This is a genomic window from Streptomyces venezuelae ATCC 10712 (assembly GCF_008639165.1).
GTDB lineage: Bacteria > Actinomycetota > Actinomycetes > Streptomycetales > Streptomycetaceae > Streptomyces > Streptomyces venezuelae.
This window is the reverse complement of record NZ_CP029197.1, coordinates 6,589,814-6,647,484: the sequence shown is the minus strand read 5'-3', so window position 1 is coordinate 6,647,484 and position 57,671 is coordinate 6,589,814. Positions and strand designations below refer to the sequence as shown.

Below are 57,671 nucleotides of genomic sequence, written 5' to 3'. Positions count from 1 at the left end.
GCGCCTGCGGCACTCCGTGCCGTCCCGCGACGCCCGGCGGCCGTGTGGCACCGCCCGTGAAGTCCGCTGAAGGAAGTGACAGTTCATGTCCGCACCAGCGCCGTCCCCCCTGGCCGTCGTCGATGCCGAGCCCCTGCCGCGCCAGGAAGAGGTGCTCACCGAGGCCGCCCTGGCCTTCGTCGCCGAACTGCACCGGCGGTTCACCCCGCGCCGGGACGAGCTCCTCGCCCGCCGCCAGGAGCGTCGCGCCGAGATCGCCCGTACCTCCACCCTGGACTTCCTGCCGGAGACGGCGGCGATCCGCGCCGACGACTCCTGGGAGGTCGCGCCCGCCCCGGCGGCCCTGAACGACCGCCGCGTCGAGATCACCGGCCCGACCGACCGCAAGATGACGATCAACGCGCTCAACTCCGGCGCGAAGGTCTGGCTCGCGGACTTCGAGGACGCCTCCGCGCCGACCTGGGAGAACGTGGTCCTGGGGCAGCTCAATCTGATCGACGCGTACGCCCGGAAGATCGACTTCACGGACCCGCGCTCGGGCAAGTCGTACGCCCTCAAGCCGGCCGAGGAGCTGGCCACGGTCGTCATGCGGCCGCGCGGCTGGCACCTGGAGGAGCGTCACCTGACCTTCGACGGCCGGCCGGTGCCGGGTGCGCTCGTCGACTTCGGCCTGTACTTCTTCCACAACGCCCAGCGTCTGATCGACCTCGGCAAGGGCCCGTACTTCTACCTGCCGAAGACCGAGTCGCACCTGGAGGCCCGCCTCTGGAACGAGATCTTCGTCTTCGCCCAGGACTACGTCGGCATCCCGCAGGGCACCGTCCGCGCCACGGTCCTCATCGAGACCATCACGGCCGCGTACGAGATGGAGGAGATCCTCTACGAACTCCGCGACCACGCCGCCGGGTTGAACGCGGGCCGCTGGGACTACCTGTTCTCCATCGTCAAGAACTTCCGTGACGGCGGGCAGAAGTTCGTCCTGCCGGACCGCAACGCGGTCACGATGACGGCCCCGTTCATGCGCGCGTACACCGAACTCCTCGTGCGCACCTGCCACAAGCGCGGTGCCCACGCGATCGGCGGCATGGCGGCCTTCATCCCGTCCCGCAAGGACGCCGAGGTCAACAAGGTCGCGTTCGAGAAGGTCAAGGCCGACAAGGACCGTGAGGCCGGCGACGGCTTCGACGGTTCCTGGGTCGCCCACCCCGACCTGGTGCCGATCGCGATGGCCTCCTTCGACGCCGTCCTCGGCGCGAAGCCGAACCAGAAGGACCGGCTCCGCGAGGACGTCTCCGTCGCGCCCGGCGACCTGATCGCCATCGACTCGCTGGACGCCGAGCCCACCTACGCGGGCCTGGTCAGCGCCGTGCAGGTCGGCATCCGCTACATCGAGGCGTGGCTGCGCGGCCTCGGCGCCGTCGCCATCTTCAACCTGATGGAGGACGCCGCCACCGCCGAGATCTCGCGCTCGCAGATCTGGCAGTGGATCAACGCCGGTGTCGTCTTCGAGAACGGCAAGACCGCCACCCCGGAACTGGCCCGCGAGGTCGCCGCCGAGGAACTGGCCGCGATCCGCGCGGAGATCGGCGAGGAGGCCTTCGCGGCCGGCAAGTGGCAGCAGGCCCACGACCTGCTCCTGCACGTCTCCCTCGACGCCGACTACGCCGACTTCCTGACCCTCCCCGCGTACGAGCAGCTGATCGGCTGACGACCGCCCGTCGGCCGACCGCACAGCGGCCGCACACCTTCTGAACAGGGCTCCGCCCCGGCACGCGCGCGCGTGTCGGGGCGGAGCCGTTTCGCGTGCCTGTGGGCTCACAGGGGACGTGACGGAACCGAGATATGCAGCTACCTAGCGGTAACAAGCCGGGAGGTGACAGATTCCGCCGTGCCACCGGCCGGCGGCTGTCCCCCACGTCACTGCGTACCGCAGGAGCACAGCCATGCCTTCGACCCCCCACCGTGCGCTGCGCGCACTCCTGGCACTGTGTACCGCCGCCGGGCTCGCCTCCTTCGCCGCCCCGGCCGCCACGGCCGCGCCCGGCGCCGGGCCCACCGCCGTCGTCGCCATGGGCGACAGCTACATCTCCGGCGAGGCCGGCCGCTGGTTCGGCAACAGCCTCACCAACTCCGGGAGCCGCAACGGCACCGACCGGGCCTGGACGGGCAGCGCCTACGACCCGTCCCGGGTGTACGGCGGGACCGCCGGCGGCTGCCACCGTTCAGACACCGCGGAGGTGCGGAGCGCGGGTCCGATCGCGAGTTCGCTCGTCAACCTGGCCTGTTCGGGCGCCACGACGAAGAACGTGTTCCGGGCCTCCCGGGGCGGCCAGGCCTACAAGGGCGAGGCCCCGCAGGCCGACCAGCTGGCGGCGGTCGCCGCCTCGCACGACGTGGAGCTGATCGCGCTCTCCATCGGCGGCAACGACCTCGGTTTCGCCGACATCATCACCACCTGCGCGACCGACTACATCGTCTGGTACTCGTACTGCCACGACGACCAGCAGGCCGAGGTGGACGCGCGGATCGACGGCGTCATGGCGGACGTCGGCCGCTCGGTGGACGAGATCCGGGCCGTCATGACCGGCGCCGGATACGCCTCGTCCGACTACCGGATCGTCCTCCAGTCGTACCCCTCCCCCATCCCCCGCGCCGCCGACAACCGGTACGGCGAGAGCGGCTGGTCCCGTACGAACACCGGCGGCTGCCCCTTCTGGAACGCCGACTCCGACTGGGCCCGCGACTCCCTCGTCCCGCAGCTCGCCGACCGGCTGAAGGCGGTCGCCACGGCCAAGGGCGTGCAGTTCATGGACCTGCGGGACGCGCTCCAGGGCCGCGAGGTGTGCGCGAAGGCGAGCCGTCAGGTGACGTCGACCGCGCCGGCGTCGGGGACGACGAGCGAGTGGGCGCGCTGGATCGACAGTCAGAGCACCCAGGGCCTCGTCCAGGAGTCCATGCACCCCAACGCCTACGGCCAGCAGGCCCTCGGCCGCTGCCTCGCCCTGGTCCACGCCCGCCCGACGGGTCACCAGAGCTGCCGGAACACGGCGGGCGCGGGGCCGTCGGGGATGTACCTCACGGCGGGCTGAGGCGGGTACGGCCGCTGACGTCCACCGCGCCGACGACCGAGAGGCGCACGTGACGGCCACCGCGCCGACGACCGGCGGGCGCGCGTGACGGCTAGCCCGCCGAGGCGAGGCCGAGCGGGCCGAGGACCCGCTCCGTCTCGTGCCGGTCGGCCGCGGCCATCGCCCGGACCAGGGCGGCGGAACCGCCCGGCCAGGCGGCCGCAGCCTCGTCGAAGGCGCCCCGGCGGGACTCCAGCGGCCCCTTCTTGGCGGGCAGCGCGTCGAGGACGAACAGGGCGCGCGCCGAGATCCGTACCTGGATCAGGTCGGAGGCCTCGCCCCGCGCGCGGAGCGCCTGATGGGCGTACGCGCCGATCACCGGGTCGCGGAGGGCGCCACGGAGGGCGTCGGGCGGGGCGGTGGAGGTGTCGAGGACGGTGAAGAGCCCACGGACGGCGGCCGCGTCGGCGGTGCCGGCGTGGACCGTACCCAGCGCGGCGAGCAGTTCGGACCAGGCCTCGGCGGTGTCCCCGCGCGCGTGGAGCCAGTCGGCGAGCACGCCCGCGGCGACGCAGCCCGGCCAGCCTCCGGCGGCGGCCACCAGATCAGTCGCCGCCCAGGCCCTGACCTCGGCCGCGTCGGGCGCGGCGACCTCGCGCACCCGGAGCAGATAGCGCACGACGCCCGCGCCACGCGGGGTGAGCCCGAAGGCGTCACCGGCGCGGAAGACCAGGCCGGTCGCGGCGAGCCGGTCGAGGACGGTGGCGAGGTCCCGGGCCGGCCCTTCGAGCCGGGCGCGGTCGGCCTCGGTCAGCTCCGTCCCGCCGAGGAGCCGCACGAGCTCCGGGACGGGCGGGACCGTGTACGGGCCGGAGGCCTCTGCGGGTACCGGCACGGGCAGGTCCTCAAGGGCCGGGTCGACGGACCAGTCCTCGTACTCGGCGGCCTTGCGGGCGACCGAGTCGGCCGAGCAGCCGCGCCGGTAGGCCACGTACAGCAGGTGCGGGGCCTCGCCGCCGTACGGCTCGAACTCCTCCTCGGACAGCTCCTCGACGGCCGTGATCAGGGCGTCCGCGTCGGCCTCGTGGGGCCCGGCCTCGATCGCGGGCGGCGGGGGCACGGGGGCGGCGGTGTCGCCGTAGTGGTCGAGGTGCTCGTCGAGCAGGGCGTCGGCCAGGACCAGATGGGGGAAGGCGTCGGGCCCGGGGGCGAAGCGGGCGTACGGCCCGGCGAGCTGTTCGGCGAGCCCGGCGGCCGTCCAGCGGTCCTGGAGCGCGGCGGCCACCTGTCCGATGCCGGTGGCCACGGCGTGGTCGGTGAGCAGCGGCCCGGCGGGGGGCGGTTCCTCGGCGTCCCGTACGTACGCGCGCGTGAGCGCCTCGGCGAGCAGGACGTCGGCGAGGGCCGTACGGCCCATCAGGTCGGCCCGGTGCACGCCGTCGGGCAGCGGGGCGCCGTCGAGGGCGGCGAGCCTGCGCCGTACGTCCTCGGGGTCGGTGAGGTCGGCCCCGCAGGTCCTCAGGAGCGAGGCGTACCACCGGTGCCAGGTGAGGTTCCCTGGGTCGGTCATGGCCCGCTCGAAGTCGTCGGCGGCGTCCTTCACCGCCTGGGCGACCTCCTGGTGCAGCGTCCCGTCGAACCGCGCGGCGAGCGCCCCCACCACGGCGGGATAGGCGTGGAGCGTGCCGGGCGGGGCGTACACGAAGGTCGGCAGGTCCTCGACGAGCAACTGCCGCACGAGCGGGGGCGTCGGCTCGGGCACCCCCGTCCCCCGGTCGGCCCCACGAAGGGCCAGCAGCCCGAGCACCGCCTCGGCGGCACGGACGAAAACGGGGTCGCGGCGCTCGGGTGCTCCGTCGAGGAAGCTGTCGAGCCCGGTGTTGGTGAGAACGGTCTCGGCCACGCTTCCCAGGGTAGTTCTGCCGTGCCGGATCAGGCGTACGACTCCGCATCCGGAGGGAGCGGGTTTCGGGGCACAGCCGGAGGGAGCGGGTTTCGGGGCGACCGGTCTCAGTGGACCTCCACCGTTCGGGGGGCCGAGAAGTCGCCCCAGGTGCCGTCGGGGAGTTGGGCGCGGAGGGTGACGGTGTAGCGGGTGCCCGGGGGGTCCTGGACCGGGAAGGTGTAGGTGGCGCGGCCGGGCGGTGGGGTGGTGCCCCAGATGATGGTGGTGGCGAAGCGGCCGTTGAGGTGGAGTTCGTGGTGGGTCACCGGGGCGCCGGTGTCCGGTGGGGTCCAGGTGACGGTGATCTCGCCCTTGGCCGACGTCACGGCGAGCCGGGTGGGGGCGGTGTTCGGGGGCGCGCCCGGGGACGGGACGGTGGTGAGGTCGGCGGGGGCGCTGTCCGGGGAGGAGTTCTCGGCGGCGTCGCGGGCGCGGACGGTGAAGGCGTAGGCCGTGCCGGGGCGCAGTCCGGTGACGTGGGCGGTGGTGGCGGTGCCGGGGACGGTGTGGATGCGGGTGTCGGCCTGGTAGACGTCGTAGGCGGTGACCCGGGTGTCGTCCTCCGCGGCGGACCAGCGGAGTGTGACGGCGCGGCTGCCGTCGGGGGTGGCGCGGAGGGCGGAGGGCGTGCTGGGGGGTGTGCGGTCCTCGGCCGTGGCGCGGAGGGTGGTCGCGGTGACGGTGGCGCTGGGGGCGGAGACGTTGCCGGCGGCGTCGCGGGCGCGGACGGTGAAGCGGTGGCGGGTGGCGGGGGCGAGTCCGACGACGTCGGTCATGAGGGTGGTGGCGGGGAGGTCCTTGATCTTGCGGCCCTCGCTGTAGACCGCGTAGCCGGTGACGGCCCGGTCGTCGGTGGCGGCGCTCCACATCACGTGGACCGTGCCGGAGCTGCCGGCGGTTGCGGTGACGCCGGAGGGGACCGTAGGGGCGCGGGTGTCCTTGGCCTCGGGCACGGCGGCGGAGGAGCAGCCGGCGAGGGCGAGCACGAGGGCCAGCTGCAGCGCGGCCGGCGCAATTCGGGCGAGCGGGCGTGAATTCAACTGGGCTGTGGGGAGCGGGCGTTGCACGGCCGGGCCTCCGTCCGTCGGAAAGGTCCAGACCTATATCGCACAGTCGGGCCGACCTCGACAAGGGGTCGTTGTCAGTGGGGTGCGCTTCACTGAGAACATCACGCTCCGTAGTCAAATCTGGGGGAACCATGACGGACCGTACGACCTATGTGACCCACGCGGGGGTACGCCGCCGGGGCTGGACCGACACGATGGTGCGGGACCTGCTCGGCACGCCCGACGTCCAGGGCCGCGACCCGCGCCGCTGGTCGCTCACGCCGCTGCGGCTCTACCTCCTGGCCCGGGTCGAAACGGTGGAGCGGACACCCGAGTTCGCCGACACCTCGGCCTCCCCCGCCCGTTCCGCGGCCGCCGTGGCGTACGCCGGGCGGCGCAGGGCCGCCGTCCTGGCCGCGATCCGCGCGGAACCGATCGAGGTGCCCCGGCTCCCCGGACCCGAGCTGGAGCGGCGGGCGGTGCGGCACCGCAAGCTCCTGGGCGCGCACGGCGCAGGGGACGGCCCGCCCGTCGCCGGAGCGCTCGTGCGGTGGCAGGTCGGCTATCTGCGGCACGCCCTCTCGCGGTACGAGGCGCTGCTCGACGGCCTGTACGGGGAGACCGGGCGGGGCGAGGCCGAGCGGCTGCTGCGACGGCGGCTGTACGAGGCGATCGCCGCCGCCTACCCGCCGCTGGCCCAGGAGTGCCGCCGCCGGATCGCGGTGGAGCGGTGAGCCGGCGCCTGGGCCGGGAGCGCGGCCCTCACCCGGAGAGGCGGCGGACGATCTCCCGGCAGGCCGCCGGGACCGGGGCCACGATCCGGACCGCGCAGCGGGCGCGCAGCGCCTCGGCCGCCTCGCCGAGCGGGCCGCCGCCGATGACGACCGCCCGGGCCCCGTCCCGTACCGCGCAGGCGCGGACCGCCCGCTCCAGCTGGTCGAGGAGGGAGTCCGGGTCGGCGGAGAGCCGCTCGGGGGCGTCTGTGGTGAGGCGGAGGCCCGTGTACCGGTGGGCCAGGCCGAGCGCGGTGACCTGCGCGGCGATCGACCCGGCGAGGAGCGGCGTCGTGGTGGCGATGCCGAAGGGGGTGCCGCCGGCGGCCGCTTCCCTGAGGGCCGCTTCGCCCAGGCCCACGACGGGCACGCCGGTCGCCGCGCGCAGCTCCGTCAGGCCCGGGTCGCCGAAGGCGCCGACGAGCAGTGCCGCGCAGCCGCTGGCCGTGGCGCGCAGGCCGGCGGCGAGCACTTCGGGGGCGGCGGCGCGCAGGGCGGCCGGTCGGTGAGCATGCCGGGGCCGCGGGACGCGGTCACGCCGCGGACTGGGAAGGCGTCGCCCAGGGCCCGCCGGGCGAGGGCGGTCATCATCCGGGTGGTGGCGGCGGAGGTGTTGGGGTTGAGCAGCACCACCGCCCCGGGCCCCGCGGGGTGCGCGGGGGCCGGGGCAGGTGGCGGGGTGTCGGGCGGCCGGTTCAGTGGACGTGCGCCGCCTTCGCCGAGTGGCTGCCGGAGATCTCCTCGCCGGGCTCCATCGGCGCGGTGACCTCGTCGGCGTCCCGGCCCCGGCCCAGGTGGTTGAAGACCACGTTGAGCAGCACGGCCGCGACGCAGCCGGTGGAGATGCCGGAGTCCAGGATGATCTGGGCGGTCTCCGGGAAGGCGTGGTAGAAGTCCGGCTTGGTGATCGGGATGATGCCGACGGCCAGTGAGACGGCCACGATCAGCACGTTGTTGTCCTTCTCCAGACCGGCCTTGACGAGGGTCTGGATGCCGCTGGCGGCGACCGAGCCGAAGAGGACGACGCCCGCGCCGCCGAGCACCGGCCGGGGGACGACCGAGATGAGCGAGGCGGCGACCGGCGAGAGGCCCATCAGGACCAGGAAGCCGCCGCCGCAGGCGACGACGAAGCGGCTGCGGATGCGGGTCATGGCGACCAGGCCGATGTTCTGCGCGAAGGCGCTGCACATGAAGCCGTTGAAGAGCGGGCTGAGCGCGGAGCCGAGGGTGTCGGCGCGCAGTCCGGCGGCGATGGTCTTCTCGTCGGCGGGCCGTTCGACGATCTCGCCGAGCGCCAGCATGTCGGCGGTCGACTCGGTCATGGAGACCAGCATGACCACGCACATCGAGATGATCGCGGCGAGGGCGAACTGGGGGCCGCCGAAGTGGAACGGCGTCGGGAAGCCGACGATGTCCGCCTCGGTCACCGGGGAGAAGTCGGTGACGCCGAACGGTATGGCGATGACGGTGCCGATGACGAGGCCGAGGAGCACCGCGATCTGCTTGACGAAGCCGCGGGTGAAGCGGCGGAGCAGCAGGACGACGACCAGCGTGATGCCGGCTAGCGAGAGGTAGGTCGTCGAACCGTAGTCCTTGGCCTGGGGGTTGGGCCCCTGGGCCCAGCCGAACGCGACCGGGAGGAGGGAGACACCGATGAGGGTGATCACGGTGCCGGTGACGACCGGCGGGAAGAACCGCACGAGCCGGGAGAACCAGGGGGCGGCGAGGAAGCCGAGGAGTCCGGCGACGATGATCGCGCCGAAGATCACGGGCAGCGCGTCGGCCTTGTTCTCGGTGGTGTCGACGATGGCGAGCATCGGTGCGACACCGGCGAAGGTGACGCCGTTGACGAACGGCAGCCGGGCACCGATCTTCCAGACGCCGAGCGTCTGCAGGAAGGTGGCGAGGCCCGCGGTGAAGAGGCTGGCGCCGGTCAGGAAGGTGAGTTCGGTGCCGGAGAGGCCGACGGCCGCTCCGACGATCAGGGGCGGGGCGACGACGCCCGCGTACATGGCGGCCACGTGCTGGAGGCCGCTGGTGAGCATCTTCAGTGGGGGCAGCGTCTCGTCGACCGGATGCGTCTCGCGGTCGTCGGGGGCGGAGCCTGCGTCTTGTGCATTGCGAACCTGGGGCTTGGCGGCCACGGCGGTTCCTCCGGTCGGTTACACGTCGGCGGTGACGCGGGGTTCAGGGAGGTGGTGCGATGCGGTGCGAGGTGCAGGAGGTGCGGCTCGTTGCGGGGTGGTGCGGGGGTGCTGCGGCGCGCGCGGGGAGAGTCCGCGACGCGGGGACGGGGGCCCGGTGGGGGTGCGGGCGGATGTCACCTTCCCGGGAGGTGCCGTACGTCTTCTGCGTACGGCACCTCCCGGTCGGGCTGCCGCGGACCCCGCTCGGGTCCGCGGCGACCGACCGAGGGCCGTCCCCCTCGGTCGGACTCCATGGGGAGGGTCAGCCCTGGGCCACGATGCGGGCCAGGCGCTGGGCCTCCGCGCGCGCGTCGCGCGCGATGGTGTCCTCGTCGACGGTGAGCAGTCGGTCGTTCTCGACGATCTGCTTGCCGTTGACGAAGGAGGCGGTGACCGGGGCCGCCGCGCCGAAGACGATGGCGGTGACCGGGTCGGCGATGGTGGAGTGGCCGAGGCCGTCGATCTTCCACAGGACGAAGTCGGCAAGCTTGCCGGCTTCGAGGGAGCCGATGCTGTCGGCGCGGCCGAGGACCTGGGCGCCGCCGTACGTGCCGAGGCGCAGGGCCTGGCGGGCGTTGAGCGCGGCCTCGCGGTGGGCGCCGAGGCGGTTGATGAGGAGCGCGTTGCGCAGCTCGGTGTGGAGCTCGCCGGACTCGTTGGAGGCGGTGCCGTCGACGCCGAGGCCGACGGGTACGCCCGCCTTGAGCATGTCGGGGACGCGGGCGATGCCGGCGGCGAGGCGCGCGTTGGACGAGGGACAGTGCGCCACACCGGTCTTGGTGCGGGCGAAGGCCGCGATGTCGGAGTCGTTCATGTGGACGCAGTGCGCCATCCACACGTCCTCGCCGAGGAAGCCGGTGGACTCGAAGTAGTCCGTCGGGCCCATCCCGAAGAGCTCGTGGCAGAACTTCTCCTCCTCCACGGTCTCCGAGCCGTGGGTGTGCATGCGCACCCCGAGGCGGCGGCCGAGCGCGGCGCCCTCCCGCAGGAGTTCGGTGGAGATGGAGAAGGGCGAGCAGGGGGCGACGGCGACCTGGGTCATCGCGTCGAAGGAGGCGTCGTGGTACTTCTTCACCGTCTCCTCGGTCGCGGCGAGCGCGCCCTCGGTGGTCTCGACGGCGAAGTCCGGCGGCAGGCCGCCGTCCTTCTCGCTGCGGTCCATGGAGCCGCGGGCGAGGGTGAAGCGGACGCCCATGTCGGAGGCGGCGCCGATGATGGCGCCGGAGAGGTCACCGGAGTTCACCGGGTACACGTAGTGGTGGTCCATGGCGGTGGTGACACCGCCGCGGGCCATCATGGCCAGCGAGCCCTGGGCGGCGGCGCGCACCATCTGCTCGTCGATCCGCGCCCACGTCGGGTAGAGGGCGACGAGCCAGTTGAAGAGGTTGTGGTCGGTCGCCAGACCCCGGGTGATCCACTGGTAGAAGTGGTGGTGGGTGTTGACGAGACCGGGCGTGACGAGATGGCCGGTGGCGTCGATGCGCCGGACCACGTTCTCCAGGCCCTCGGGAGCCTTGCCGGCGCCGATGGACTCGATCTTGTTGTCCGCGACGACGAGGTAGCCGGAGGCGTACTCGGTGTCGTTCGCGTCGACGGTCGCGATCGCCGCGTTCTCGATGACGATGCGCTGGGCTGCCGAAGGTGCTGCCATGGCGGTGCTTCCTTCATTCCTCGGGGATGGTGTGGGCACGGCAGGACCCTAGGAGGATTTGAGTGCCGGAGCCGTGTGACGGCTCCGGGTGCCGAGATGGTGGAAGAACAGATTCAGCAGGACGGCGACGAGTGCGCCGGCGCTGATGCCGGAGCCGAGCACGGTCTGCGCCCAGGCGGGGAAGTCGGCGTAGAAGGTGGGCGCGGCAAGCGGGATGATGCCCGCTCCGAGCGCGACGGCCACCAGGATGATGTTGGAGCTGTCGTCGAGTCCGGCTTCCGACAGGGTACGGATGCCGCTGACCGCGATCGAGCCGAAGAGGACGATGCCGGCGCCGCCGAGGACGGGCATCGGGACCATGGAGACGACCGCGCCGAGGACGGGGAAGGCGCCGAGGACGAGCAGGGCGCCGCCGGCGACGGCGACGACGTACCGAGAGCGCACCCGGGTCAGCGAGACGACGCCGACGTTCTGGGCGAAGGCCGAGGTGGGGAAGCCGCCGAAGACGGGGCCGATCAGGGTGGCGATGCCGTCGGTGCGCAGGCCGCGGGTGATGGTCCGGCCGTCGCTGCGCCGCTCGCAGATCTCGCCGAGGGCGAGCATCCCGGCGCTGGACTCGGTCATGAGGACCAGCATCACGATGCACAGGGAGAGGATCGCGGCGGGCTGGAATTCGGGGGCGCCGAAGGCGAACGGGGCGGGCAGGGCCGCGACGGGTGCCACGCGCAGGGCGCTGAAGTCGGCCATCCCGAAGGGGATCGCGGCGAGGGTGCCGATGAAGAGGCCGAGGAGCAGGGCGATCTGCTTGACGAAGCCCTTGCCGAAGCGCTGGAAGAGCAGGACGACGACGAGGGTGAAGCCGGCGAGCGCCAGGTACTTCATGGCGCCGAAGTCGGCGGCGAGCTTGTCGCCGCCCTGGGCCCAGCCCACGGGCACGGGCATCAGGGTCACGCCGATGAGGGTGATCACGACGCCGGTGACGAGCGGCGGGAAGAAGCGCAGGAGCCGGCCGAAGAAGGGGCCGACGGCGAGGCAGAAGACGCCGGCGACCATCACCGCGCCGTAGATGGCGGGCAGTTGGTGGCCGGGGGCGCTGTTCTCGGCGATTGCGAGCATCGGCGTGATGCCGGCGGAGGAGGCGGCGTTGACGAAGGGGAGCCGGTTGCCGGCGAAGCCCCGGATGCCGAGGGTCTGCAGGATGGTCGCGCAGCCGGCGACGAGCAGGCTGGCGGCGATGAGCCGGGTCATTCCGGCGGCGTCCAGGCCGACGGCCTGGCCGATGATGAGCGGAGGGGTGACGACGCCGGCGTACATGGCGGCGATGTGCTGGAGTGCCGCGGGGACGAGCCGCGAGGCGGGGAGCTTTTCGTCCACCGGGTGGACCTGGTCGGTCGGGTCCGGCGGGGTGGAACACGGGCCTTCGGCGAGCGCCGGCCCCTTTGCGGGCTGAGCCATGGGAATCCCTCCGGTCCGGCGCGGCCCCCGCCCGACTGCGGGCGGGCGGGGGCCGGTCACTCGGACGCCGCTTAGAGGTTGGTCATGTCGACCGGGATCTGCGCCGTGGCGCCGTCGCGGAGGACGGTGGCCTCGATGAGGCCGTACATGCGGTCGGCGGCGTAGTAGACCTCGTTGTCGTTCTTGAGCCCGAAGGGCTCCAGGTCCACCAGGAAGTGGTGCTTGTTCGGGAGCGAGAAGCGGACTTCGTCGATCTCCGAGCGGTGGTTGATGATGCGCGTGGCCATCTGGTACAGCGTCTGCTGGAGGGAGTACGAGTACGTCTCCGAGAACGCCTCGAGCATGTGCTTCTTGGTCTGCTCGTAGGACCGCTCCCAGTTGGGCATGCGCTGCTCGTCGTCGGTCCAGTTGAACCGCCACCGGGCGGACACCTGCGTGGCCAGGATGCGGTCGTACGCCTCCTGGAGCGTCGTGTACTGGTCCTTGATGTAGCCCCAGAACTCCGAGTTGGTGGAGTTCATGACGACGAGGTCCTTGAGGCCGGAGATGACCTCCCACTTCTCGCCGTCGAAGGTGATCTGGGTGACGCGGGTCTCCTGGCCCTTGCGGGCGAAGGAGTGGTTGACCTCGTCGGCGCCGATGAACTTGGAGTTGGCCTCGGAGGACGCGATGCGCTCCCAGGCGTACTCCTCGATCCGGATCCGCGCCTTCTTGATCGGCTCCTGGCTCGTCACGAAGTGGCGGGCGAGGTGGATGCCGAACTGCTCGGAGGACTCGATGCCGTACTCCTTGGCGAACGCGAAGACGGTGTTCTTCGTCGTGTCGGTGGGGAGGCAGTTGGCGTTCGAGCCGGTGAGGTGGACGTCGTCGAGGTCGCCGGAGAGGGCGACGGAGACGTTGAGGTCCTTGATGTGGTGGGTGTCGCCGTCCCGCGTGATCTTGACGACGCGGTTCTCTGCTTTGCCGTACTGGTTCTGGCCGAGAATCGTGGGCATGTCTGCTAGCTCCCTCGGTATACGGAGTAGCCGAACGGGTTGAGCAGCAGCGGTACGTGGTAGTGCTCGCCGGGGGTGACGGCGAACGTGATCGCCACCTCCGGGAAGAACGCACCGCTGTCCCTTACGCGGGGGGCGTCCTGCTGCGCCTCGGCTTGCTTCTTGGAGAAGTACGTCTCGACCTCGAAGTCGAGACGGACGTGGGTGGTGCCCTCCGGCAGTGCCGGGAGGTCCTTGCAGCGCCCGTCCGCGTCGGTGGCGGAGCCGCCGAGCGTGACCCACTGCGCGTCGGAGCCGCTGCGGGCCGCGAGCGTGATGGCGACGCCCTCGGCGGGGCGGCCGATGCTGGTGTCCAGGATGTGGGTGGACACCGAGGCCGTGGTGTCGGTGCTCATGCGGAGCTCTCTTCCTCGGAGGTCTCTACGAGACGGGTCAGCCGGATGCGGTTGATCTTGCCCAGTTCGGTGCGGACGATCTCCCGCTCCTCCTCGGGCGCGTTGCCGATCCGCTGCCGGACCGCGTCGCGCATCTGCTCGCCGGTCAGGCCGGTGGCGCAGATGAGGAAGACGTGTCCGAACCGGTCCTGGTAGGCCAGGTTGAGTTCGAGCATCTCGGCCTTGAGCTCCGCGGAGGCGCCGGCCATCCCGCTCTGCTCGCGGGAGGAGGTGGGGTCCCCGGCCTTCGGACGACCGATCGGCGGGTGCCCCGCCATCGCCTCGGCCAGGTCCTCGGCGGTCAGCTCGGCCATGGCGGCGTCGCTGGCGAGGAAGAGGGCGTCGGCGGTGGTGTACGGGCGCTGGGCGAGGATCTTGCTCCCCCACGCCGAACTGGAACACACCTCGTGGAGCGCGGCGAGGGCCTCGCTGTCCGCCGAGGTGTTGAACCGGGCGAGGCCCGGTGTCGTACCTGAAGTCACGGGAAGCCTCCGTGGCTGTTTTTCGCTGTGCGTCGGACGGGCTGCGGATAGCTAACGCCCTCCGCAACACAACGTCAACACTTTGTTGAAAACTCGGCTACGCAAAAGCCGTCGTCCCGACATCCGGACGACGGCTTGTGGCCATGAATGATCAACTAGTCGCTCTTGGCGGCCTTTTCCCTGTTCAGGGCGGTCTCCCTGTTCAGGTAGTTGTACACCGTGAAGCGGCTGACACCGAGTGCACCCGCCACCGTCTCCACTCCATGGCGTACGGCGAAGGCGCCGCGCGCCTCCAGCAGACGGACGGCCTCCTGCTTGGCCTTGCGGTCCAGCTCGGCCAGTGGCATCCCGTGCCGCCGCTCCATCGCCGCCAGGATGTGATCGAGGGATTCGGACAGCTGCGGCAGCCGTACGGCGAGCACGTCCTCCCCCTCCCAGGACAGGACGACGTCGTCGGGTTCCGCCTGCGCGGGGACGAGCAGCTCGGCGCCCATGGCGTCGACCAGGGGCTTCACCGCCGCGACCAGAGGGTGCTCACTCACTTCTCGTCCTCCCCGAGCACATTGACCTGGAGCGAGACGCGGGTGGCCCCGGCCGCCAGCGATCTGCGCAGCAGCGCGTCGACGGCGGTGAGCACCGCGTCGGCGCCGCCTTCCGCCGTGTTGCCGAACGGGCCGACATCGACGGCGTCCAGCTCGGCCGACTGGATGACCTCACGGGCCACGACCGCGTGCGCCGGCGCCTCGTCGAGGTCGAACGGCTCGGTCGTGAACTCCACTCTCAAACGCACCATGGCCCCACGCTACGGCCCCGGTCCGGCCGATGGGAGCCCCGGACCTGCGGGGACCTCTTGACAAGCACCTCCCCCTCCTTGCAACATTCCGTCAGACAGAAACTTACTTCCGCGATACGGAAGGAGCGCCGCCCCTCATGGGATTCTCGGACCAGCGCTTCGATGTGAACCTGTCGATCCTCTTCACGGAACTCCCGCTCCTGGAGCGCCCCGCGGCCGCCGCCGCGGCGGGCTTCACGGCGGTCGAGCTGTGGTGGCCCTGGATCGACACCGCCACCCCCGAGCAGAGCGAGCTCGACGCCCTCAAGAAGGCCCTTGAGGACGCCGGCACCCAGCTGGTGGGACTGAACTTCTACGCCGGACAGCTCCCCGGCCCCGACCGCGGAGCCCTCTCCGTGCCCGGGGACGAGTCGGACCGCTTCCGCGCCAACATCGAGGTGGCCGCCGACTTCGCCGCCTCGGTCGGCTGCAAGGCGCTCAACGCCCTCTACGGCAACCGCGTCGAGGGCGTCGACCCGCAGATCCAGGACACCCTCGCCCTGGAGAACCTGGTCCTGGCCGCCCGCGCCGCCGACCGGATCGGCGCGATCCTCCTCGTCGAGACCCTCAACAAGCCGGAGTCGCCGCTCTACCCGCTGGTGAGCGCCCCCTCCGCGATCGAGGTCATCGACAAGGTCAACGCGGCCACCGGGCTCGGCAACGCCAAGTTCCTCCTCGACATCTACCACCTGTCGATGAACGGCGAGGACGTCAGCCAGGTCATCGCGGAGTACGCGGCCAAGACCGGCCACGTCCAGATCGCGGACAACCCGGGCCGTGGCGCTCCGGGCACCGGCGACCTCCCGCTGGAGCAGCTCCTCGACGAGCTGAAGAAGGCCGGTTACGACGGCTGGGTCGGCCTGGAGTACAAGGCGGCCGACGCCGCCGCCTCCTTCGAATGGCTCCCCGCCGAGGCCCGCCCCGCCCGCTGACGCAGGCCCCCTCCCCCGTACCACCTTGTTTCGAGAGGCACCCTCATGAGCAGCAACCTCGCTGATTCCTCCCAGCCCACCCGCCCGGCGATCGCGTGGATCGGCCTCGGCATCATGGGCTCCCCCATGTCCGAGAACCTCCTCAAGGCCGGCTACTCGGTCACCGGCTTCACCCTGGAGCAGGACAAGCTGGACCGTCTGGCCAAGGCCGGCGGCTCCGCCGCGGGTTCGATCGCCGAGGCCGTCAAGGACGCCGACGTGATCATCACGATGGTGCCCGCCTCCCCGCAGGTCGAGGCCATCGCCTACGGCCCCGAGGGCATCCTGGAGAACGCCAAGCAGGGCGCGCTGATCGTCGACATGTCGTCGATCACCCCGCAGACCTCGGTCGACCTGGCCAAGAACGCCAAGGAGAAGGGCATCCGCGTCATCGACGCGCCCGTCTCCGGCGGCGAGGCCGGCGCCATCGAGGCGGTGCTCTCGATCATGGTCGGTGGCGAGCAGGCCGACTTCGACGAGGCCCTCCCGATCCTGGAGGCGCTCGGCAAGACCATCGTCCTGTGCGGCCCGCACGGCTCCGGCCAGACGGTGAAGGCCGCCAACCAGCTGATCGTCGCGGTCAACATCCAGGCCTGCGCCGAGGCCGTGGTCTTCCTCGAGAAGTCCGGTGTGGACCTCCAGGCCGCCCTCGACGTCCTCAACGGCGGTCTGGCCGGCTCGACCGTGCTGACCCGCAAGAAGGACAACTTCCTGAACCGGGACTTCAAGCCCGGCTTCCGGATCGACCTGCACCACAAGGACATGGGCATCGTCACCGACGCCGCCCGCAACGTCGGCGCGGCCCTCCCGGTCGGTGCGGTCGTCGCCCAGCTCGTGGCCTCGCTGCGCGCCCAGGGTGACGGCGGCCTGGACCACTCGGCCCTGCTGCGTGCCGTCGAGCGCCTCTCCGGCGCCCAGGTCTGATCCACCGCCCCCGTGCGCGGGGGCCCCAGATTTCCGGTCGGCGGCGGCGCTGACAACCTGTCCTGTCGCGCCCAGGCGTCGCCGCCGACCGGAACACCACACTTCCTTTTCAACAAACTGTTGACGTTACGTTCGAGCCGAATTTACGCTCCTCGCACCGTCAGCAGAGCTCCCGTACGGAAGGTCACGATGTCGAAGCGCGTGCTTACGACCGAGTCCGGCGCCCCCGTCGCCGACAACCAGAACTCCGCCACCGCCGGCGTCGGTGGCCCGATCCTCCTGCAGGACCAGCACCTGCTGGAGAAGCTCGCGCGCTTCAACCGTGAGCGGATCCCGGAGCGCGTGGTGCACGCCCGCGGCTCCGGCGCGTACGGCTACTTCGAGGTGACCGACGACGTCACCGCCTTCACCAAGGCGAACTTCCTCGGCGAGGTCGGCAAGAAGACCGAGACCTTCATCCGCTTCTCCACCGTGGCGGACTCGCTCGGCGGCGCGGACGCCGTCCGCGACCCGCGCGGCTTCGCGCTGAAGTTCTACACCGAAGAGGGCAACTACGACCTCGTCGGCAACAACACCCCGGTGTTCTTCATCAAGGACCCGATCAAGTTCCCCGACTTCATCCACTCCCAGAAGCGCGACCCCTTCACGGGCAAGCAGGAGCCGGACAACGTCTGGGACTTCTGGGCGCACTCCCCCGAGGCCACCCACCAGATCACCTGGCTCATGGGCGACCGCGGCATCCCGGCCTCGTACCGTCACATGAACGGCTACGGCTCCCACACCTACCAGTGGACCAACGAGGCGGGCGAGGCCTTCTTCGTCAAGTACCACTTCAAGACGAACCAGGGCATCCGCAGCCTCTCCGCCGAGCAGGCCGCCGAGCTCGTCGGCAAGGACGCGAACTCGCACCAGACCGACCTGCTCCAGGCGATCGAGCGCGGCGTGAACCCCTCCTGGACCCTGTACGTCCAGGTGATGCCGGCCGCCGAGGCCGCGGACTACCGCTTCAACCCCTTCGACCTCACCAAGGTGTGGCCGCACGCCGACTACCCGCTGCAGCGCGTCGGCCGGCTGGTCCTCGACCGCAACCCGGACAACGTCTTCGCCGAGGTCGAGCAGGCCGCGTTCTCCCCGAACAACTTCGTCCCGGGCATCGGCCCCTCGCCGGACAAGATGCTCCAGGGCCGCCTCTTCGCCTACGCGGACGCCCACCGCTACCGCCTCGGCGTCAACCACACCCAGCTGCCGGTGAACGCCCCCAAGGCGACCGTGGCCGAGAACTACGGCCGCGACGGCTTCATGGCCACCCGCCAGGGCTCGCGCCACGACAAGAACTACGAGCCCAACTCGTACCAGGGCCCGGCCCAGACCGACCTGGCGCTCTCCGCGCCGCTCGCCATCCACGGCTGGACCGGCACGCACGAGGCGCCGCAGCACACCAAGGACGACGACTTCTTCCAGGCCGGTGAGCTCTACCGCCTGATGTCCGAGGACGAGAAGAAGCGCCTGGTCGCCAACATCGCCGGCGGTCTGTCCCAGGTGTCCCGCGAGGACGTCATCGAGAAGAACCTCGCGCACTTCGCCGCCGCCGACGCGGACTACGGCAAGCGCGTGGCCGAGGCCGTCCGCGCCCTGCGCGAGGACTGATCCTCCGGCACCACCCAGACTGCGTACGGCACCTGACGGGAGGTCAGTGCCGTACGTGGTCCGGATCGCCGACCCGGATGAGGGGTGGCCGGTGATCCGGACAAGCGTGAGGACCGCGGCGGCGCCGAGCCAGTGCGGTGGTAAGGGCGCCGGTCCCCCTTCTTGACCTGAAAGAAGGGGACCACCGGCCGCCCGTCGACACCGCCGCGGTCCCAACGCCCCCATGAGCTCCAACGCCCCCACGGGGGGGGCGACCCCACACAGACTCCGCCCGGCGGCGCGAACGTCCTGTCGCGCCAGCCTCGTGCCGTCGGGCGGGTACAAGCCGGAGAGCGCGGAACCAGGTTTACGGTCCCTGGTTCCGCGCTCTTCTCACGTGCGGCCCCGCCGGGCCCGGCCAGCGCATCGTTTCTGCGGTGAAGATCCGCACCCGCTCGGACGAGTGCCCCGCGATTCGGGCGCCCCGGGCCGCGCGCCCGGCGCTATCCACTCGTACATGATCAAGAACCTGCTGCGCGGGCTCACCCCGCTCGCCCTGATCCTGTCGCCCCTGGCCGTCCCCTCTCCCGCCCTCTCCGCGAACGTCGTCCTGCTGCCCGACGCGCTCGCCGAGCTCACCGAGGCGAGCGAGGACCCGGACGGCTTCCAGGAGGACGCGTTCCGTCACTGGAACGCCGGCCTCGACCCGGCGGACGGCTGCGACACCCGCGCCGAGGTCCTCCTCGCCGAGGCCGTCGAAGCACCGACGGCCGGCGCCGGCTGCACGCTGACCGGCGGCCGCTGGACCTCCTACTACGACGGGCAGACCGTCTCCGACCCGGCCGCCCTCCACGTCGACCACCTCGTCCCGCTCGCCGAGGCCTGGGAATCGGGCGCCTCCGGCTGGACCGCCGCCCGGCGCGAACGCTACGCGAACGACCAGGGCGCCGCCGCGACCCTCGTCGCCGTCACCGCCCGCAGCCAGCGGAGCAAGGCCGGCCGGGACCCGGCCGAGTGGGTGCCCTCGGACGCCACCCAGTACTGCCGCTATGTCGGCGAATGGGTGTCGACCAAGCTCCGCTGGGGGCTCTCGGCGGACAAGGACGAGGTGGAGGCGCTCAAGCTGTTCGCCGACGGTCCCTGCGAGGAGACGGTCGTGCTCCGGTCGGCGTCGCCGAAGTAGACCCCACCGCCCTCGTCTCCGCCCGTGCCAGCGCGCACGTCACGGCGAGCGAGACGAGGGCGAGCAGCGCCATTCCCGTCCCGGCGGACGTGTACTCGGCGAGGGTGCCGGCCAGCGCCGCACTCACCCCCTGCAGAGCCACCATCCCCGAGCTGTGCAGCCCGAGGGCGTGTCCGCCCAGCTCCTCCGGCACCAGGGCCGTCAGCCGCTCCTGGTGCAGGAGGCTCGCCGCGTACCCGACCGCCGCGAGCGCCACCGCGAACAGCGCGAGCGGCAGCGGCGGATCCAGGACGAACACCAGGAACGGCGCCGCGAGCAGCGCCTGGAGCGGAAACCGGATCCGGGCGCGCAGCCGGGCCGGTACGAACCGGCCGACGGCGGTGTCCCCGGCCAGCATCCCGAGCGCGGCGCACGCGAACAGGAGCCCGGCACGCCCGGGGTCGTACGGCACGAAGAGGGACTCGCAGCCCACGACAAGCCCGTTGGGCACCCAGAGGGCCAGATAGCAGCGGCGGCGTGCGGGCGAGGACCACAGCCGCCGGTTCGTCCGCCAGGTCTCCGCGACCGAGGCCCGCCCCGCGGCGCGCGGCGGGCGCGCCCCGAGGCCGAAGCGGGCGAGGAGCGCGGCGGCGAGGTAGCACCCCGCGCCCACCAGGACCGTGCCGCGCGGCGAGAGCAGGGCGATCAGGAGGCCGCCGGCGGCGAAGCCGGCGATCTGGCAGGCGCCGGCGGCCATGTTCGTCACCGAGCGGCCGAGGAGGAAGTCCTCCCGGGCGAGGATCTCGTTCAGCAGGCCGTGGCGGACGCCCGCGCCGAGCGAGGCGGCAAGACCCTCGGCGAGCAGGACCGTGAAGGCCGCCCAGGTCGGCAGCCCGGGGACCGCGAGGACGGCGGTGCCCAGGGCGAAGAACAGCGCGATCCCGGTGAGCGCCGCGCGCGGCGGCAGCCGATCGGTAGCCGAGAGCAGGGTGGTCGCACCGACCAGCTGGGCGAGCGAGGGCCCGAAGAGCGCGAGGGCGGACAGCAGCGGGGAGCCGGTCGCGCGGAACACGAGGGTGGCGAGGCCGAGCCCGGCGACCGTCTGGGCGGCGGTGTGGGCCGCGCCGGTGAGGAAGAGCGGGGTGAACTCGGGGGTACGGAACAGCGCGCGGTAGCGGGGCATGCGGGGAGTCTCGGGGAGCGCCTCGACCGCCGGTAATGTTTCGCCGGGAGGCGAAACATGGGCTGGTGGCGGATCGGCACGGACACCCTGGCGGCGAGCCGCTTCACCCTCTCACCGCTCACCGAGACGGTCGCCTCGCTCAAGACCCTGCACGCCGGGGTGCGGACGCACCCGGGCGAACGGGCCTGGCTCGACCGGCACCTGCCCGCCTACCGGCAGCGGCTCGCGGCCGAGCCGCTCGACGCGCTGCTGGTGCGGGCGGCCATCGGCCCCACCTGGAACGCGGACTTCCTCACCCCCACGCCGCCGGGTGACCGCGAACGGAGCTTCGAGGAGGAGGTCGAGGCGGTCCTCGCGACCGAACCGGCGGCCGCCGTCGACCAGTTGGCGGTGGCCGTCGGCGGGCCGGTGCCCGAGCCGCTGCGCTCCGCCCGCGATCTGCCGGAACGCCTCGCGGGCGTGCTCGGCTGGGTGTGGCGGGTGACCGTGCTGCCGGACTGGGCGCGGCGGCGGCGGATTCTGCAGGCCGACGTGACGGCGCGGACGGCGCGGCTGAGCCGGGACGGTTGGGCGGCGGCGCTCGACGAGCTGTGCCCGGGGAAGACGCGCTGGCTCGGCGACGGCCGGCTCCAGGTCAACACCCGTCATTACCCGTCGCGTTCCGTCGAGGCGGGCCGACTGCTGCTGGTACCGGTGACGGCGCGCACCGGCTGGGTCTCGTGGGAGGGGACGGAGCGAAGCGCGATCGTCTATCCCTGCACGGGAGTTCTGGCGGACGCGTCCGGACCGGCCGTGCCCGAGGCCCTCGGCACGCTGCTCGGACCGGCGCGCGCGGGGGTGCTCGTACGCCTCGAAACGCCGCTGTCCACCAGCCAGTTGGTGGCGCTCACCGGTCAGGGCCTGGGATCGGTGGGGCGCCATCTGAAGGTGCTGCTCGACGCCGGGCTGGTACGCCGGGGACGGGCGGGCCGGTCGGTGCTGTACGAGTGGACGGAGGCGGGCGCGGTGCTGGTGCGGGCGCCGAGGAGGTGAGGCCGGAAGAGGTGGGCCGGAAATGGTGAGGCCCCCGCCCCGGTGCTCCTCGGGGCGGGGGCCGTCTCACGGCTCCGTGATCAAACGCTCGGGCGCGGACGCTCGGGCGCGGACGCTCGGGATCCGACGCTCGGGCTCAGGCGCCCGGGCTCAGAGGCTCGGACGCTCGGGCTCGGACGCTCGGGCTCAGACCTGGAGGGCCTTGATCGCGGTGGGCGCGTGGCCGGGCTCGGTGGCCAGGTCCTCGAACTCGGTGACGTCGCTCATGTCGACCGTCTTGCTCATCGCGATGTTGGTGATGCGCTCCAGGATCGCCTCGACGACGACCGGGACCTGGTGCTCGACGGCCAGCTTCTTGGCCTGCTCCAGCGCCTCGCCCAGCTTGTCGGGGTCGGTGACGCGGATCGCCTTGACGCCGAGGCCCTCGGCGACCTTGACGTGGTCGACGCCGTAGACACCGATCTCCGGGGTGTTGATGTTCTCGAACTCGAGGTTGACCTCGAAGTTGATCCCCAGACCGCCCTGCGCCTGACGGATGAGACCCAGGTAGGCGTTGTTCACCAGGACGTGGACGTAGGGGACCTTGTGCTGGGCGGCGACCGCCAGCTCCTCGATCATGAACTGGAAGTCGTAGTCGCCGGAGAGGGCGACGACCGGGACGTCGGGCTGCGCGGTGGCGGCGCCGATCGCGGCCGGGATCGTCCAGCCGAGCGGGCCGGCCTGGCCGCAGTTGATCCAGTGGCGCGGCTTGTAGACGTGCAGGAACTGCGCCGCGGCGATCTGGGAGAGACCGATGGTGGTGACGTAGCGGGTCTCCGGGCCGAAGGCCTTGTTCATCTCCTCGTAGACGCGCTGCGGCTTCATCGGGATGTTGTCGAAGTGCGTACGGCGCTGGAGGGTGGCCTTGCGCTCCTGCGCGGAGGCGGCCCAGGCGGAGAAGTCGGGCAGCTTGCCCTCGGCCTTCAGCTCCTTGGCGAGCTCGATGAAGAGCTCCAGGGCGACCTTGGCGTCGGAGGCGATGCCGTAGTCCGGGGCGAAGATCTTGCCGAGCTGGGTGGGCTCGATGTCGACGTGGACGAACTTCCGGCCCTTGGTGTACGCGTCCAGGTTGTAGCCGGTGTGACGGTTGGCCCAGCGGTTGCCGATGCCGAGGACGAAGTCCGACTCCAGGAAGGTCGCGTTGCCGTAGCGGTGCGCGGTCTGGACGCCGACCATGCCGGCGGCCAGCTCGTGGTCGTCCGGGATGGTGCCCCAGCCCATCAGGGTGGAGATGACCGGGATGTTGGTCAGCTCGGCGAACTCGACGAGCAGGTCGGAGGCGTCGGCGTTGATGATGCCGCCACCGGCGACGATCAGCGGGCGCTCCGACTCCAGGAGGAAGCTCAGCGCCTTCGCGGCCTGCGCGCGGGTGGCCTGCGGCTTGTAGACCGGCAGCGGCTCGTACGTCTCCGGGTCGAACTCGATCTCGGTCAGCTGGACGTCGATCGGCAGGTCGATGAGGACCGGGCCCGGACGGCCGGAGCGCATCAGGTGGAAGGCCTGCTGGAAGACACCGGGGACCTGCGCGGCCTCCAGGACGGTCGTCGCGGCCTTGGTCACCGGCTTGGCGATGGTGGCGATGTCGACGGCCTGGAAGTCCTCCTTGTGGAGCTTCGAGACCGGGGCCTGGCCGGTGATGCAGAGGATCGGGATCGAGTCGGCGATCGCCGAGTACAGGCCGGTGATCATGTCGGTGCCGGCGGGGCCGGAGGTACCGATGCAGACACCGATGTTGCCGGCCTTGGCCCGGGTGTAGCCCTCGGCCATGTGGGACGCGCCCTCGACGTGGCGGGCGAGCGTGTGGCTGACGCCGCCGACGTTCTTGAGCTCGCGGTAGAAGGGGTTGATCGCCGCGCCGGGGACGCCGAACGCCTGGGTGACGCCTTCGCGCTTGAGGATCTCAACGGCCGCTGCGGCGGCGGTCATACGAGGCATGGGAGTGCTCCTGCTTCGGCCGGGCGGATCCAGACCCACCGGTCGGCTCGTGCGCCCGGAGCGGCCTGTTTCCGTAATGCGGAAATACTGTTCTGCTATACGGAAGCAATGTAGGTCGGGGTTCGGAGAACCGTCAAGAGAAGTCCGCGCTGCGGGATCACCGAAGTGGCCGAACACCCTCCCCCGAGGGGGTCGATGGGTGGACGATGGGACGGAACGACAGGGGGTTGGTTGTGGGCGAGTCGGTACCCGTGCGCTGCCCGGAATGCCTGCGCACGCAGGCGTACGCGGCACCCGTCTTCCCCTGCGCGTGCGGAAGCCCGGTCGCACCGCCCGTGGCGGCGGGCGCGACGGCGGAACCCATCAGGCACCGGAACTGGACGGACGAGTGGGTCACCGTCCGCTGCGACGCCTGCGGCCGCGAGAACGACTGGCCCCACCCGGAACTCGGCTGCGCGTGCGGCACCGTACTGCGCGTCCCGGTCCACCGGACGCCTCCGCCCGCCCCCGACCCTCCGGGGAGGACCGCGCGGGGCCCGAGGGTGGGCGGGGGCGGGGCGGACGGGTTGGGCCCGGGCGGGCTCGGGACGGGCGGGCCGGCGGCGGACGGGGTCGGCGCGGGTGGACCCGGGATGGGCGGAGCCGGGACCGGAGGGTTCGGGACCGGCGGAGCCGGTACGGGCGGGCTGGCTGCGGACGGGTTCGGCGCGGGTGGGCCCGGCGCGGGCAAGCCTGGGACGGGCGGAGCCGGGGGCGACTGGGCCGGGACCGGCGGAGCCGGGATCGGCGGGCTCGGCGCGGACGGCTTCGGGATCGGCGGGCTCGGCGCGGACGGGCCTGGGACGGGCGGAGCCGGGACCGGCGGGCTCGGCGCGGACGGAGCCGGTACGGGTGGGCTCGCGGCGGACAGGTTCGGCGCGGGTGGGCCCGGCGCGGGCGGACCTGGGAGCGGCGGAGCCGCCGCAGAGGGCTTCGGGAAGGGCGGACTCGGCGCAGGCAGGCCCGGGACCGGCGGAGCCGGGACCGGCGGAGCCGGGACAGGCGGGCTCGGCGCGGACGGAGCCGGTACGGGTGGGCTCGCGGCGGACGGGTTCGGCGCGGGTGGGCCCGGCGCGGGCAGGTCCGGGACTGACGGAGCCGGGGCCGGCGGGTCCGCGGTCGGCGGGCCCGGGTCTGTGGGCTCCGGCCCGGCCTCGGTGGCCGGGCCTCACGGGCCCGGAGCGGGCCTGTCCGACGGCACGTCACCGCCCCGGACGTTCGACCTCGGCTCGGACTGGTTCGGTACGGGCCCCACGGGCGGTCGCGCGTGGGACGCACCCGGCGACGCCCCGGACGTCCCGACCACAAGTGAGCCGGCCGGACCCAGCCGCGACGGATCCGGCGCGGGCGGGCCGAGCAGGGACGGGCTGAGCATCGGCCGACCGGTCAGGGACGGCCTGGGCGCAGACGGACTGCACCGGGGCGAATCCGGCGCCGGCGGGCCGGACGGGGACGGCGTGGGCCGCGCGGACACCGGCAGCCGTGGCCCTGGTGCCCACGGCCCCGGCTCCCCCGGCCCCGGTGGACCCCGCGCAGCGGGGCCGTACGACGGTGGCCGGGACGTCGGCAGCCCTGACGTCGGTGCGCACCGCACCGCCCCCGGTGCGCCCGGCGGCCCCGGCCCCGCGGGCCACACCCCCGACGCGCAAGGGCCCGGTTCGCGGTCCGGCGCCGTGCCGAGGGCGTTCGCCGATCGGTATCCCGCTCATATTCCGCTGCCGCCCACCGCCCCGCGCCCCGTGCCGGTGCGTGGGGACTTCCGGCCGGTGACGATCCGGACCGCGCGGGACGCGGTCGCCGCGGCGGCCGGGTATCTGCGCTGGCTGGGGTTCCGGGACGTCGTCCAGCCCGAGGAGCGCCCCGCGTCCGGCGTGGATCTGCGGGCGCCGGGGCTCGTCGCCCAAGTCGACCCCAGTACCCGGCCCGCAGGGCTGCGGGCCGTCGAGTGCCTCTGGCTGAACGGGCTGAGCGCCTCCTCCGTGAGCGTGTTCTTCTCCCTCGCGGGCTACACGCCGGAGGCCCGTTCGCGGGCCGCCGAGATCGGTCTGCCGCTCTTCGTGCTCGACCTGACGGGCACCCCGCAGCCGGTGAACCTCGCCGCCGAAGACCTCGCCTCGGGAGGGGCCTGAGGCCCGTAGGGGGCCCGGAGGGGCCGGAGCAGTCGCCCCCACAAGACTTCGGCATCCGAAACCGGCCATTCACGCGTGACGATCACGCTCCCCCGGGCACAACACCCTCGGGGGTGGGCGGAATGCCGACGGGGATGTGGTGGTTCATCGGGGCGGCCTGCGGCCAACTGCTGCTCGCCGCCGTGTTGTTGCGAACCCGCAGCAGGGGAAGCGAGGGACCGCGCCCGGACGGGGTGCCGCCGCCGCAGGCGCTGGCCCTGCTGCGGGGCGGCCGCAGGGCGGCGGTCACGGTGGCGCTCGTGGCGCTGCACCAGCGCGGCGCGGTCGCGGCGGGCCGCAAACATACGATTCGGGCCAATGGCGGGCCGGGCCGCACCGAGGACCCCGTGCAGCTGGGGGTGCACAGGGCGCTGGACCGGGCGTTCGCGCTGCGGGACCTCGCGCTGCGCCCGGAGGCGCGGCGGGCGGTGGACGCGCTGGGCCGGGAGCTGCGCGGCGCGGGTCTGCTGCGCGCTCCGTGGCGGCTGTGGGCGGCGAGAACCCTGCTGGGCTGCGTACCGCTGACGGTGGTGGTGGGGGCGTACGCGACGGGGGCGTCGGGCGCGGGTCTGGCGGCGGCGCTGGCGGTCGGCGCGGTTCCGACGCTCGGCGCGGCGGGCCTGTCGCGGCAGCCGCCGGCGACGGGGGCGGCGCGGCGGCTGCTGGCCGCCATGCGTGAGCGGTATCCGCTGCCGGCGGACCGGCGTGAGGTGACGGACGGGGGCCTGGTCCAGCTCTACGTGGCGTTGTACGGCGATCCGGCGCTGGCCCTGTTCCTGCCGCGATTCTCGCGGGACGGGGGGCTGCTGGACCGTCCCGGGGAGGTGGACGGGAACCGGCCGCCCCGGGCCGGCGGCGCGGGCGCGGGGGACGGTGCGCGGTGAGGCCGCGCCATACTGTCGTATGCGCATCAGAGCGGCCGCTCCGGCCGAACTCCCGCTGCTCCAGGACATCGAACGGGCGGCGGGCGAGCCGTTCCGTGCTCTCGGCATGGCGGCGATCGCCGACGACGACCCGCTGCCCCTCGACGTCCTGGAGTCCTACCGTCGTGCGGGCCGGGCGTGGGTGGCGGTGGACGCCGCCGACCGTCCGGTCGCGTACCTGCTGACCGACACCGTCGACGGCGCCGCGCACATCGAGCAGGTGTCGGTGCATCCGGTTGCCGCGCGCCGGGGGGTCGGCCGGGCGTTGATCGAGCATCTGGCGGCGGCGGCCAGGGAGCAGGGCCTGGCGGCGCTGACGTTGACGACGTTCACCGAGGTGCCGTGGAACGCCCCGTACTACTCGCGGCTCGGCTTCCGTCCGCTCACCGAGGCCGACCCGGCGCTCACGGAGGGGCTGCGCGCGATCAGCCGCGCGGAGGCGGCCCACGGTCTCTCGGTGTGGCCCCGCGTCTGCATGCGCCGGGAGGTCGGGTAGGAGCCCGGGCGCCGGCGTCCCCTCACCGGCGCCCTCCTGGTAGGCCGCTAGCCGCCCTCCCCGTACGTCTGCCGCAGTTCCACCTTCCGTACCTTGCCGCTGACCGTCATCGGGAACTCGGTGAGGATCTCCAGCCTGCGCGGGATCTTGTAGTGGGCGAGGCGGTCGCGGCAGAAGGCGGTGACGTCCTCCAGGGTGGGCGGGGCGGCGGGGTCGCGGGGGATGACGCAGGCCAGGATCTCCTCGCCGTAGCGCTCGTCGGGGACCCCCACGACCTGGACGTCGGCGATGCCGGGGTGTCCGTGGAGGAACTCCTCGATCTCGCGCGGGTAGACGTTCTCGCCGCCGCGGATGATCATGTCCTTGATGCGGCCGACGATCTGCACGTATCCGTCGTCCCGCATGGTCGCGAGGTCGCCGGTGTGCATCCAGCGGCCGGCGTCGATCGCCTCGCCGGTCTTCTCCGGCTCGTCCCAGTAGCCGAGCATCACGCTGTAGCCGCGGGTGCACAGCTCCCCCGCCGTGCCGCGTGCGACGGTCAGTCCGGTGGCCGGGTCGACGACCTTCACCTCGACGTGCGGCATGACCCGGCCGACGGTGCCGGTGCGGCGCTCCAGGTCGTCGTCGCGGCGGGTCTGGGTGGAGACGGGTGAGGTCTCCGTCATGCCGTAGCAGATGGACACCTCGGCCATGTTCATCTCGGCGACGACCCGCTTCATCACCTCGACCGGGCAGGGCGAGCCCGCCATGATGCCCGTGCGGAGGCTGGAGAGGTCGTACGTGCCGAAGTCGGGGAGGTTCAGTTCGGCGATGAACATGGTGGGCACCCCGTACAGCGAGGTGCAGCGCTCCTCCTGGACCGCGCGGAGGGTGGCCGCCGGGTCGAAGGAGGGCGCGGGGATCACCATGCAGGCGCCGTGCGAGGTGGCGGCCAGGTTCCCCATGACCATGCCGAAGCAGTGGTAGAAGGGCACCGGGATGCAGATGCGGTCCTGCTCGGAGTAGGCGATCATCTCGCCGACGAAGTAACCGTTGTTGAGGATGTTGTGGTGGGAGAGGGTGGCGCCCTTCGGGAACCCCGTCGTCCCCGAGGTGTACTGGATGTTGACGGGCTCGTCGCAGGAGAGCGGCTCGGGTCGCAGCTCTCCGGGGGTACGGTCGAGGAAGACGTCCCAGCCCAGGTCGCCGAAGTAGACGGCCTCCCGCAACTCGGGGCACTCCGGCCGCACTTGCTCGACCATCGCCCGGTAGTCGCTGGTCTTGTGGGCGAGGGAGGCGAAGAGCAGGGTGATGCCCGCCTGGTTGAGCACGTACGCCAACTCGTGGGCGCGGTAGGCGGGGTTGATGGTCACCATGACGGCGCCGATGCGGGCAGTCGCGTACTGCACGAGGACCCACTCGGCGCAGTTGACGGCCCAGATGCCGACCCGGTCGCCCTTGCGGACCCCGCTGCCGAGCAGCGAGCCGGCCAACCGGTCGACGTCCGCGCCGAATTGGGCGTACGTCCAGCGGCGTCCTGTCGCGAGGTCGACGAGCGCCTCCCGGTCGGGCCAGGCGGCGACGGCCCGGTCCAGGTTGTCGCCGATGGTGTCGCCGAGGAGCGGTGTCTCCGACACCCCGTGCGCGTACGAGAGTTCCTGCACGGAGGTCATCCCAGGTCCCCCTCGACGTACTCCTTGCCGCCGCCTTCCGCCGTGAGCCGGCGCAGTTCCACCCGCCGGATCTTGCCGGAGACGGTCTTCGGCAGCTCGGCGAACTCGATGCGCCGGACCCGCTTGTACGGGGCCAGGACCGCGCGCGAGTGGGCGAAGAGGGCCTTCGCCGTCTCGGCGTCCGGCTCCCAGCCGGCCGCGAGGACGACGTACGCCTTGGGGACGGCGAGCCGCAGCGGGTCGGGGGCGGGGACGACGGCCGCCTCGGCGACGGCCTCGTGCTCCAGCAGCGCGCTCTCCAGCTCGAAGGGGCTGATCTTGTAGTCGGACGCCTTGAAGACGTCGTCACTGCGCCCGATGTACGTGATGTATCCGTCTTGGTCTCGCGCACCGATGTCACCGGTGCGGTAGTAGCCGCCGGCCATGGCCTCCGCCGTACGCTCCGGATCGCCGTGGTAACCGGTCATCAGGCCCACCGGGTTGGCCGACAGGTCGAGGCAGATCTCGCCCTCCGGCACGTCGGCCTCGCCGGTCACCGGGTCGACGAGGGTGACCTGGAAGCCGGGGCTCGGGCGGCCCATGGAGCCCTCCTTGAGCCGCTGCCCCGGACTGTTGGAGACCTGGACGGCGGTCTCCGTCTGGCCGAAGCCGTCCCGGATGGTGACGCCCCAGGCCCGGCGTACCGACTCGATGACCTCGGGGTTGAGGGGTTCGCCTGCGGCGACGACCTCGCGCGGCGGGGTCTTCAGCTGGCTCAGGTCGGCCTGGATCAGCATCCGCCACACGGTCGGCGGGGCGCAGAAGCTGGTGACGCCGTGCCGCTCCATCTCGCCCATGAGACGGGCCGGGTCGAAGCGCGTGTAGTTGTGGATGAAGACGGTCGCCTCGGCGTTCCAGGGGGCGAAGAGGTTGGACCAGGCGTGCTTGGCCCAGCCGGGCGAAGAGATGTTGAGGTGCACGTCGCCGGGCTTGAGGCCGATCCAGTACATCGTCGACAGGTGCCCGACCGGGTACGAGGTGTGGGTGTGCTCGACGAGCTTCGGACGGGCGGTCGTGCCGGAGGTGAAGTACAGCATCAGGGTGTCGTCGGTGAGGGTGACGCCCTCCGGCTCGAACACCTCGGACGCGTCGGCGGCGTGCTCGTACCCCAGCCAGCTCACCCCGTCGCCGCCGACCGCGATCCGGGTGTAGTCGCCCGGGACGTCGTCGAACTTGGCGGTGTCCTCGGCGCGCACGATCACATGGCGGGCGCGGCCCCGGTCGACGCGGTCGCGCAGGTCGGCGGGGCCGAGCAGCGGGGTGGCGGGGATGACGACCGCGCGCAGCTTCATCGCGGCGAGGACGGTCTCCCACAGCTCGACCTGGTTGCCCAGCATGACGATGATCCGGTCACCGGCGCGGACGCCCTGGGCGCGCAGCCAGTTCGCGACGCGGTTGGAGCGGGCGGACATGTCGGCGAAGCTGACCCTGGTCTCCTCGCCGTCCTCCTCGACGAGGTGGAGCGCGGTGCGGTCGTTCCCCTCGGCGATGACGTCGAACCATTCGAGCGCCCAGTTGAACCGCTCGGACCGGGGCCAGGCGAAGCCCTCGTAGGCCGTCTCGTAGTCCTCGCGGTGCCGGAGCAGGAAGTCCCGGGCGGCCCGGAACCTCTCCGTCGCACTGGTCGCGCTGTTCGCCGTCATTCGTCCTCCTCGTTGCGGGACCGGTCCCGGACATCGTGTAATCAGTGACCCAGGTCTCACTACCCCCGTTCGGGGGTGAAGGAGTGCTTCCGTGCCCGAGCAGATGGAAACGGCCGAACTGCGCGCGGCGCTGCTGCGGCTGCGCCGGGGCAGCGGACTGCCCGTCGTCTTCGGCGGGCTGCTCCAGGACGGGCGGGCGATGCGGATCGGCGAGACGTGCGGGGCGGTGACGCCCGCGCTGCACGGCCTCACCATCTCGACGGGCTCGGGCCTGGGCGGCAAGTGTCTGGCACTGTCCCGGCCGTGCGCGGTCACGGACTACCCCTCGGCCCGGCACATCACCCACGAGTACGACGGGCCGGTCTCGGCGGAGGGGCTGCGCTCGGTGATCGCGGTGCCCGTCGTCGTACGCCGCAAGGTGCGCGGGGTCCTGTACGGGGCACTGCGCGACGCGCTGCCGATCGGCGAGCGGGTCTTCGACGCGGCGGTCGCGGCGGCCCGGGACGTGGAGCAGGCGCTGGCCGTACGGGACGAGGTCGCCCGCCTCGAGCCGCCGCCGGCCTCGGGGCCCTCGTGGGAGGAGGTCCGCCAGGCGTACGGGGAGCTGCGCGAACTGGCCCCGCGGGTCCCGGACCCGGAACTGCGGGAGCGCCTCCTCGCGGTCTGCGGACGCCTGGAGACGGCCTCGGGGACGCCCCGCGACCTGCCGGGCGTGGCGCTGACCCCACGGGAGCGGGACGTCCTGACGGCGGTGGCCTCGGGCGCCACGAACGCGACGGCGGCGACCCGCCTCGGCCTGCGCCCGGAGACGGTCAAGGGCTATCTGCGCTCGGCGATGCGCAAACTGGGCGCCCACACCCGCCTGGAGGCGGTGGTGGCGGCCCGCCGCGCGGGGGCGCTGCCGTAGGCCGCCCAGGGCGTGCCAGGCGTGGCGTCAGACGAAGAACTCCCGCGCTTCCCGCTGGGGCCCGTACAGCAGGCAGCCGACGGCCTCGTGCGCGGTGACGCCCAGGAAGTAGGGGCCGGTGTGGTGGAGGAGGAAGAACCGCCCGGTCTCGTCGACGAGGACCATCGCCCCGTCGAACGTCTCGTATCCGACGGGAAACAGCCTCCTGCCCAGGTTCCGGGCGAGTTCGGCGACGTCCTCACCGCTCTCCTCGTAGATCCAGTGCGGGGTGAATCCGACGGCGGCGGGCGGCGAACCCGGGATCACCAGGCGCAGCCCCCCGAACGCGCGGACGAAGTCCCGGGCCGCCGGGAAGGGCTCGACCGGATGGCCTTCCTCGGCGAATCGGTCGATGACGAAGGCCAGGAGCCCGGGCAGCCGCGCGCCGACGTCCCGCCCGGGGAACCAGCCCGCCTCGGCGAGCCGGGCGGAGACGGCTTCGTCCCTGGTCACCGCGCTGTCACGTCCCCTGTCACCTGCGCTGTCGCTGTCACTGTCACTGTCCATGGACGATCTCGTACGGGATGTCCGACGGCGTCATGAGCCGGAGCGTCCGCTCGGCTTCGGCGGCGAGGGAGGCGCGCTGGGCGCGGCTGACGGGCACGAAGGGTTCGATGGTGAGCGTGGTGCGGTCCTTGGCCTCGTCCAGGTGCCAGATGCCGCCGAGGAAGCCGTCGAGGAGGAAGACACGGTGGGCCTGATTGCCGGTCCAGGTGCGGCCCCGGAGGTCGGCGGGGACGACACGGGTGCGGTCGGCGTGCGACAACAGGAGGTTGTCGAACTCGGGGAGGAAGCGCGGCGGGGCCGGGGTGTCCTCGTCGGGGCGGGGCGCGTCGGGCAGGTCGAAGAGCTCGGTGCCGCGCTCGTCCTGGAAGACGAGCAGCCTGGACCGCAGCCGCTCGAAAGCGGGGCCGAGCTTGGTGAGCCCGCACCAGGTCTGCATGTCCTTGACGGAGGCGGGGCCGAAGGCGCCGAGATAGCGGAGCACGGTCCGGTCGAGGTCGGCGGGGTCTTCAGACGTCTGATCGGCCGTGGAGGCGGCGGGCCTCTGATCGGTCGCGGACGCGTCGGGCCTCTGGTCGGTCGCGGAGGCGTCCGGGTCCGGGGCGCCGAACCACTGACCGGTCGTGGTGAGCGCGACCTGGCCGCCGCGGCCCCAGAGGCCGCGCGGGGTGACCTGGACGAGGGGAAGCAGACAGCGGGCGGCGACGGAGAGGGACTGCGGATCGGCGTCGGGCCAGAGCGGGAGCAGCTCCTCGCGCAGCTGCTTGGGGGTGCGGGGCCGCTCCTCGACGAGGGCGCGGGCGGTGGCGGCGAGCCGGTCGAGGTCGACGCCGTCGAGCCCGCCGCGGGAGACGAAGAGGGCGAGTTCGCGGTCGATGGCCCCGGGCTGGACGAGCCGCCGCAGGGCGACCGCGTCGCCGGCGGTGTGGGTGTGCACTGTGGAGCGCATGGTGACGATCCGGGCGACGGCGCGGGACTCCATGAGCGTGGACAGCTGCTCGGGCCGGAATCCTTCGAGGCGGGCGGCGAGCGCGTAGTACGGCGGCTTGGTGTTCTGTGCCTGGAGGCCGAGGAGGTGCTCGACGGCCTCGAAGACGCCCCGCGGGGAGGGGCGGAGCAGCAGCTGGCGGTCGAGGGTGGCGCGGTTCAGGGCGCGGGCACCGAGCACGGGGTGGTTCGTCTTGGGGGCCATGGCGGCACGCTACTCGGGCTTGCGGACAGATACGGTCCGCAAGGCTTCCCCGGGGCGTCCGGGGGCCTGCACGCCCCGACCTGCGCGGATGCGATTCACCCCAGCCCGACCCCATATATCCTTCGCGGAGACCAAGGAGGTGTACGAGATGTCCGACCGACGCCCACGCGCCGGATGGCGCCGCCCCCCGGCGCAGCCGCCGACGACGGCCGCCCCCGAGCCGGCGGAGGCGCGGCCGAGCGTGGTGCAGGCGAGCCTGTACCGGGACGGCCACCGGGTCTCGTCCCCGGCGACGCTCGCGGAAACCTTCCGCCAGCTGCGCGAGCACCCGGACGGCATGGCGTGGATCGGCCTCCAGCGCCCCACGGCGGAGGAACTCCACTCCCTGGCAGCCGAGTTCGACCTGCACGAGCTGGCCGTCGAGGACGCGATGGAGGCCCATCAGCGCCCGAAACTTGAGCGCTACGGCGACACCCTCTTCGTGGTCCTGAGGGCCGCGCGCTACCTGGACGCCCAGGAGGAGGTCGACTTCGGCGAACTCCACATCTTCGTGGGCCCGGACTTCCTGATCACGGTCCGCCACGGCGCCGCCCCGGACCTCTCCACAGTCCGCCGCCGCATGGAGAAGGACCCGGAACTCCTCGCCCTGGGCCCGGAGGCGGTCCTGTACGCGATCCTGGACGCGGTGGTCGACGGCTACGCCCCGGTGGTGGCGGGCGTCCAGAACGACATCGACGAGATCGAGACGGAGGTCTTCGGCGGCGACCCGGCGGTCTCCCGCCGCATCTACGAACTCTCCCGCGAAATGGTCGAGTTCCAGCGCGCGACCCGCCCCCTGGTGGGCATGCTCCACGGTCTGATGGCCGGCTTCGCCAAGTACGGCACGGACGAGGAACTCCAGCGCTACCTCCGCGACGTGGCCGACCACGTCACCCACACCAGCGAACGCGTGGACGGCTTCCGCCAGGCCCTCACGGACATCCTGACGGTCAACGCGACCCTGGTCACCCAGCAACAGAACGCGGAAATGCGCGCGTTGGCGGAAGCGGGCTTCGAACAGAACGAGGAGATCAAGAAGATCTCCTCCTGGGCGGCCATCCTGTTCGCCCCCACCCTGGTCGGCACGATCTACGGCATGAACTTCGACAACATGCCGGAACTGCACTGGGCGGGCGGATATCCGTTCGCGGTGCTGCTGATGGCGGTGGTGTGCACGAGTCTGTACGTGGTCTTCAAGAAGAAGGACTGGCTGTAGTCGCCTACCCTAGACTCTTGATCCACTTAGCATACGCAAACGCTAGATCATGCCCTCCGGAGGCGTCCTGGGGAGAATCTGGGGAGAACGCGCGGGAGGCGGTCGGACGACCGCGGCATCCGCACCTGACCGGGGGCGGCGCCCGGCGCAGTCGCCGCTGACCGCGCTCCGCGCGAACAGGCCATTCGGCGAGTCCTGCATTTCGCGGCATGGCACCGACCATGAGACTTCGACGCAGGCCAGAGATCCGCAAGGATGGGTGGACACTCACGCAGGCGTGGCCGACTCGCCCCCTTGCCGCCCGATAGAGCATGACGTTGCATCAGTTTCTGCCGGCGGTCACCGCTACAACCGACCTGGAGGTCCGCGCGGAGCGGACCGATGGGGAGGGATGCACCATGCCGAAGATTCCGGACGGGTACGTACGCGTACGGACCCACCTCCGGCGCAAGCCCGGACCCAAGTCCGCCAAAGGGTTGAGCGTGTGGGCCGTGGCCGGCCTGTGCGCGGTGGTGTGGCTCCGGGGCCAGGTCTTCGGGTTCGGTGACGATCCGACCGCGCATCAGCCCGCGCCGAAGCCCGCCGTCTCCGCGCCGGCGGGCGGGCAGTGACACCCCGGCCCCGACTTCGACGGAGGGCCCGATGGCGGCCGCGTGGCACCACGGACCTTCTGGGTGCGGCAGCCGTCGTCCTCGCGCTCATGGTCGCACTGGCGCAAGCCGCGGCACACCTCGCGGCCAAGGCCGCTGAATCCTGGCCTCTGCTGGCTCTGGCCGGCCTTGCCGTTGCCGCCGTCTTGGCCGGTCTCCGAGTAAGGGACCGTCTCCGGCGTCGCGCGGACGGCGAGAGGCTGGCCCGCCTGCGCATCACCTTGCCGGAGCTGGACACGATGGGCGACCAGGACTTCGAGTACGCGCTGCGCGACCTGCTCGTGCGCGATGGGTGGACGGCCAGGAAGGTGGGCGGCGGCGGGTACCAGGTCGCGGACGTGATCGGTGTCCGGCCGTCGCTCGGGCGGATCGTGGTGCAGGCGAAGCACACCCGTGTCGGCGGCAAGGTCGACTCATCGGTGATGTACCAGGTGAAGGGCACCGCAGGTCCTGCCCACGGGGCGGACCACGCGGTCGTCGTCACCAACGGCGCGTTCACACGGGACGCCATGGCCTGGGGCGACCGGCACGGCGTGCGAGGGGTGGACCGCGACCGGCTGCACCGCTGGGCCCACGAGGGCAAGACGCTGCACGAACTGCTTGGCCTGTCGGCCAGACGCTCCCGCCTGCCCTGGCGTCGAGAAGCCTGAAGCGCAGCGTGCTCACCGACGAGAACGGGTGGCACAGCGCGTGCTGCGGTCGGTTCGGTGGCCGCCGGTTTGTTGGCGGCGAGATGGCAGTTGATGACGAGGGAGAGACCCTCCTTCTTGCCGCAGGGGAATGACGCCGGCTGCGCGAGCGCGGGCTCCCATAGGGCTGCACCGTTGACAGGACCCGGACCAAGAACGCCGTCGACGCGGTCCTGGAGGAGGCGGCCGTCACCAAGGACCTGGCATCCACGGCCTGACACACCCGCCCCTCCGCACCCGCCAGAACGCCGCACCCAGCACTCACTCCGCGGAAACCCTGGCGCACGACAGTCACACCGGAGCTCCCACCACCCAGCCGCAGGTGGGCACCGCCCTTGCCCCGGGCGGAGCAAGTTATCGGCCAAGACACTCTTCCCTGGTGAGGAAACGCGTCTTGGTCCGGCCTGGCCCGCCCCAGGAGGGAGAGGGGACGACCCAGCCCCGGGAGGAGCGGGGCCGTGAGGCAGCGCCGGAGGAGCACAATGAACGCCAGAGACGCCATTCTCCAAAGAACCTCGCCGCTTGAGCTTTCACCGAAGACCGCCGACAAGCGCGTTCGCATTCGCACCGTCCGTCCCCACGACGACGATGAGCAACGCTTTGACGAAGCCTCTCCCCCGTCCTCACTCACCGTCCTCGCCCGGCCGGTTCTGGGGCGGCCGTCATGGAGAACCAGACAGCTGCCCCCGGCCGGGCAGATTCGCGTCGAACCTGCTGGTCCGCCCTCGCTGCCATCCTCAACGACACCACCACGGCAGGTCATGACCGCACCACGCCCACCCCAGGGGTGACGCGGTCCGACTCAGGAGCCACTCAAACGGACACTGCTCCGAGGGGCACGGCCGCACGTTCACCGGGTCAACGACCAGGGCGTCTGCCCGGTGAATCTCCGCGATGTTGCTCCCCAACGCGGCAATATCCGCCGGCCAACTGGCGTCCGCGTCGGTGCACGCCAAGGCCGTGCGCATCGGCGCGTGGAACGCCCTCCTGCAGGCGGTCATCGCCGCCCAGCACTGGCACCGCACCCGCGACCACACACAGCAGGCCGAGGCCGCCCGACAAGCGGCCGAGTATCTCCGTGTCGCCTACCGGGCCGCAGCCGCCTAGCCGCTGGCCGTGATCCACCACCGGAGTCGGCGCCTTGCCCGGCCGCTCTTGGAGCGGCCGGCCGCCGCGGTGCGCCAGGCGCTGCCCGATCTGGCCGAGCAGATCCTCGCCCAACCCGCCTGGCCCGCCCTCGCCAGCACCCTCAACGACGCCACCGCAGCCGGCCACGCCCCCGCCGCGCTGCTCGCTCAAGCCGCCCGCCACCGCGAACTCGGCAGCGCCACCAACCTCGCCGAAGTCCTCACCTGGCGCCTGAGGCGCCTTCCGGATCTGGCAGTCGGGGAACGTTCGCACGACAGGACGGCGAGCAGAGTTCAGCCTGGTCCTGCCACACCCACGCCAAGGGCGACGCGGTCAGACTCCCTTCCAAGGAGCCGTTAACACGGATCCTGCCCGAGGCGCGCGGCCATCGTGTTCCCGAGGGAACGGCGCTCGCGTTCCGATCCGGAGCACCCGTGCTGTTCCGATTCGGAACACACGCACCACGAGGGTGAGAAGGGGGCGGGGTCGCGTTCAGTCGAACTTGCCCTCCAGCAGTTCCAACGCCTCCTCCCATCGGAAACGATCCGCTCCCCCGCCCGCCTTCGGCCGGTGCGGCTCGTACGACCCGATCATCACGCCCATCCCCCGCAGTTGCTCAAGGCTCCGGCCGTAGGCCGGGTGCGCGGCCATGGCCGCGTTCACGTACGGCAGGACGACCGTCGGGATGTCCATGCCGTACGCCTCGCACAGGATGCCCAGCGCGAGGGTGTCTGCGATGCCGGCCGCCCACTTGTTGATCGTGTTGAACGTGGCCGGCGCGACGGCGATGGCGTCGGCGGACGGAAGCGGACGCGCGTCGCCCGGCCTGCGCCAGGCCGAGCGGATCGGGTAGCCCGTCTGGGCCTCGACCGCCTCGGTGTCGAGGAAGCCGAGGCCCTGTGGTGTGGCTACGACGCCGACGCCCCAGCCCTGCTCCTGCGCGGCGGTGATCAGCTTGTGGGCGTCGCCCGCGATGCCGGCGGCACAGACGACGACGTACAGGAACGGCTGTGCGGTCACGCGGGGACTCCCAGTCGGCGGCTGAAGTGGTGGAGTTCGGGCAGCGTACGTCGCCGATCGCGGGCGGCCATGTCGGCGACCAAGCCGCGGACGGCGGGGCGGCGGACGTCCTGGGCGGCACAGGTCTCGGCGATGCGGAGGGCCTGGTATCCCTCGGCGAGGCGGCCCTGCTGGTTGTAGGCGCGGGCGGCCTCGACCCACAGCGCCGCCCGGCGTTCGGGGACGGGGATGTGGCGGCGCATGAGGGGCGCGGCGGTGTTCAGGGCGATGCCGGCGTCGCCGAAGGCCACGGAGGCACTCACCGCGTGGAGGGCGACGTTCGTGGGGCTGAAGTTGGCCCAGGCATCGGGGCGATCGAGTGCGACGTAGCGGGCGATGTCCCGTGCCTCGTCGAGGAATTCGCGGGTGGCGGCGCGGTCGCCAACCGTGCTGGCGGCAGTCACGCCTCGCAGGAGAAGAAGTCCTACTGCCGCGAGGTAGCGCGGGGATCGCTGGTCGTATGAGCCTGCAAGCTGGCCCGCGGTGTGCCGGACCAGGGTGACGGCCGGGGCGGTGTGCTTCTCGCGGGTCAGGACGTGGGCGTGGACGCGAACGCTGGAGGCGAGAACAACGGGGTCGCCGCAGCGTTCTGCTTCGGCCATGGCACGACCCACGGCGAGCCAGGCGTTGCCGTGGTCTCCTTGCTTGAGCAGCAGGCTTGTGGAGGTCTGGTAGGCGGTGGCGAGGAGCCCGGCCATCGCCGCGTCGCCGTGGTGATCGCCGCCCGCAGCTTCGCGCAGGTCGGCGATGAGGCTGGGAAGAGTGGCCTCCAGCGCTGCGTAGTCGCAGGTGTAGAAGAGGCGCCGAGCCACGGCGATCCGTGATTCCAGGGACTCCTTATCCATACCGTCCACTCGGACGGAAGCCGTGCGTGGGCCTGGGAGGAGTGCGCGGACGAGGTCGTCGTGGGCAGCCGTGGCAGGTGCGGTGGGGGCCGCGAGGGACGCGATGCTCGCGGCGAGGAAGGTGCGGCGGCGCATGTCTTCTGTCTCGGGATCGTCTGTCGGTTCTGCGGACGGGCCGGGGCCTCTCAGGCCGAGGAGGTGGAGTGAGATGCCAAGTTCGGCAGCGACGGCGCGTAAGACCCGGGTGTCCTCCGTCCCCCGTCCGCTCTCCAGGCGGCTGATCTTCGACTGGTGGTAGCCGAGCGCGGTGGCAACATCCGCCTGCGAGCGACTGGTGCGCAGGCGAGCCCGTTTGATCGTCTCGCCGATCTTCTCGGCTTCGGTCTTCACGTCTGCCATCCATGCCCTTCCGTCCGCGTCGAGCATGCCTCTGCGTACGCAGCGTAGGCGAGTCGTACGAGGGCTTCATGCAGCTTCTGCATGAACGATGCAGTACAGGCACAGGCCGTCGCGAAGTGCGCTGGCGGCGCTGTTTCTTGGGGTGGTCGATCCGACTTCTGGAGGCCGCTCGTGGAAGCGCACCAGCTCATCTTCTCCCTCCCGCCGATTCCGGCCGCCGTGCCCGTGGCACGACGCCAGGTACGGGAGGCCATTGCCGCCTGGCCGGCGGTGCCCGCGGCGTCGGAAGCCGTCCACACGGCCGAGCTGGTCGTCAGCGAGCTCGTCACAAACGCGGTCCGTTACGCCGGTCATCAGCCGATCAGTGTCGTAGCCCAGCTCTCCGACGCGGTCCTGCGAGTGGAGGTCAGCGACGCGAGCCCCACTCTGCCGACGGCCGCACTACCGGACGAGGACAGCGAGGGCGGACGCGGGCTCTTCCTGGTCGGCGTGCTCGCGGACCGCTTCGGTACGGCGCCGACGGGCTCTGGCAAGTGCTGCTGGGCCGAGATCGACGTCGCCGACGCACCCCCGACCAGATCTGCCTCCGCCTTGTCCGTTCCCACGCAGAGGAGTTGTACGTGAGTACCCGCGTCCCCGCCGTTACGTCCCAGGTGATCGCGATCCGGCCCGGCCGGCCCCTCGCTGGTGCCGTGACGGTCGACGGTTCGAAGAACGCCGCGCTCCCGCTCATCGCGGCTGCGGCCGCCCTCCTTCGCCCCGTACGTCTCGACAACGTCCCCGCCAGCTCCGACGTCCAGACGCTGCTCGACCTGCTGCGGCAGGCGGGATGGAACACCGCCCACCCGGTCGGTGACAGCCGCACCGTCCTCGTCCTCCCCGGCGAGGCGGCCCCGAAGGCCAACGGGCTCGACGAGGACGCTTCCAGCATCCGCGCCTCCTACTACCTCGTCCCCGCCCTGATCGCCTTGTGCGGTCGAGCCGGGCTCCCCTGGCCCGGCGGTTGCCGGATCGGCGACCGCGGGATGGAGCAGCACTTCAAGGTGTACGAAGCCTTCGGCGACCGCGTCCGCGTGGACGATCGCGGGTATGCGGTCGAAGCCGGCAAGGCGGTCCCTGGCCCGGTGTCGCTGGCCCTGCCGTTCCGCTCGCGCGGGGCGACGATCGCCGCGGTGCTGCGCGCCGTGGTCGCAGGTGCGCCACTGCGGCTCGGGCAGCCGAACCTCTCCCCGGAGGTCCTCTGCGTTCTGGACGCTCTGACGGCCGTGGGGTACGCGTACCGTGCAGGCGAGCGCGTCCTCACGCTCGCCCCGCCATCTTCGGTCTCAGGGGACGCGCCCGTCTGGAAAGTGCCGGGAGACAAGATCGAGGCCGGAACCCTGGCCTGTGCCGTGGCCGCCACCGGCGGCACCGCGCGGATCGAGGGCGTCCACGGATCTGACATCGGTCCGCTGATCGCGGCGCTGAACCGGATGGGCATCCCCACGGCCGAGGAGACCGAGGCGCTGGCCGTCCACGGTCGGGACACTCAACCGACCGGTCGGCCCCTCCGGGCCATGGCCACCCTCGCCCCCAACGGCCTCGACGCCGACTTCGAACCACCGCTGCTCGGGCTCGCCCTGGGCTTCCCCGGCACGCACCTATTCTCGGACCCGATCAACCCCGGGCGCCACAGCAACCTCATCCCCCAGCTCGCCCGCATGGGCGGGGAGATCACCGAACTGTCCTCGACCGAATGCCGCTTCACCGGCCCCCAGAGGCTGACGGGTGCCGGAGTGGAGGCGACCGACATTCGCACGGGTTCCGCGCTGATGGTCGCCGGCCTCACTGCCCGTGGCGTCACCACGCTCGGCGGGGTCGACCAGATCCGCCGCGGCCACGCCGACCTGCCCGGCAAGCTCCTCGCCCTCGGCGCCGACATCTGCGAGGTCACCCCATGACCGCAGCCAGACACCTCCGCCGGATCATCGCCACCACCGACTTCCACTCGGCCTTCGACGGCGCCGTACCGATGCTCACGCACCTGCACGCCAGAAGGCACGACAGCCTCGTCGTCGACTGCGGGGACTTCTTCGAGGGCACGGGCTACTACCGGCTCGGACAGGGCCGCATCGAACGGGACGTCCTGGTCCGCCTCTACGACGCCGTCGCCCCTGGCAACCACGGCTGGGTCCACCACTTCGAGTCCGACCTCCATGGCATCACGGTGTGCGCGAACGCCGTGGACGCCGAGACCGGCAATCCGCTCTTCCGTCCGGCCCGCCTCGTGAATATCGGCACCCGCCGCGTCGCCGTCACGGGCGTCATCGGTCCCCAGGCGTTCAACGCCATCCCCGCCGACCAGCGCGCCGGACACCGTGTCACCGAACCGGTCCAGGCACTGCGCGAGCTGATGCTGACCCATCACCACCAGGCCGACTCCTGGGTGGTGCTCAGCCACTCCGGGTTCGACGAAGACCTCAAGCTGGCCGCTGCCTGCCCGTTCCTGGACGTCGTCTTCGCCGGGCACTGCCACAGCGAGCGGCCGGGGCCGGTGCCCGTGGGAGACACGCTCGTCCTCAAGGGGCGTGAACTCGCGGCCGGGTATGCGCTGGCCGAGCCCGTGGGCGCCGGGTGGGTAGCCCGAGTCGACTCCTTCCCGCCTACAGCCGTCCTCCCCCGAGAACTCGCCCCTGTACAGGAGGCCATCGACGCCGTCCACGAGGAACTGCGCACGCCGCTTGGTCCGCTCCGGGCCCCGTACGCGAACGGCCTGCTCGACCGTCGCGCCCTGCTCACCGACGTCGCCGGCCGCCTCCACAACGGTCTGGGCGCCGAAGCCGTCCTGCTGAACGAGACCGCGCTTCGGTCTCCCCGGCTGGGGACCGTACTCACGCAGGGCGACCTCCTGGCCATCGAGCCCTTCGACAACCAGCTCGTACACGCCCACGTGCCGGGGCGCTTCCTCACAGACCCGGCGGCCCTCCTCGCCCACCTCACCGCGCAGACGGGCCCGGTCGTGTCCGCGCCCCGTCCCTTGCCCGACCGCCTGCCGACTGTGCTGACCACCGGCTATCTCGCCGACGCGTACCTCGGAGGCCGTACCCGGCAGGCCGGCATCCGTCTCAGCCAGGCCGTGCAGCGCACGCTCACCGATGGAGAATCCCGATGATCCTCACCGGCCCCGAGATCGCCCAGGCCACGGCCGACGGCCGCATCCGCATCTCCCCGTTCGAGCCGACGCAGGTGAACCCGAACAGCTACAACGTCCGTCTCGGCGGGACCCTGCTCACGTACACCGCACACACCCTGGACGCCCACCGGCCGAACGCCACCGAGTCGATCGAGATCGGTCCGGACGGCTTCGAGCTCCAACCCGGCCAGCTCTACCTCGGCCACACGATCGAGGAGGTCGGTTCGGACACCTTCGTACCCCTGCTCTTCGGACGTTCCTCAATCGGCCGCCTCGGCCTGTTCGTGGAGATCACCGCTCCCATCGGGGACATCGGCTTCCACGGCCAGTGGACGCTCATGCTCTCCCCGATCCGACCGCTCCGCGTGTACCCGGGTATGCGGATCGGCCAGATCATGTTCTTCGTGTCGGTCGGCCCGGTAGCCCTCTACGCGGGCAAGTACCAGTCGTCCGCCGGCCCCCAGCCCTCCGCGTACTGGCACGACCTCGCCGCCCTCGGGGCGGTGGCCTCGTGATCCTCACCGGCCCCGCCATCGCCGCCGCCAGAGCCGCCGGCGAGATCACCATCGAACCGTACGAGCCGCGCAGGATCTCCCCCAACGCCTACGACTGGCGTCTCGGCGACACCCTGCGCTTCCACGACGGCTCCCTCGACGCGGCGAGGCCGACCGACTTCCAGGAGGTGCCGATCCCCGAGTCCGGGTACCTACTCCGGCCGGAGGTCCTCTACCTGGGGACGACGTACGAGCGGACCGGCTCGGAGGCGTACGCGCAGTTCCTCAACGGCGACCGGACGACCGGCGCGCTCGGCATCTGGGTCCACGTCTCCGCTCCCCTCGGGCATCAGGGCCACGCCATCCGATGGACGCTGGAGATCCGGGCGAGCCGACCGGTCCGGGTCTACCCGCGCATGACGTTCGGCAAGCTGGTCTTCCTCCAGGCCCTCGGCGCCACGGCCAGCTACCAGAACCACGGCCTCAAGTACCGGGCCAGCCAGGGCATCGAAACGTCCCGCCTCTACGAGGAGAACCCGGGAGGCGCCGCGTGAACCCCACCGTCGTCACGGCCCTCGACCTGCCGTTCCCGAGCCCAGGCGGAAGCGTCGAGCTCTTCCTGGGCCTGTACACCGGCCGTGTTCCCCTCCTGGCCGCCCGCGCCTTCATGCTCGCGCCCGAGCGCAAGAGCCTGCGGTCGCCCGTGCCGGCGGGGCTGGAGCTGGTGCAGGCGCCGGGAAAGTGCCTGACGGGGTACGCCTTCCGCCGCTATGTCGCCGCCCTCCAGCGGGCCCTGGTCGAGGCGGTGGGTGGGGGCGACGCCGGAGTCCTGCATCTGCAGCACCTGGCCTTCGGCGCCACGCCGGCTCTGCTCAGAGCCTTCCCGAAGCTCCCTCGGATCGCCCTGGTCCACGGGACCGACCTCCTCTTCGCGGAAACGCACCCCGAACAGTTGGCCACCCTGCGCGAGGCAGCCTGGGCCGCCGACGCGATCGTGGTGCCGACCGGCGCGATGGCGGACCGCCTGCTCCTCCTCGCCCCCGACACCCGACGCCGCAAGATCGAGAAGATCCCCTGGGGCATCCCCGACCACCTCATCGCCACCCCTCCCCCACGGCGCCGGAACCAGCCCTCCAGCCACCTGCGGATCCTGTACGCCGGCCGCCTCACCCCCGAGAAGGGCTTCGACGCCCTCCTCTCAGCCCTCCCGCTCACTCAGTCCGCCGAGCTGTCCATCGCCGCACCCCGAGCCGAATTCCATGCCCTTCGCCCCCGCCTTCACGAGCGCGGGGTACACGTCCACTACCTCGGCTGGCTACGCCGGCCACAGCTCTGGAGGACCTTCGCCGACCACGACGTGCTGGTGATGCCCTCCACGACGCTGGAGGCCATGGGTCTCGTGGCGCTCGAGGCCCAGGCATGCGGGCTTCCCGTCCTCTACCAGCCCGTTCCCGGTCTCACCGAGGCACTGGGCGGCACCGGTCTCGCCACCGACTTCGCCGACCCGCACGCCGTCGCCCGTGAACTCGACCGCCTCCGTACCAGCCCCGGCCTCCTCTCGGCGCTCCGCGCGGCTGGCGCCACCAACGCGGCCCGCTTCCCCCTGAGCGCCACCGCCGCAGCCCTCGCCGAGCTCGGCAGGCGACTCGCCTGATCACCCGTGGCGCACCCCCACCAGGGCTGGCCGTCTCACTACGATCGGAACACCATGACGCTCGACATCCCGCGCATTGAGCAGCTCCTCCAGGACGGCGTCCGCGACCGGGTCTACCCGGGAGCAGTCTGGGCCGTCGGCAACGCCACCGGTACAACGGCGAGCGGGGCGGTCGGCCTCCTCAACCCGACCCGCCCCGACGAGCCGATGCGGCTCGACACCGTCTTCGACATCGCCAGCCTCACCAAGATCGTCGCCGTGTGGGCCGCCATCGGCACCCTCGTCGAAGAAGGCAAGCTCCAGCTCCACACCCCGCTCGGCACCTTCTGGCCCGAGGTCACCGGCCACCCGCTCGCCCAGGTCACCGCCCACGAGCTCCTAACCCACACCGCCGGCCTGCCTCTGCGCGCCAACCTCAAGAACCTGTACGGCACCGACCCCCAGGACATCCGCGACGGCGTCCTCCATGAGGCCCTCCATCGCGCCCCCAGCGAGGCCGTCGAGTACACCGACCGAGCTGCCCTGATCCTCGGCTACCTGGCCGAGTACCTCGCCCGCCAACCCCTCGACAACCTGGCCAAAAGCCGGATCTGGAACCCCCTCGGCATGGGCCAGACCTCCTTCGGCCCCCTACCCGCGGACGTGATCGCCCGCTGCGCCCCCACCGAGCTCGACGAGGAAACCGGCACCCACCTCAAGGGCACCGCCCACGACTTCTCCGCCCGTCTCCTCGGCGGCACCTGCGGCATCGCCGGCGCCTTCTCCACCCTCGCCGACCTCAGCCGCTTCCTCCAGCACATGCTCGCCCCGACGCAGGCCGCCTTCGGCCCGACCTGGATCGCGGACTCCCTACGCATCCGCACCGGCCAACTCACCCCTGCACGCGGCCTCTTCTGGCACCCCGCTCCTGACACCGAACTAGGCGAGGACATCTGGATCCACTACGGCTTCACCGGCACAGGTATGTGGATCAGCCCGAAGCAGCAGCGCTGGGCAATCCTCCTCACCAACAAGCTCTACTTCACCCGCGATCGCGAACTACTTGCCATCGCACGCGACGCGTTCCGTGCACTGGCTTTCGGACGCCCCTGAACCTTCCCGGATCGGTGCACCCGCAACGCTCCCGTCGCAGGAAACGAGCAGAGACCGAGCGGCAGGCTCCCGCCCGGGACGACCCTCCGGTGGGTCAGAAGCTGGCAAGCCTGCACAGGACACCGCAGGCGATGGTCCTCCACTCGATGGATGGTGCACCTCGACGACCGCAAATGCCGATCCGACTCCCGTGTGCGTACCGAGAGAAGGCTGTCGACCCCAGTCCCGACGTCTGCCCCGGCCCAGCCAACTCTCCCCGTAAAGTGTCGTGCGCACAGAACGCTGACAGCGGGGTGGGACTATGCACAAGATCGCACGGTTGGAAATTCTAGGGCTTGCTGACTCGGACGCTGACGAGTTGCTGCGGCTTGGAAGCCAGTTGCGCCGTGCTCTCGAAGAGCTGGACGTAGTGGACGTACGGTCTGGGCGTTCCGCAGGAGGAATCTCGAACGGGGCCAAGAGCGGCGAGCTGATCGCCGCCGGGTCGGTTGTCGTCACGGCCGCGTCCTTTGCCCTGCGTCAAGCTCTCCTTCTCGCCGACACCTGGCTGAAGAACCGGCCTGTGCGCGGCATCAAGGTGGAGTTGGAGGGACGCGTGATCGAGCTGAGTGACGCCTCAACTGCCGAGCGGGAACGTTTGATCGACCAGTTCCTCGCTCACCGCGAGGTCCCAGCCGAGCGCCAGCCCGAAGAAGGTCCCGCCGAGCAGACCTGACAAATATGACCACGCAATCGTTCGGCAACGGAAACCGTGGGGCCCTGCTCATCGGGACGGGGACATACGACCATCCGGAACTGCCAGCGCTCCGCTCACCTGAGGTGGACTGCACTCGCCTGGATACGCTCCTCCGTGACCCAAAGATCGGTGCATTCGAGGTCCAGACGCTCATCGATGCGGATCGCTCCACACTCGAGCGGGCGATTGCCGAGTTCTTCCTCACCGCTTGGGGCGACGACGTACGTCTCCTGTACCTCTCTTGCCATGGGATCCTGAGCCGTAACGACAAGCTGCATTTCGCCATCCGCCAGACAGACCCCGAGCGGCCCGCCTATACGACGATCTCCGCAGCTTACATCCACGATGTCATGGAGGAATGCCGCGCACGAAGCATCGTCGTGATCCTGGACTGCTGCTACAGCGGTCTCTTCCTCCCAGGGGCGAAGAGCGACGAATCGGCGAGATTCGAGGAGGCGCTGGTCGGCCACGGCCGCGTCGTCATCACTGCTGGCACCAGGTCGCAGAGGACTTGGGAAGGGCATCACCCTGATGCTGATACGCCCGCGCCGTCCCTCTTCACAGGGATGCTCATCGAGGGCATTTCCAGCGGTGCCGCCGATCTCAATGGCGACGGCTTCGTCACTCTCCAAGAGCTCTATCGGTATGCCTGTGAGCGTCTTCACCAGGAGGGGGCTGCGCAAAACCCTCGCATGGGTGGCGAGATGCAGTACGACATCGCACTGGCCAAGGTTCGGAAGAAGCGGAAGCAGCGGTCCTCAGACCGCGCGGACGGCCAGAGCCGTAGGTCCGCTGGGACCAAGGCGCGGCACAAGCCTGAGCCCTGGCAGACTCGTGCCGCCTCCGGCCCCGCTCGGCAGCCCGTCCTGTCCGACGGCCTGTTGGTGGTACATGAGGCATACAGGCTGCATGTGATGGATCCCGAGTCTCGGCAGCGGCGTGGTCTGATCAAGATGAGGTACTCAGGCAGCCCTGCCCTCTACAGGGACACCGCCTACTTTCCCGGAAAAGACGGACGTCTATATGCGGTCGATCTGCGGACCGGAAAGCCCCGCGCGTCTCATCCAATACTGGTCCGTGACGGATTACTGAGCGTTTCGAAGGACGTACTGTACGCACCGGCACAGAATGGCAGCTTGTACGCCTTCGATCCGTCGACACTCAGGCCCCTATGGTCTCTTCCCACAAACAAGCTCACTATCGTGTCCAGACCCCAGGCCGCCGCCGGATACGTGTTGTTCATGGCTAGGGAGTCTCAGGTGCCGGGCGCTACCACAGGCCATGGCGCCGATCGCATAGTAGCCGTCTCCAAGGGGCGTGAGGTCTGGTCGTACATAACCGACGCGCCTCTGTCACCGAATTGGGCAGTAACGGACCAAGGCGTATACGCGGTCGTACAGCCGAACGGACCCTCAGCGCCTCAGAGCATCGTGGCGTTGGCCCCTGAGAGCGGACAACTCATTTGGTCGTTCGACACAAATACCCGTCTCGCCTCGGCGCCGGTCGTCGCAGATGGGACATTGATCTTCGGCGGCGCAGACAGACGGCTCGTAGCTCTCGACACGAGGACTAAAGCCCACCTATGGGCTAAGAAGACTGAGGGCCTCCTCCTCCACCAACCGTTCGTTGCGGGTGACACCTTGTTTACGGCAGACCGCGCCGCGAAGGTGACCGGCTGGAAGCTCCCGACAGGCCGAAGAGTCCGATCGCACGACCTTCTTGTGAGTCCGGACCCCCAAGGCTCCCCTGCAATCAGTGATGGCGTCATGTACGTCACGAGCTCCCAAGGTGACGTACACGCTCTGCCCATATGAGTGCGCCAGACTTACTCGACAGGGAGGCGATGCCGAATCACGATCGAGTGCGTCCCCGCGCCGACGCGTCACCCTGCGCAGAGGAACTGTTTCCTGCCAGAGCGCCGGGGCGGCCAGAGTGGATCGCTGTCGCTCTGCCCGACTACGGGGGTGCGGCTAGGGTCCCGACACAGCGTGGCCGGCCTTCATCCAGCCTCGATTCCCCCTCAGTTGCCAGCGTCCGCGCCTAACGAGCTCGTGCACGGTAGGCGGCGAGACGTCGAGCCTTGGATGGGTGATCATGGTCACGTGGCGGGGAACGCGTCTCGTGCATTGATCACCAGCAACCGCCGAATCACGGGCCTGTCGGCCGATGCGATTGCTGAACTCAGCGCCGAGATAGGTCCGTTGTGGCATGAGTGCCATCAGGACAGGCTCGCCTGTCGGCAGCGGAAGCGGGCCGTGGGCGCCGGTGCGAAGCTCCGGCTGGTGTTCGTCGACCGACTCCTGGCCACCCTCCTTCATCTCCGTCACGGCACCACGCACGATGTGCTGGCCTGCTGGTTCGGCGTGGACCGTTCCACCATCACCCGGGCCATCGGCGAGGTGCGGCCCCTGCTTGCCGAGCGGGGGTGCACCGTCAGTCCCGACGCGCGGCTGAGGACCCTGGCCGAGGTCGTCGAACACCTCGGTGCCAGCGGGAAGACGGGCATCATCGACGGCACTGAAATCCGGGTCCGGCGGCCTGCCGCCAGCCGAAAGGACCGAGACCGGTTCATCTCTGGGAAGAACAAGCAGAACGCCGTCAAATCCATGGTGGTCACAGACGCCAAGGGGTGCGTGCTGTGGTGCAGCCCGGCCGAGCCCGGAAGCTGCGCGGACATCACCCACGCGCGCCAGTCAGGCCTGGTCAAGCTCCTGGCCGACGGGCCCGCGGTCGAGATTCTTGCTGATGCCGGCTACCAGGGCCTCGGCGCCCAGACCGCCGGACGCGTGGTGACAACACCGCACCGCAAGTTCAAGAAGGACGCTCTCGACTGGTACGAGGAGATATACGAGCGGCAGCGCAAAGCGCACTCCTCACGCCGCCTCCGGGTCGAGCACGGCATCGCACACCTGAAGAACTGGCGTTCCCTGACCCGACACCTTGGTCGCCGCGAGCACATGAGCGACAACGTCCAGGCTGTCGCCGGCCTGCTCTCCCATCAGCAGATCGTGGACCTGATCCCCGCACGGCAGAGGTGAACACCGAGCCCCGCCGGGATCCTCCACGTCTCGCCGCCTACCGTGCACGAGCTCGTTAGCCCAGGCAAAGATCCTTTTCTAGAGGAGACACAGCAGTCGAGCGCCCCGGGCACCATCAGTCCATCGGTACCGAGGAAGGGGTGCTTTGAGCCTGGCACGCACGACCACAGCACTGATATCTCCGTACGTCTCGCAAGCACGATCAAAGATCAAGTCCTGGCGTCTCGGCGTCAACCAGCGGGTGATCCGCACGCAGGTAGGCGAGTTCAGGGCCTCGCTTCAAACTCTTCGCGTGACTGAAAGATCCTTGCCGCACACCCGCAGAGCATTACGGGACACCCGTATGACGCTCGAGACAGCGCCATACGGGTGAATGGCCGTGGCCCTCTTCGCCGCGCTGATGGGCTTGAAGATGATCAAGCCGTCGGTGGTCCTCCTCCATAACTTGGCACAAGCCGTTGGTGCCGACTCCACTGCGCGGGCGGCGAAGTACGTTCTGTGGCAGCTTCGCCCTGAGGTCGCGAATCAACCCGCCCACGGCTGGGGCAGCCTCATCTTCGTGGTCGTAGTGCCCACGCCCCTGAAAGTGCCAATGTGGTGGCTGATGGAACGCCGGATGGCACGAGGGGCCATCTTCCGCCACCGGGCGACGATGCGAGCCTTGGACACCCTGAACCTTTGCGCGGCGGCGTACAGACAACCACCAGGAGGCCGTGCCTCACAGCTTCGGGACCTCGACTGGGGCCTCAGGGCTGTAGAGCATGCCATCCTTCGCGCTCATCGCCACGCAGGGACGATCCCTCGCAGATCAGTCAGGCGTGCGGCTGCGCGCTCACGCGGCGCTGGTTGCCGGAGCCCTGCGAGCCGAAGCCCTGAAAATCGACGCAGAGCCGGATAACGCACTGCCACGGCTCGGAGCAATGCTGGCCATGGTCGCGGAACGCTCTGCAGAGGGCCGTATCGGGGCCCTACTGCCAGAAGCAGCCCTATCGGAGGCCACCCCCCCCGCCTCTGCGGCTCGCACCGCGCTGCGGGAGTCCGTGCACGTGGCTGTGGTCATCATCGCCGCCATGACGGCCGCAGTCGGTGCTTCTTCAGTACTCCCCGCACTGGGAGTGAACGACAACCTGCGACCCTGGCTCATCGTCGGATGCTCCGTACTGGCAGCCATCCTCGTCGGCGGCTGGCACCGTGTGGGTCGCCACTTGGAACTTGTGCCAGGCAAATGACGGCGGCGGCCTCCTGGGTCGCCACTCCTTCGCCGTCCCGAAATCGCCCGAAGTGCTGGGGCACGGCAGGCCCTTGGACACGTTCCCACAGGTCAGAGCCACCCCTCTCCCCCACCCACCCAGCGCCTTCTGAGTACTTGGCCGCATGTCTGGACCGATATTCCTTCAGAGACCATCTCGCGCGCCAGCGATAGCTCTGTCAGAGGAGACCCCTTCAAGACGGGGTCTCGTCGTCGCCCATCTCGACATTGGAGTCGTCCCCGGCAAGGCAGCCAGTCGTCTCGGCCGGCGAGGGCCGCCCCTACCGGAACCGCCGGGCAGAAGCCTGCTGTTGCCTCGGCATCACTCCTGGAGCATCACGCACCTCCGAAGCAGCGGCTCCAGACACAACTGGTTGCCCTGGGCTTCGAACGCCTGGAGGGCATCAAGACAGGTCACGATCCAGCGGGCCTCGTCTTCGTCCTCGATCCGGAACGCCACAGCGGTCACCGCACTCTCCAGGTCGAACGGGCTCTCCATGAACTCCTCGACGAGAGACCGGTAGCCGGTCACGAGCAGCGGGTCCGCATACACGCCGGTCGCCTCGGCAAAAGCACGAGCCTCGGTCCGGTCCGCGCACAAATGGGCCAGACGGTGCAGCACCGCGTCAGGATCACCCAGTTCGCCGTGGAGGCGGTGGGCCCGATCAACCAGGATCGGCCAGCCTCCGGTCAGCTCGTGGAGACGGGCCAGGCGGTCCTCCGTGTGGAACTTCTCGACCCGCTGGGCCCAGCCGCGCAGACTGCGGCGGTCATGCCGGCGCAGCACCACGGGGGCGGCCGAGGTGAGTTCGGTGCTCGTCAGCAGGGGCCGCCACAGGCCCAGCTGTGTGGGATCGGTGACGACGACCACAGCACGGGTTACCCCCGGCGTGGCGGGCAGCAGCGTCTCGGCCAAGTCGACAGCCTGCCGAGGGGCCTCGGGCCGGGCGTCCGGGTAGCGGGCGAAGTCGCTAATGACCACGCGTCGTTCCCGGGGGCGTCCTCCTGTGAGTTCCTGCTTGTAGACGCTGGGCTTACCGACAGGCGGCAGCACCCAGTCGGCGATGCGCCCGGCAATCTCACGGAGGGTGTCGCTGACATCGCCGACACCCGTCGCCGTGGTGCCGAGGACGACCCTCGTCTGGTTGGACCGCTCGCCGAGGAGGTCATCGAGCTGGGTGATGGTGAGCGGAGCCGGCCGGCCGTCGAGCAGCTCAGGACGACCCTCCTGCACGATGCTCTCCTGGAGCTCGCAGTCGTGTTCGGCCCTGAGTAGACGAGCGTCCACCTCGTGGGAGGTGCCGATCATGCGCAGGGCGTTCGGACCCCTCAGATGCCAGCCCTGCCCGTCGTGGTTGGGTGCGAGCACGCCGAGGCCCACCATCTCGGAGAGGTAAGCGCGGAATCCCTCGGTGTCGAGCTGTTCGAAGCCCTTGCGCCAGAACGTCTCGCACTCCTCGCGCAGTTCGGCGTCGCTCAGCCGCACCTCAAGGCCGCGATGGCGCGCGTGAAAGGCAAGCACGTTGGCGATCACGTCGTAGCGGTGGTCGAGGCTCAGGGTGTCCTTGAACGCCGCCGAGATGCCGTCCCTGAGCCCGGTGTCCGACTCCACGACCTCGATGTCGGCGATCTCGACCGAGTACGGAGGCCCCTCGGCTCCCCGCCGCGCTCGCTTGCGGTGCATCACCTCGACCAGCCGGTGGCCGAACATCTGGAGCAGGAAAGGCTGGTACGAGCAGTATCCGAGCACCCGGTTGACGAGATCCATGTCCTGGAACTCGAATCCGAGCGCCCGCATCGGGTCGACCAGCAGTTCGGCGGCGGACTGGGGGGCGAGTGGACCGATCACCTTCGGGGTCTGCGCAAGGTGGCCGAACGGCCCGTTGCTGGCGAGCTTGGAGAAGCGCTGCACGGAGTGCAGACCGGCGAAGACGACTTTGGCGCGATCCTTGGTGTCGGAACCGAGGCCCTTGAGCTTCTTGGTCTGGTCGAAGCGGGGAGCGTCCGCCTCGAAGAACTGGTCGCACTCGTCGAGCAGGACCAGCAGACGCCTACGGGAGTCCCCGTCGAGCCAGGCCCGGATGCCGGCGCGGACCCGATCGGAGATGTCCTGCCGCGACCGGCGGCTCGGCTGCCCGCTCAGCACCTCGGCCGCCCGCAGCTCCCGGTCGAGGACGCTCCACAGCGCCTCCGGTCCCAGCGAGCTGCCCTTGCCGATGTTCTCCTGGTCGAGGTTCACATACACCGCGAGCTGATAGCCGGGACGCTGTTCCTCGAACCGTTCCCCGGCATCACTGAGCAGGGCGGACTTGCCGAGCCCCCGACCACCGAAGATGACCTGCGTGCCGTGCCGGTCCAGGACGCTCTTGCGCTCGGCGTCACGGCCGTAGAACATCTCGCCGCCGATCCGGCCGCGCTTCTCTCGGATGTACGGGTTGACGCCGGAGAACGGCAGCAGAGTCTGCGTGGCAGTGCTGACCTGGCGGTTGCCCCGCGCCGCGAGGTAGGCCAGTGCGGCGTCGTCCACGACCAGCATCGGCTGCAGTCGGCCGGAGCCGACGGCGAGTTCACCGCGCGCCTCGCGGCCCAGCGTCCCGAAGTAGAGGACGAGGAGGCTCGCTCCGCTGTTGTCGCGCTCCGCCAGGCTCATGACGACCTTGGCCGGCGGGCGGCCCCAGACCATCAGTACGCGAAGGCTGCCGCCCTGCTCCCGGATCTGCGAGCCGAACGCGGGAGCCTTCGCCCTGCCGTTGATCTCCACCTCGGTCGCTTCGAAGAGGCGGTACTCGCGTCGGCGCAGGTGCGGGGACCGCTCGTCGAGCGGCCTGGCGCTCTTGGCCTCGTAGCCGAGGAGTTTGAGGAGCGGCGGCAGCTGCCGCCTCGCGGACACGTCGAGCCGGTCCTTCGGCTCGGTCGCCCCCAGCACCCGCCACTCGTCGAGGACGTCGGCCGCCAAGGCCGCCTCGTCGGTCGAGAGCGCGCTGTAGTCCAGGATAGGAATGCCCGGGTGTGTCCCGCCGGAGCGGACGAGGTCGACTAGGGCACGGTCGACACCTTTGGGCAGCCCGTCCGGCACAGCAGGGAAGAACTCCGTCAGGTGGGACTCGCCACCGTCGATCTCCGGGACGTCCTCGCCGATCTCCAGGAAGTAGACCAGGTCGGCGGCCGTTGCCAGGCCACCGGTGTCCAGGTGCCGCAGAACCTGCGCGCGCTGCTCCTCGGTGGGGTCGAGGGCGTCGAGCCGGGCCCGGATTCGGTCGGCGGCCTGCTGCCGGAAGGCGGGCAGGTCGCCCCGTACGGTGTCGAGTGCTCGTCGCACGTCCACCAGGTCGTACGTTTCGGTGCCGTCGAGCCGGTCCTTCGCATCGGCGAGGAGTTCCTGGACGCGGAGATCCTGGTCGTCGGTCACGGCGCCATCGGCCTGCGCGCGGTGCAGCTCGGCGACGAGGTCGTCGTGATTCCCGCGCAGCTCAGCGCGCCGGACGGCCACCTGAGCATCAATCTCGGCCACCGCGGGTGGAGTGAAGTCCCCGACCCGCGCACCGGGCAGCAGCCCTCGTTCCGCCAGCTCGACGAGCGTACAGGCCGCGCCGAAGGCATCGTGGGCGATCCGCTCGGCGAGGCCGTCCTCCCAGCCCCGGTCGACAGCAGCCAGCAGCAGGTCGAGCGAAGGCCGCTCGCCGCGGCGGTCACACACCTTCAGCAGCTCTGCATCCAGGACGAGTTCGGTGTCCACCGGACCGTCGGTCCGCGTGGTCGTCGTGCCATCGGCCAGCAGGGCAAACAGCTCCTCCATCGAGGCGCGAGCGGCCCAGGCCGTCGCGGCCTTGACCGCGACGGAGCCCCGCGCCAACTGCTCCAGTTCGCCCAGCGCTTCCTCCCTGCTCTCCAGCAGGGAGCGGCGCAGGGAGGAGATCTCCTTGACCGCCCGGTTGCCGTCGGAGCGGTCACCACGGCGGATGGTGTCGACGGCGAGACACCACTCCTTGGCCAGGCTGACGGCTCGTTCCACGAGATGCACCAGGTCTTGCCGCCCGGAGCCCTGGAGCGGCTTGCCGCTGGGCGAGCGGTGCTTGCGGTCCATGCGATCGATCTCGTTGCTGACCTCGGGCAACTTTGACAGGCGGTCGGCCTGCTCACGCACCTCGGCCACCCCGTCCCGGTGGTCTCCGGCCACGGTCATGAGCAGCGTTCCGAGCAGCCCGTCGTCGGACAGCCAGCGCTTCGCGATATCCGTTGCCCGCGCGAACCGAAGCCTCGGCGGCACGAGCAGGGCACGGCACTGCTCCAGCAACTCCCGCAGCCGTGCCTCCGCCCCAGAGATGTCGGCGCTGACCACCAGCGGCGAGGCCATCATCAGTGCGCCGCTGAGGGTGCGGTCGGCGACCGCAGTCGCGGTCTCCGCCAGCCGTTCCGGCAGCCTGGGCGCCAGAGCCTTCAGCTGGGCGCCCGCCAGATGGTCCCCGGTGATCAACGCCGTACGAAGCAGGGCGGGCAGGAGAAGGAGTTCGCTGCCTTCCGCGTCTCGGCCGGCGTGCCCGCCGTACCGTTGGAGCAGGTCGGCGATCAGCCGAGCTCCCTGGCTGTCACCGGACGTCAGCAGCCCGGCGGCACCGGCCAGGCGGAACACCGTCACCTGCGGTTCGGGGTGACCGACGGCACTCGCTACGTGGTGGGCAAGTCCGAAGCGCCGCTCCACGACCAGCCGCGTCAGGACCCGCTCCGTCGCCGCCTCGTCGGACGTCTCCTCAGTGGCGGGGGCGAGGGCCTCCAGGGCCGGCCCCACGGGCGGAGCGTCCTCGCCGCGCGACGCGGTGGAAGCGGGTTCGGGCGCGGGTTCGGGCGCGGCAGGGAGGTCCGCTTCCGGGACCTTGGCGGGTGCCGTCGGCACGTCGGTGAGGGTCGCGGCCGGTACGTCGTTGGTGTCGAGCGAACCGGCCGTAGGCGTCAGGGCCGAGGCTTCCGGTGCGGGTACGGCGTGGGGCGGGGGTCCGTCGGCGGCACGGCCGTGCGGCACCTCGGACGGACTGTCGTCCTTCTCCTCGACGACCGGCTCACCGCGCTCGGTGGCTGTGTCGTCGACGGCGGGCTCCTCGACTCCACCGGCGTCGCCTTCGAGGGCGCCCGGGCCGCCCGACTCCGCGACGGCCTCGTCCGGCTGGACCAGCACCAGATCATGGGCCATGACCATCGCCATGGCACACGCGGGCAACACCCGCACCATCCGGTCCTGGAGGGCCAGGATCTCCGTCGCCGTGTACGCCTGTCGTCCCTCACAGATCAGTCGTGCCAGGTCAGCAAGTGCGGCGCTCTCTTGGCGTTGCGTCTGGTCCCACACCGCCGCGTCCAGCAAACGGCGGGTCGCTCCCCGCACGGCTTCGGCCGCGAAGTCGGCAGGGGTGTCCGGCAGACCTGTGACGTCCAGCAGTTCCCGTAGCGTCTCGCGTGCCTGGTGGTCGAGGTCGCGTACCTCCTGGTATTCGCGTGCGGCCTCCGCCATGTCCTCCAGCCGGCGGGGCACCCCATCCATCCCCGCCGCGCGAAACACGGCGTCGGCGCTGTCGAAGACGGCGCCCAGCGCGCCAAGCGCGGCCAGGTCCTCGTCATGCGGCGGACGACCGTCCGCGACTGCGCCGGTGACGTTCTCCGCGGCTCGCCGTGCCCCCGTGAGAGCTGACTCCAGCTGTCGGCAGGCCTCCTCCGGGCCCGCTCCCCGCTCGGCACGGGCGTGCTCGGACACGGTCGCGGGCACCTCGTGCGGGGCGCCGCACTCCGGCGCGGCGCCCTCGGAAGCGGCAGCCTTCCTGCCCGGGCCGTCAGCGACGACGACCGGGTTCCTCTTACCGCCCCTCGCGGACAGCCGCTCGGCGCCGTCCCGTACGCCGTCGAAGTCCGGGTATGCCGATAGGACGAACCGAGCCTCATTGGCTACGGCGGCCAGGCGTACGGACTCCTCCTCGTCGGCAGTCTCCATGAACCAGTCCTGGTCGGCCGCCCAGGCTAGAAGGTAAGCGTCGGCGACGGAGGCGTTGCACCAAGCGAACACCGCGGCTCGGAGCAGCGTCGCGCCCCATCGAGAAACGGGCTCCGAGACGCTCATTCCGTTCCGGGCGAAGGCGACCTCAACAAGCTGGTCCAATACGGTGGGCGTGAGGTCCCTGATACCGCAGCTACAGGTGTGCTGCCGGGCGTCACGCCGCAGCCTGGAGAGAACGTCCTGGCACAGTGCCTTACCCGCCCGCCGAGGGGCTGCCATGCGGATACCCAGGCCGCCAAGCAACTTCTGCCGGTCTCTGGGCGGCAGAGAGTTGAAGGCGAGTTCCACCATGTCGACCGTGAGCTCGTTCAGAGCGGCGCCGACCGGATGGTCCAAGGCGTTGAGCGCGGCGGCCAGACCTTCGAGGTCTTCGGCCGAGGCCGTCGGCGGGGACATCGGCGGCCCCGTGATCACGCGGTAGCGGTCGTGCATGTACGCCTACTCCGTTTCTACGGCTGGTCTGTGGAAATCGGCTCGCTCGACGCCGAGGAGCCGGGAGGGAGGAACAGGACGGCGGGAAGAGGGGCGGAGGGGTGGGTTCGCGGTCAGTGGCCGCGTGTGTGCTCGGTGACGAACGTGTAGCCGTGGGGCAGTTCCCAGCCGTCCGCCTTACCGAGCCTGCGGCAGTGTTCGCGGAAGGCCGTTCGCTGCACCTCACTGGGCGAGCAGCCCGGCCGGAGGCGCCTCAAGTGACCGGCGACGAATTGGAGGGCGAGTAGGCCAGGGCCGTCGGATTCCGTGCTGCCCCATGGGCGTATCACCCTTCGTCGTGCAGGGCGGTAGCCGATGAGCGGGATGGTCGGCTGTCCGTCGCGCGCCGGGTAGTGCGGTTG

Annotated in this window: 47 protein-coding genes (1 of these 47 cut by a window edge); 26 read left to right on the top strand and 21 right to left on the bottom strand. The window is 71.0% G+C overall.

All coding sequences use genetic code 11. From position 1 onward, the window contains the following. The first annotated feature begins 85 nt into the window (after positions 1-85). Together aceB and DEJ43_RS30565 are read left to right on the top strand one after the other, a co-directional pair. Positions 86-1,708: a malate synthase A gene (gene aceB / locus DEJ43_RS30570; protein WP_015037283.1), complete on the top strand. Its 1,623-nt coding sequence runs from the start codon at positions 86-88 to the stop codon at positions 1,706-1,708. Between the two features lie 235 nt (positions 1,709-1,943). Then, positions 1,944-3,089, top strand: coding sequence for a GDSL-type esterase/lipase family protein (locus DEJ43_RS30565; protein ID WP_015037282.1), 1,146 nt, complete (start codon positions 1,944-1,946; stop codon positions 3,087-3,089). 91 nt (positions 3,090-3,180) lie between these two features. On the opposite strand, the gene DEJ43_RS30560 is transcribed toward DEJ43_RS30565, so the two are convergent. After that, positions 3,181-4,971 (bottom strand): hypothetical protein, encoded by a 1,791-nt coding sequence (locus tag DEJ43_RS30560; protein ID WP_015037281.1) that lies wholly within the window; start codon positions 4,969-4,971, stop codon positions 3,181-3,183. Between the two features lie 107 nt (positions 4,972-5,078). Beyond that, on the bottom strand, positions 5,079-6,080 hold the full coding sequence (locus DEJ43_RS30555) for a fibronectin type III domain-containing protein (RefSeq protein WP_015037280.1): 1,002 nt from the start codon (positions 6,078-6,080) through the stop codon (positions 5,079-5,081). 131 nt (positions 6,081-6,211) lie between these two features. Between DEJ43_RS30555 and DEJ43_RS30550 the strand changes: the two genes are divergently transcribed. Further along, positions 6,212-6,793 carry a hypothetical protein gene (locus tag DEJ43_RS30550; RefSeq protein WP_015037279.1) on the top strand — a complete coding sequence of 194 codons (582 nt, stop codon included), beginning with the start codon at positions 6,212-6,214 and terminating at the stop codon, positions 6,791-6,793. A gap of 28 nt (positions 6,794-6,821) precedes the next feature. On the opposite strand, the gene DEJ43_RS30545 is transcribed toward DEJ43_RS30550, so the two are convergent. The 9 genes from DEJ43_RS30545 to DEJ43_RS30505 form a co-directional block, all read right to left on the bottom strand. After that, positions 6,822-7,304: an aspartate/glutamate racemase family protein gene (locus tag DEJ43_RS30545; RefSeq protein ID WP_015037278.1), complete on the bottom strand. Its 483-nt coding sequence runs from the start codon at positions 7,302-7,304 to the stop codon at positions 6,822-6,824. Between the two features lie 223 nt (positions 7,305-7,527). Then, positions 7,528-8,877 carry a nucleobase:cation symporter-2 family protein gene (locus DEJ43_RS30540; protein WP_202491811.1) on the bottom strand — a complete coding sequence of 450 codons (1,350 nt, stop codon included), beginning with the start codon at positions 8,875-8,877 and terminating at the stop codon, positions 7,528-7,530. A 403-nt stretch (positions 8,878-9,280) separates the two neighbouring features. Further along, positions 9,281-10,669 (bottom strand): 8-oxoguanine deaminase, encoded by a 1,389-nt coding sequence (locus DEJ43_RS30535; protein ID WP_015037276.1) that lies wholly within the window; start codon positions 10,667-10,669, stop codon positions 9,281-9,283. Between the two features lie 48 nt (positions 10,670-10,717). Beyond that, entirely contained in the window at positions 10,718-12,124 is a 1,407-nt protein-coding gene (locus tag DEJ43_RS30530; RefSeq protein WP_015037275.1) for a nucleobase:cation symporter-2 family protein, read from the bottom strand. A 71-nt stretch (positions 12,125-12,195) separates the two neighbouring features. Further along, complete coding sequence (gene pucL / locus DEJ43_RS30525; RefSeq protein ID WP_015037274.1) at positions 12,196-13,119, bottom strand: factor-independent urate hydroxylase; 924 nt, start codon at positions 13,117-13,119, stop codon at positions 12,196-12,198. 5 nt (positions 13,120-13,124) lie between these two features. Then, positions 13,125-13,514, bottom strand: coding sequence for a hydroxyisourate hydrolase (uraH, locus tag DEJ43_RS30520; protein ID WP_015037273.1), 390 nt, complete (start codon positions 13,512-13,514; stop codon positions 13,125-13,127). Next, a complete protein-coding gene (gene uraD, locus DEJ43_RS30515; protein WP_015037272.1) occupies positions 13,511-14,035 on the bottom strand; it encodes a 2-oxo-4-hydroxy-4-carboxy-5-ureidoimidazoline decarboxylase in 525 nt (174 codons plus the stop codon). The genes uraH and uraD overlap by 4 nt, the downstream gene beginning before the upstream one ends. Before the next feature lie 155 nt (positions 14,036-14,190). Then, on the bottom strand, positions 14,191-14,529 hold the full coding sequence (locus DEJ43_RS30510; RefSeq protein ID WP_051026209.1) for a helix-turn-helix domain-containing protein: 339 nt from the start codon (positions 14,527-14,529) through the stop codon (positions 14,191-14,193). 44 nt (positions 14,530-14,573) lie between these two features. Continuing rightward, positions 14,574-14,828, bottom strand: coding sequence for a YkoF family thiamine-binding protein (locus tag DEJ43_RS30505; protein WP_181399514.1), 255 nt, complete (start codon positions 14,826-14,828; stop codon positions 14,574-14,576). Positions 14,829-14,965: 137 nt separating this feature from the next. Here DEJ43_RS30505 and DEJ43_RS30500 point away from each other — a divergent pair, with 137 nt between their 5' ends. From DEJ43_RS30500 to DEJ43_RS30485, 4 genes are all read left to right on the top strand, one after another. Then, a complete protein-coding gene (locus tag DEJ43_RS30500) occupies positions 14,966-15,799 on the top strand; it encodes a TIM barrel protein (protein ID WP_015037269.1) in 834 nt (277 codons plus the stop codon). Positions 15,800-15,844: 45 nt separating this feature from the next. Next, complete coding sequence (locus DEJ43_RS30495; RefSeq protein ID WP_015037268.1) at positions 15,845-16,762, top strand: 2-hydroxy-3-oxopropionate reductase; 918 nt, start codon at positions 15,845-15,847, stop codon at positions 16,760-16,762. Positions 16,763-16,951: 189 nt separating this feature from the next. Next, positions 16,952-18,409: a catalase gene (locus DEJ43_RS30490; RefSeq protein WP_015037267.1), complete on the top strand. Its 1,458-nt coding sequence runs from the start codon at positions 16,952-16,954 to the stop codon at positions 18,407-18,409. Positions 18,410-18,905: 496 nt separating this feature from the next. After that, positions 18,906-19,571 carry an HNH endonuclease family protein gene (locus DEJ43_RS30485; RefSeq protein WP_041663065.1) on the top strand — a complete coding sequence of 222 codons (666 nt, stop codon included), beginning with the start codon at positions 18,906-18,908 and terminating at the stop codon, positions 19,569-19,571. Here DEJ43_RS30485 and DEJ43_RS30480 read toward each other — a convergent pair. Then, positions 19,507-20,733, bottom strand: coding sequence for an MFS transporter (locus DEJ43_RS30480; protein ID WP_015037265.1), 1,227 nt, complete (start codon positions 20,731-20,733; stop codon positions 19,507-19,509). The genes DEJ43_RS30485 and DEJ43_RS30480 overlap by 65 nt on opposite strands. Before the next feature lie 57 nt (positions 20,734-20,790). Between DEJ43_RS30480 and DEJ43_RS30475 the strand changes: the two genes are divergently transcribed. Next, a complete protein-coding gene (locus DEJ43_RS30475; RefSeq protein ID WP_015037264.1) occupies positions 20,791-21,765 on the top strand; it encodes an ArsR/SmtB family transcription factor in 975 nt (324 codons plus the stop codon). 186 nt (positions 21,766-21,951) lie between these two features. Here DEJ43_RS30475 and gcl read toward each other — a convergent pair whose 3' ends face one another. Then, positions 21,952-23,730 (bottom strand): glyoxylate carboligase, encoded by a 1,779-nt coding sequence (gene gcl, locus DEJ43_RS30470; RefSeq protein ID WP_041663064.1) that lies wholly within the window; start codon positions 23,728-23,730, stop codon positions 21,952-21,954. 1,814 nt (positions 23,731-25,544) lie between these two features. Between gcl and DEJ43_RS30465 the strand changes: the two genes are divergently transcribed. The 3 genes from DEJ43_RS30465 (at position 25,545) to DEJ43_RS30455 (ending at position 27,365) form a co-directional block, all read left to right on the top strand. Then, positions 25,545-25,907, top strand: coding sequence for a hypothetical protein (locus DEJ43_RS30465; RefSeq protein ID WP_071892244.1), 363 nt, complete (start codon positions 25,545-25,547; stop codon positions 25,905-25,907). Positions 25,908-26,029: 122 nt separating this feature from the next. Beyond that, a complete protein-coding gene (locus DEJ43_RS30460; protein ID WP_015037261.1) occupies positions 26,030-26,830 on the top strand; it encodes a TIGR04222 domain-containing membrane protein in 801 nt (266 codons plus the stop codon). A gap of 19 nt (positions 26,831-26,849) precedes the next feature. Beyond that, entirely contained in the window at positions 26,850-27,365 is a 516-nt protein-coding gene (locus DEJ43_RS30455; protein WP_041663063.1) for a GNAT family N-acetyltransferase, read from the top strand. Positions 27,366-27,412: 47 nt separating this feature from the next. Here the strand turns inward: DEJ43_RS30455 and DEJ43_RS30450 are convergent, their stop codons facing one another. Together DEJ43_RS30450 and DEJ43_RS30445 are read right to left on the bottom strand one after the other, a co-directional pair. Continuing rightward, a complete protein-coding gene (locus DEJ43_RS30450) occupies positions 27,413-29,017 on the bottom strand; it encodes an AMP-binding protein (protein WP_015037259.1) in 1,605 nt (534 codons plus the stop codon). Continuing rightward, positions 29,014-30,699: an AMP-binding protein gene (locus DEJ43_RS30445; protein WP_015037258.1), complete on the bottom strand. Its 1,686-nt coding sequence runs from the start codon at positions 30,697-30,699 to the stop codon at positions 29,014-29,016. Before DEJ43_RS30445 ends, DEJ43_RS30450 begins: the two co-directional genes overlap by 4 nt. Positions 30,700-30,790: 91 nt before the next feature. Between DEJ43_RS30445 and DEJ43_RS30440 the strand changes: the two genes are divergently transcribed. Beyond that, positions 30,791-31,606 carry a helix-turn-helix transcriptional regulator gene (locus tag DEJ43_RS30440; protein WP_015037257.1) on the top strand — a complete coding sequence of 272 codons (816 nt, stop codon included), beginning with the start codon at positions 30,791-30,793 and terminating at the stop codon, positions 31,604-31,606. 27 nt (positions 31,607-31,633) lie between these two features. On the opposite strand, the gene DEJ43_RS30435 is transcribed toward DEJ43_RS30440, so the two are convergent. Together DEJ43_RS30435 and DEJ43_RS30430 are read right to left on the bottom strand one after the other, a co-directional pair. Beyond that, on the bottom strand, positions 31,634-32,098 hold the full coding sequence (locus DEJ43_RS30435; RefSeq protein WP_015037256.1) for an SUKH-3 domain-containing protein: 465 nt from the start codon (positions 32,096-32,098) through the stop codon (positions 31,634-31,636). Positions 32,099-32,141: 43 nt separating this feature from the next. Further along, on the bottom strand, positions 32,142-33,341 hold the full coding sequence (locus tag DEJ43_RS30430; RefSeq protein WP_015037255.1) for a winged helix DNA-binding domain-containing protein: 1,200 nt from the start codon (positions 33,339-33,341) through the stop codon (positions 32,142-32,144). A gap of 148 nt (positions 33,342-33,489) precedes the next feature. On the opposite strand from DEJ43_RS30430, the gene DEJ43_RS30425 reads away from it, so the two are divergent. The 4 genes from DEJ43_RS30425 (at position 33,490) to DEJ43_RS37640 (ending at position 37,042) form a co-directional block, all read left to right on the top strand. After that, on the top strand, positions 33,490-34,596 hold the full coding sequence (locus DEJ43_RS30425) for a magnesium and cobalt transport protein CorA (protein WP_015037254.1): 1,107 nt from the start codon (positions 33,490-33,492) through the stop codon (positions 34,594-34,596). A 398-nt stretch (positions 34,597-34,994) separates the two neighbouring features. Then, positions 34,995-35,207 (top strand): hypothetical protein, encoded by a 213-nt coding sequence (locus tag DEJ43_RS30420; protein ID WP_041664375.1) that lies wholly within the window; start codon positions 34,995-34,997, stop codon positions 35,205-35,207. A gap of 89 nt (positions 35,208-35,296) precedes the next feature. Continuing rightward, on the top strand, positions 35,297-35,896 hold the full coding sequence (locus DEJ43_RS30415; RefSeq protein WP_015037252.1) for a restriction endonuclease: 600 nt from the start codon (positions 35,297-35,299) through the stop codon (positions 35,894-35,896). A gap of 984 nt (positions 35,897-36,880) precedes the next feature. Further along, entirely contained in the window at positions 36,881-37,042 is a 162-nt protein-coding gene (locus DEJ43_RS37640; protein ID WP_167537145.1) for a hypothetical protein, read from the top strand. Between the two features lie 513 nt (positions 37,043-37,555). Here DEJ43_RS37640 and DEJ43_RS30410 read toward each other — a convergent pair. Beyond that, the gene (locus DEJ43_RS30410) at positions 37,556-38,083 is read right to left on the bottom strand and encodes a flavoprotein (protein WP_015037249.1); all 528 of its coding nucleotides are present in this window, start codon (positions 38,081-38,083) and stop codon (positions 37,556-37,558) included. Beyond that, a complete protein-coding gene (locus tag DEJ43_RS30405) occupies positions 38,080-39,366 on the bottom strand; it encodes a helix-turn-helix domain-containing protein (RefSeq protein WP_041663062.1) in 1,287 nt (428 codons plus the stop codon). Before DEJ43_RS30405 ends, DEJ43_RS30410 begins: the two co-directional genes overlap by 4 nt. 171 nt (positions 39,367-39,537) lie before the next feature. Between DEJ43_RS30405 and DEJ43_RS30400 the strand changes: the two genes are divergently transcribed. The 10 genes from DEJ43_RS30400 to DEJ43_RS30355 all read left to right on the top strand — a co-directional run bounded on the left by DEJ43_RS30400 (position 39,538) and on the right by DEJ43_RS30355 (position 49,552). After that, on the top strand, positions 39,538-39,990 hold the full coding sequence (locus tag DEJ43_RS30400) for an ATP-binding protein (RefSeq protein WP_015037247.1): 453 nt from the start codon (positions 39,538-39,540) through the stop codon (positions 39,988-39,990). Further along, positions 39,987-41,306: a UDP-N-acetylglucosamine 1-carboxyvinyltransferase gene (locus tag DEJ43_RS30395; protein WP_015037246.1), complete on the top strand. Its 1,320-nt coding sequence runs from the start codon at positions 39,987-39,989 to the stop codon at positions 41,304-41,306. The genes DEJ43_RS30400 and DEJ43_RS30395 overlap by 4 nt, the downstream gene beginning before the upstream one ends. Continuing rightward, complete coding sequence (locus tag DEJ43_RS30390; RefSeq protein ID WP_015037245.1) at positions 41,303-42,517, top strand: bifunctional UDP-sugar hydrolase/5'-nucleotidase; 1,215 nt, start codon at positions 41,303-41,305, stop codon at positions 42,515-42,517. Before DEJ43_RS30395 ends, DEJ43_RS30390 begins: the two co-directional genes overlap by 4 nt. After that, positions 42,514-43,053 (top strand): dCTP deaminase, encoded by a 540-nt coding sequence (dcd, locus tag DEJ43_RS30385; RefSeq protein ID WP_015037244.1) that lies wholly within the window; start codon positions 42,514-42,516, stop codon positions 43,051-43,053. The genes DEJ43_RS30390 and dcd overlap by 4 nt, the downstream gene beginning before the upstream one ends. After that, a complete protein-coding gene (locus DEJ43_RS30380) occupies positions 43,050-43,586 on the top strand; it encodes a dCTP deaminase (protein ID WP_015037243.1) in 537 nt (178 codons plus the stop codon). Before dcd ends, DEJ43_RS30380 begins: the two co-directional genes overlap by 4 nt. Then, positions 43,583-44,686 (top strand): glycosyltransferase family 4 protein, encoded by a 1,104-nt coding sequence (locus DEJ43_RS30375; RefSeq protein WP_015037242.1) that lies wholly within the window; start codon positions 43,583-43,585, stop codon positions 44,684-44,686. Before DEJ43_RS30380 ends, DEJ43_RS30375 begins: the two co-directional genes overlap by 4 nt. A gap of 54 nt (positions 44,687-44,740) precedes the next feature. Further along, positions 44,741-45,778, top strand: a complete 1,038-nt coding sequence (locus DEJ43_RS30370) for a serine hydrolase domain-containing protein (RefSeq protein WP_041663060.1) — start codon at positions 44,741-44,743, stop codon at positions 45,776-45,778. A 301-nt stretch (positions 45,779-46,079) separates the two neighbouring features. Beyond that, positions 46,080-46,493: a hypothetical protein gene (locus tag DEJ43_RS30365; RefSeq protein ID WP_181399515.1), complete on the top strand. Its 414-nt coding sequence runs from the start codon at positions 46,080-46,082 to the stop codon at positions 46,491-46,493. A 5-nt stretch (positions 46,494-46,498) separates the two neighbouring features. Then, complete coding sequence (locus tag DEJ43_RS30360) at positions 46,499-48,328, top strand: caspase, EACC1-associated type (RefSeq protein WP_015037240.1); 1,830 nt, start codon at positions 46,499-46,501, stop codon at positions 48,326-48,328. A gap of 288 nt (positions 48,329-48,616) precedes the next feature. Further along, positions 48,617-49,552 (top strand): transposase family protein, encoded by a 936-nt coding sequence (locus tag DEJ43_RS30355; RefSeq protein ID WP_167537144.1) that lies wholly within the window; start codon positions 48,617-48,619, stop codon positions 49,550-49,552. A gap of 1,571 nt (positions 49,553-51,123) precedes the next feature. Here DEJ43_RS30355 and DEJ43_RS30350 read toward each other — a convergent pair. Continuing rightward, a complete protein-coding gene (locus DEJ43_RS30350; protein ID WP_015037236.1) occupies positions 51,124-57,270 on the bottom strand; it encodes a hypothetical protein in 6,147 nt (2,048 codons plus the stop codon). 113 nt (positions 57,271-57,383) lie between these two features. Beyond that, positions 57,384-57,671, bottom strand: the 3' end of a protein-coding gene (locus tag DEJ43_RS30345) for a hypothetical protein (RefSeq protein WP_233448006.1). Its footprint extends 1,962 nt past the window's final position; 288 of the gene's 2,250 nt are visible here — the last part of the coding sequence; its start codon lies beyond the right edge, outside the window; the stop codon is at positions 57,384-57,386.

Coding starts and splice junctions, on each gene's coding strand:
- aceB (WP_015037283.1), top strand. CDS start 86: ATGTCCGCACCAGCGCCGTCCCCCCTGGCCGTCGTCGATGCCGAGCCC.
- DEJ43_RS30565 (WP_015037282.1), top strand. CDS start 1,944: ATGCCTTCGACCCCCCACCGTGCGCTGCGCGCACTCCTGGCACTGTGT.
- DEJ43_RS30550 (WP_015037279.1), top strand. CDS start 6,212: ATGACGGACCGTACGACCTATGTGACCCACGCGGGGGTACGCCGCCGG.
- DEJ43_RS30540 (WP_202491811.1), bottom strand. CDS start 8,877: ATGCTCACCAGCGGCCTCCAGCACGTGGCCGCCATGTACGCGGGCGTC.
- DEJ43_RS30535 (WP_015037276.1), bottom strand. CDS start 10,669: ATGGCAGCACCTTCGGCAGCCCAGCGCATCGTCATCGAGAACGCGGCG.
- DEJ43_RS30530 (WP_015037275.1), bottom strand. CDS start 12,124: ATGGCTCAGCCCGCAAAGGGGCCGGCGCTCGCCGAAGGCCCGTGTTCC.
- pucL (WP_015037274.1), bottom strand. CDS start 13,119: ATGCCCACGATTCTCGGCCAGAACCAGTACGGCAAAGCAGAGAACCGC.
- uraH (WP_015037273.1), bottom strand. CDS start 13,514: ATGAGCACCGACACCACGGCCTCGGTGTCCACCCACATCCTGGACACC.
- DEJ43_RS30510 (WP_051026209.1), bottom strand. CDS start 14,529: ATGGGCGCCGAGCTGCTCGTCCCCGCGCAGGCGGAACCCGACGACGTC.
- DEJ43_RS30505 (WP_181399514.1), bottom strand. CDS start 14,828: ATGGTGCGTTTGAGAGTGGAGTTCACGACCGAGCCGTTCGACCTCGAC.
- DEJ43_RS30500 (WP_015037269.1), top strand. CDS start 14,966: ATGGGATTCTCGGACCAGCGCTTCGATGTGAACCTGTCGATCCTCTTC.
- DEJ43_RS30495 (WP_015037268.1), top strand. CDS start 15,845: ATGAGCAGCAACCTCGCTGATTCCTCCCAGCCCACCCGCCCGGCGATC.
- DEJ43_RS30490 (WP_015037267.1), top strand. CDS start 16,952: ATGTCGAAGCGCGTGCTTACGACCGAGTCCGGCGCCCCCGTCGCCGAC.
- DEJ43_RS30485 (WP_041663065.1), top strand. CDS start 18,906: ATGATCAAGAACCTGCTGCGCGGGCTCACCCCGCTCGCCCTGATCCTG.
- DEJ43_RS30480 (WP_015037265.1), bottom strand. CDS start 20,733: ATGCCCCGCTACCGCGCGCTGTTCCGTACCCCCGAGTTCACCCCGCTC.
- DEJ43_RS30475 (WP_015037264.1), top strand. CDS start 20,791: ATGGGCTGGTGGCGGATCGGCACGGACACCCTGGCGGCGAGCCGCTTC.
- gcl (WP_041663064.1), bottom strand. CDS start 23,730: ATGACCGCCGCCGCAGCGGCCGTTGAGATCCTCAAGCGCGAAGGCGTC.
- DEJ43_RS30460 (WP_015037261.1), top strand. CDS start 26,030: ATGCCGACGGGGATGTGGTGGTTCATCGGGGCGGCCTGCGGCCAACTG.
- DEJ43_RS30455 (WP_041663063.1), top strand. CDS start 26,850: ATGCGCATCAGAGCGGCCGCTCCGGCCGAACTCCCGCTGCTCCAGGAC.
- DEJ43_RS30450 (WP_015037259.1), bottom strand. CDS start 29,017: ATGACCTCCGTGCAGGAACTCTCGTACGCGCACGGGGTGTCGGAGACA.
- DEJ43_RS30445 (WP_015037258.1), bottom strand. CDS start 30,699: ATGACGGCGAACAGCGCGACCAGTGCGACGGAGAGGTTCCGGGCCGCC.
- DEJ43_RS30430 (WP_015037255.1), bottom strand. CDS start 33,341: ATGGCCCCCAAGACGAACCACCCCGTGCTCGGTGCCCGCGCCCTGAAC.
- DEJ43_RS30425 (WP_015037254.1), top strand. CDS start 33,490: ATGTCCGACCGACGCCCACGCGCCGGATGGCGCCGCCCCCCGGCGCAG.
- DEJ43_RS30420 (WP_041664375.1), top strand. CDS start 34,995: ATGCCGAAGATTCCGGACGGGTACGTACGCGTACGGACCCACCTCCGG.
- DEJ43_RS30415 (WP_015037252.1), top strand. CDS start 35,297: ATGGTCGCACTGGCGCAAGCCGCGGCACACCTCGCGGCCAAGGCCGCT.
- DEJ43_RS30405 (WP_041663062.1), bottom strand. CDS start 39,366: ATGGCAGACGTGAAGACCGAAGCCGAGAAGATCGGCGAGACGATCAAA.
- DEJ43_RS30390 (WP_015037245.1), top strand. CDS start 41,303: ATGACCGCAGCCAGACACCTCCGCCGGATCATCGCCACCACCGACTTC.
- dcd (WP_015037244.1), top strand. CDS start 42,514: ATGATCCTCACCGGCCCCGAGATCGCCCAGGCCACGGCCGACGGCCGC.
- DEJ43_RS30370 (WP_041663060.1), top strand. CDS start 44,741: ATGACGCTCGACATCCCGCGCATTGAGCAGCTCCTCCAGGACGGCGTC.
- DEJ43_RS30365 (WP_181399515.1), top strand. CDS start 46,080: ATGCACAAGATCGCACGGTTGGAAATTCTAGGGCTTGCTGACTCGGAC.
- DEJ43_RS30360 (WP_015037240.1), top strand. CDS start 46,499: ATGACCACGCAATCGTTCGGCAACGGAAACCGTGGGGCCCTGCTCATC.
- DEJ43_RS30350 (WP_015037236.1), bottom strand. CDS start 57,270: ATGCACGACCGCTACCGCGTGATCACGGGGCCGCCGATGTCCCCGCCG.